At 37.0% G+C, this 55,670-nt stretch carries 65 protein-coding genes (2 of these 65 cut by a window edge); 38 read left to right on the top strand and 27 right to left on the bottom strand.

The annotated features are described in order from the left end of the window. On the top strand, positions 1-157 hold the 3' portion of the coding sequence (locus ACMAYL_RS03250; protein ID WP_158246841.1) for a hypothetical protein. 20 nt of this gene lie to the left of the window's left edge; the window shows 157 of its 177 coding nt (coding positions 21-177); its start codon lies off the left edge, out of view; its stop codon occupies positions 155-157. A gap of 53 nt (positions 158-210) precedes the next feature. Here the strand turns inward: ACMAYL_RS03250 and ACMAYL_RS03245 are convergent, their stop codons facing one another. Further along, complete coding sequence (locus ACMAYL_RS03245; RefSeq protein WP_412462729.1) at positions 211-1,113, bottom strand: LysR family transcriptional regulator; 903 nt, start codon at positions 1,111-1,113, stop codon at positions 211-213. A gap of 158 nt (positions 1,114-1,271) precedes the next feature. Between ACMAYL_RS03245 and ACMAYL_RS03240 the strand changes: the two genes are divergently transcribed. After that, on the top strand, positions 1,272-1,694 hold the full coding sequence (locus ACMAYL_RS03240; protein ID WP_103217532.1) for a hypothetical protein: 423 nt from the start codon (positions 1,272-1,274) through the stop codon (positions 1,692-1,694). 80 nt (positions 1,695-1,774) lie between these two features. On the opposite strand, the gene ACMAYL_RS03235 is transcribed toward ACMAYL_RS03240, so the two are convergent. Then, positions 1,775-2,053 (bottom strand): hypothetical protein, encoded by a 279-nt coding sequence (locus ACMAYL_RS03235; protein WP_412462728.1) that lies wholly within the window; start codon positions 2,051-2,053, stop codon positions 1,775-1,777. A 164-nt stretch (positions 2,054-2,217) separates the two neighbouring features. Next, entirely contained in the window at positions 2,218-2,688 is a 471-nt protein-coding gene (fliL, locus tag ACMAYL_RS03230; RefSeq protein WP_103217530.1) for a flagellar basal body-associated protein FliL, read from the bottom strand. A gap of 161 nt (positions 2,689-2,849) precedes the next feature. On the opposite strand from fliL, the gene ACMAYL_RS03225 reads away from it, so the two are divergent. The 3 genes from ACMAYL_RS03225 to ACMAYL_RS03215 all read left to right on the top strand — a co-directional run bounded on the left by ACMAYL_RS03225 (position 2,850) and on the right by ACMAYL_RS03215 (position 5,373). Continuing rightward, the gene (locus ACMAYL_RS03225; RefSeq protein WP_158246840.1) at positions 2,850-2,990 is read left to right on the top strand and encodes a hypothetical protein; all 141 of its coding nucleotides are present in this window, start codon (positions 2,850-2,852) and stop codon (positions 2,988-2,990) included. 165 nt (positions 2,991-3,155) lie between these two features. Then, on the top strand, positions 3,156-4,271 hold the full coding sequence (locus ACMAYL_RS03220) for a hypothetical protein (protein WP_103217529.1): 1,116 nt from the start codon (positions 3,156-3,158) through the stop codon (positions 4,269-4,271). Between the two features lies 1 nt (position 4,272). Beyond that, a complete protein-coding gene (locus ACMAYL_RS03215; protein ID WP_412462726.1) occupies positions 4,273-5,373 on the top strand; it encodes an esterase/lipase family protein in 1,101 nt (366 codons plus the stop codon). Here the strand turns inward: ACMAYL_RS03215 and ACMAYL_RS03210 are convergent. Beyond that, complete coding sequence (locus ACMAYL_RS03210; protein WP_103217527.1) at positions 5,363-5,641, bottom strand: barstar family protein; 279 nt, start codon at positions 5,639-5,641, stop codon at positions 5,363-5,365. The two genes, ACMAYL_RS03215 and ACMAYL_RS03210, sit on opposite strands and share 11 nt — an antisense overlap. Positions 5,642-5,685: 44 nt before the next feature. Between ACMAYL_RS03210 and ACMAYL_RS03205 the strand changes: the two genes are divergently transcribed. The 4 genes from ACMAYL_RS03205 to ACMAYL_RS03190 all read left to right on the top strand — a co-directional run bounded on the left by ACMAYL_RS03205 (position 5,686) and on the right by ACMAYL_RS03190 (position 10,326). Next, positions 5,686-6,045 (top strand): hypothetical protein, encoded by a 360-nt coding sequence (locus ACMAYL_RS03205; RefSeq protein WP_146037823.1) that lies wholly within the window; start codon positions 5,686-5,688, stop codon positions 6,043-6,045. Positions 6,046-6,163: 118 nt separating this feature from the next. Next, positions 6,164-7,588, top strand: coding sequence for a glutamate--tRNA ligase (gltX, locus tag ACMAYL_RS03200; protein WP_412469667.1), 1,425 nt, complete (start codon positions 6,164-6,166; stop codon positions 7,586-7,588). Beyond that, positions 7,588-8,853, top strand: coding sequence for a tyrosine--tRNA ligase (gene tyrS / locus ACMAYL_RS03195; protein WP_392991597.1), 1,266 nt, complete (start codon positions 7,588-7,590; stop codon positions 8,851-8,853). Before gltX ends, tyrS begins: the two co-directional genes overlap by 1 nt. Positions 8,854-8,871: 18 nt before the next feature. Then, positions 8,872-10,326: an ATP-binding protein gene (locus ACMAYL_RS03190; RefSeq protein ID WP_412462724.1), complete on the top strand. Its 1,455-nt coding sequence runs from the start codon at positions 8,872-8,874 to the stop codon at positions 10,324-10,326. On the opposite strand, the gene ACMAYL_RS03185 is transcribed toward ACMAYL_RS03190, so the two are convergent. From ACMAYL_RS03185 to ACMAYL_RS03170, 4 genes are all read right to left on the bottom strand, one after another. Further along, positions 10,323-12,488 (bottom strand): amino acid permease, encoded by a 2,166-nt coding sequence (locus tag ACMAYL_RS03185; protein ID WP_392991601.1) that lies wholly within the window; start codon positions 12,486-12,488, stop codon positions 10,323-10,325. The genes ACMAYL_RS03190 and ACMAYL_RS03185 overlap by 4 nt on opposite strands. Before the next feature lie 81 nt (positions 12,489-12,569). Then, positions 12,570-12,839 carry a hypothetical protein gene (locus ACMAYL_RS03180; RefSeq protein ID WP_103217521.1) on the bottom strand — a complete coding sequence of 90 codons (270 nt, stop codon included), beginning with the start codon at positions 12,837-12,839 and terminating at the stop codon, positions 12,570-12,572. Between the two features lie 58 nt (positions 12,840-12,897). Beyond that, positions 12,898-13,482 (bottom strand): hypothetical protein, encoded by a 585-nt coding sequence (locus ACMAYL_RS03175; protein WP_412469666.1) that lies wholly within the window; start codon positions 13,480-13,482, stop codon positions 12,898-12,900. A gap of 23 nt (positions 13,483-13,505) precedes the next feature. Beyond that, entirely contained in the window at positions 13,506-15,260 is a 1,755-nt protein-coding gene (locus tag ACMAYL_RS03170) for an NAD+ synthase (RefSeq protein ID WP_412469665.1), read from the bottom strand. Positions 15,261-15,374: 114 nt separating this feature from the next. Between ACMAYL_RS03170 and trmFO the strand changes: the two genes are divergently transcribed. The 4 genes from trmFO to ACMAYL_RS03150 are packed head-to-tail and all read left to right on the top strand — an operon-like array spanning position 15,375 to position 19,743. Then, a complete protein-coding gene (gene trmFO / locus ACMAYL_RS03165; protein WP_412470734.1) occupies positions 15,375-16,745 on the top strand; it encodes a methylenetetrahydrofolate--tRNA-(uracil(54)-C(5))-methyltransferase (FADH(2)-oxidizing) TrmFO in 1,371 nt (456 codons plus the stop codon). Further along, on the top strand, positions 16,742-17,668 hold the full coding sequence (locus ACMAYL_RS03160) for a DMT family transporter (protein WP_412469664.1): 927 nt from the start codon (positions 16,742-16,744) through the stop codon (positions 17,666-17,668). Before trmFO ends, ACMAYL_RS03160 begins: the two co-directional genes overlap by 4 nt. Positions 17,669-17,685: 17 nt before the next feature. Then, on the top strand, positions 17,686-18,651 hold the full coding sequence (locus tag ACMAYL_RS03155) for an NAD-dependent epimerase/dehydratase family protein (RefSeq protein WP_103217517.1): 966 nt from the start codon (positions 17,686-17,688) through the stop codon (positions 18,649-18,651). Between the two features lie 15 nt (positions 18,652-18,666). After that, the gene (locus ACMAYL_RS03150) at positions 18,667-19,743 is read left to right on the top strand and encodes a hypothetical protein (protein ID WP_392991606.1); all 1,077 of its coding nucleotides are present in this window, start codon (positions 18,667-18,669) and stop codon (positions 19,741-19,743) included. A gap of 4 nt (positions 19,744-19,747) precedes the next feature. On the opposite strand, the gene ACMAYL_RS03145 is transcribed toward ACMAYL_RS03150, so the two are convergent. Further along, complete coding sequence (locus ACMAYL_RS03145) at positions 19,748-21,514, bottom strand: hypothetical protein (RefSeq protein ID WP_412462722.1); 1,767 nt, start codon at positions 21,512-21,514, stop codon at positions 19,748-19,750. A 288-nt stretch (positions 21,515-21,802) separates the two neighbouring features. On the opposite strand from ACMAYL_RS03145, the gene ACMAYL_RS03140 reads away from it, so the two are divergent. After that, entirely contained in the window at positions 21,803-22,609 is an 807-nt protein-coding gene (locus ACMAYL_RS03140) for a hypothetical protein (protein WP_392991608.1), read from the top strand. 47 nt (positions 22,610-22,656) lie between these two features. After that, positions 22,657-23,271, top strand: coding sequence for an alpha-ketoglutarate-dependent dioxygenase AlkB family protein (locus ACMAYL_RS03135; RefSeq protein ID WP_412470733.1), 615 nt, complete (start codon positions 22,657-22,659; stop codon positions 23,269-23,271). Here ACMAYL_RS03135 and ACMAYL_RS03130 read toward each other — a convergent pair. From ACMAYL_RS03130 to ACMAYL_RS03120, 3 genes are read right to left on the bottom strand one after another with little or no spacing between them, the layout of a single operon-like run. Next, entirely contained in the window at positions 23,268-23,978 is a 711-nt protein-coding gene (locus tag ACMAYL_RS03130; RefSeq protein ID WP_412470732.1) for an arginyltransferase, read from the bottom strand. The genes ACMAYL_RS03135 and ACMAYL_RS03130 overlap by 4 nt on opposite strands. A 15-nt stretch (positions 23,979-23,993) precedes the next feature. After that, complete coding sequence (locus ACMAYL_RS03125; RefSeq protein WP_392991612.1) at positions 23,994-24,581, bottom strand: tRNA-uridine aminocarboxypropyltransferase; 588 nt, start codon at positions 24,579-24,581, stop codon at positions 23,994-23,996. Between the two features lie 3 nt (positions 24,582-24,584). Continuing rightward, positions 24,585-25,040, bottom strand: a complete 456-nt coding sequence (locus ACMAYL_RS03120) for a hypothetical protein (RefSeq protein WP_103217510.1) — start codon at positions 25,038-25,040, stop codon at positions 24,585-24,587. Positions 25,041-25,236: 196 nt separating this feature from the next. Between ACMAYL_RS03120 and ACMAYL_RS03115 the strand changes: the two genes are divergently transcribed. Further along, positions 25,237-25,398 carry a hypothetical protein gene (locus ACMAYL_RS03115; RefSeq protein ID WP_158246838.1) on the top strand — a complete coding sequence of 54 codons (162 nt, stop codon included), beginning with the start codon at positions 25,237-25,239 and terminating at the stop codon, positions 25,396-25,398. Between the two features lie 146 nt (positions 25,399-25,544). On the opposite strand, the gene ACMAYL_RS03110 is transcribed toward ACMAYL_RS03115, so the two are convergent. Further along, entirely contained in the window at positions 25,545-25,973 is a 429-nt protein-coding gene (locus ACMAYL_RS03110) for a hypothetical protein (RefSeq protein ID WP_412462719.1), read from the bottom strand. After that, complete coding sequence (locus tag ACMAYL_RS03105) at positions 25,954-26,850, bottom strand: endonuclease I family protein (protein ID WP_412470731.1); 897 nt, start codon at positions 26,848-26,850, stop codon at positions 25,954-25,956. Before ACMAYL_RS03105 ends, ACMAYL_RS03110 begins: the two co-directional genes overlap by 20 nt. 218 nt (positions 26,851-27,068) lie before the next feature. On the opposite strand from ACMAYL_RS03105, the gene ACMAYL_RS03100 reads away from it, so the two are divergent. Then, complete coding sequence (locus ACMAYL_RS03100) at positions 27,069-28,088, top strand: 3-oxoacyl-ACP synthase III family protein (protein WP_412470730.1); 1,020 nt, start codon at positions 27,069-27,071, stop codon at positions 28,086-28,088. A 58-nt stretch (positions 28,089-28,146) separates the two neighbouring features. Here ACMAYL_RS03100 and ACMAYL_RS03095 read toward each other — a convergent pair whose 3' ends face one another. Next, on the bottom strand, positions 28,147-29,052 hold the full coding sequence (locus ACMAYL_RS03095; protein WP_412462717.1) for a LysR substrate-binding domain-containing protein: 906 nt from the start codon (positions 29,050-29,052) through the stop codon (positions 28,147-28,149). Between the two features lie 95 nt (positions 29,053-29,147). Here ACMAYL_RS03095 and ACMAYL_RS03090 point away from each other — a divergent pair, with 95 nt between their 5' ends. After that, entirely contained in the window at positions 29,148-30,215 is a 1,068-nt protein-coding gene (locus tag ACMAYL_RS03090) for an alpha/beta hydrolase (RefSeq protein WP_412469660.1), read from the top strand. A gap of 82 nt (positions 30,216-30,297) precedes the next feature. Continuing rightward, the gene (locus tag ACMAYL_RS03085; RefSeq protein ID WP_412462715.1) at positions 30,298-30,873 is read left to right on the top strand and encodes a superoxide dismutase; all 576 of its coding nucleotides are present in this window, start codon (positions 30,298-30,300) and stop codon (positions 30,871-30,873) included. 43 nt (positions 30,874-30,916) lie between these two features. Here the strand turns inward: ACMAYL_RS03085 and ACMAYL_RS03080 are convergent, their stop codons facing one another. After that, positions 30,917-31,654: an SDR family NAD(P)-dependent oxidoreductase gene (locus ACMAYL_RS03080; RefSeq protein ID WP_412462714.1), complete on the bottom strand. Its 738-nt coding sequence runs from the start codon at positions 31,652-31,654 to the stop codon at positions 30,917-30,919. A gap of 84 nt (positions 31,655-31,738) precedes the next feature. On the opposite strand from ACMAYL_RS03080, the gene soxR reads away from it, so the two are divergent. From soxR to ACMAYL_RS03035, 9 genes are all read left to right on the top strand, one after another. Next, the gene (soxR, locus tag ACMAYL_RS03075) at positions 31,739-32,185 is read left to right on the top strand and encodes a redox-sensitive transcriptional activator SoxR (protein WP_393090599.1); all 447 of its coding nucleotides are present in this window, start codon (positions 31,739-31,741) and stop codon (positions 32,183-32,185) included. A 103-nt stretch (positions 32,186-32,288) separates the two neighbouring features. Then, entirely contained in the window at positions 32,289-33,485 is a 1,197-nt protein-coding gene (locus tag ACMAYL_RS03070) for an MFS transporter (RefSeq protein WP_412470729.1), read from the top strand. A gap of 18 nt (positions 33,486-33,503) precedes the next feature. Beyond that, the gene (locus ACMAYL_RS03065) at positions 33,504-34,028 is read left to right on the top strand and encodes a cupin domain-containing protein (RefSeq protein ID WP_412470728.1); all 525 of its coding nucleotides are present in this window, start codon (positions 33,504-33,506) and stop codon (positions 34,026-34,028) included. A 1-nt stretch (position 34,029) separates the two neighbouring features. Beyond that, entirely contained in the window at positions 34,030-34,368 is a 339-nt protein-coding gene (locus tag ACMAYL_RS03060) for a cyclophilin-like fold protein (RefSeq protein WP_412469657.1), read from the top strand. Positions 34,369-34,516: 148 nt separating this feature from the next. After that, complete coding sequence (locus ACMAYL_RS03055) at positions 34,517-34,987, top strand: hypothetical protein (protein ID WP_103217506.1); 471 nt, start codon at positions 34,517-34,519, stop codon at positions 34,985-34,987. Between the two features lie 80 nt (positions 34,988-35,067). Then, a complete protein-coding gene (locus ACMAYL_RS03050; RefSeq protein WP_146037821.1) occupies positions 35,068-35,682 on the top strand; it encodes a hypothetical protein in 615 nt (204 codons plus the stop codon). After that, positions 35,657-36,082 (top strand): hypothetical protein, encoded by a 426-nt coding sequence (locus ACMAYL_RS03045; RefSeq protein ID WP_412470727.1) that lies wholly within the window; start codon positions 35,657-35,659, stop codon positions 36,080-36,082. Before ACMAYL_RS03050 ends, ACMAYL_RS03045 begins: the two co-directional genes overlap by 26 nt. Then, a complete protein-coding gene (locus ACMAYL_RS03040) occupies positions 36,060-36,593 on the top strand; it encodes a hypothetical protein (RefSeq protein WP_412470726.1) in 534 nt (177 codons plus the stop codon). The genes ACMAYL_RS03045 and ACMAYL_RS03040 overlap by 23 nt, the downstream gene beginning before the upstream one ends. 90 nt (positions 36,594-36,683) lie before the next feature. Beyond that, positions 36,684-37,034, top strand: a complete 351-nt coding sequence (locus tag ACMAYL_RS03035; protein ID WP_412470725.1) for a hypothetical protein — start codon at positions 36,684-36,686, stop codon at positions 37,032-37,034. 38 nt (positions 37,035-37,072) lie between these two features. Here ACMAYL_RS03035 and ACMAYL_RS03030 read toward each other — a convergent pair whose 3' ends face one another. The 4 genes from ACMAYL_RS03030 to ACMAYL_RS03015 form a co-directional block, all read right to left on the bottom strand. Beyond that, complete coding sequence (locus tag ACMAYL_RS03030; protein WP_103217501.1) at positions 37,073-37,630, bottom strand: hypothetical protein; 558 nt, start codon at positions 37,628-37,630, stop codon at positions 37,073-37,075. Between the two features lie 95 nt (positions 37,631-37,725). Continuing rightward, positions 37,726-38,334 carry a hypothetical protein gene (locus ACMAYL_RS03025; RefSeq protein WP_392991623.1) on the bottom strand — a complete coding sequence of 203 codons (609 nt, stop codon included), beginning with the start codon at positions 38,332-38,334 and terminating at the stop codon, positions 37,726-37,728. A gap of 90 nt (positions 38,335-38,424) precedes the next feature. Next, positions 38,425-39,477: an aldo/keto reductase gene (locus ACMAYL_RS03020; RefSeq protein WP_412470724.1), complete on the bottom strand. Its 1,053-nt coding sequence runs from the start codon at positions 39,475-39,477 to the stop codon at positions 38,425-38,427. A gap of 19 nt (positions 39,478-39,496) precedes the next feature. Next, a complete protein-coding gene (locus ACMAYL_RS03015; RefSeq protein ID WP_412470723.1) occupies positions 39,497-40,204 on the bottom strand; it encodes a VC0807 family protein in 708 nt (235 codons plus the stop codon). A 197-nt stretch (positions 40,205-40,401) separates the two neighbouring features. On the opposite strand from ACMAYL_RS03015, the gene ACMAYL_RS03010 reads away from it, so the two are divergent. Continuing rightward, complete coding sequence (locus ACMAYL_RS03010) at positions 40,402-41,667, top strand: S8 family peptidase (protein WP_392991629.1); 1,266 nt, start codon at positions 40,402-40,404, stop codon at positions 41,665-41,667. A 49-nt stretch (positions 41,668-41,716) separates the two neighbouring features. Then, positions 41,717-42,136, top strand: coding sequence for a group II truncated hemoglobin (locus ACMAYL_RS03005; RefSeq protein WP_199177527.1), 420 nt, complete (start codon positions 41,717-41,719; stop codon positions 42,134-42,136). Here ACMAYL_RS03005 and ACMAYL_RS03000 read toward each other — a convergent pair. Then, positions 42,059-42,457 (bottom strand): DUF309 domain-containing protein, encoded by a 399-nt coding sequence (locus ACMAYL_RS03000; protein WP_412470722.1) that lies wholly within the window; start codon positions 42,455-42,457, stop codon positions 42,059-42,061. The genes ACMAYL_RS03005 and ACMAYL_RS03000 overlap by 78 nt on opposite strands. Positions 42,458-42,534: 77 nt before the next feature. Beyond that, positions 42,535-43,305: a 3'-5' exonuclease gene (locus ACMAYL_RS02995; protein WP_103217495.1), complete on the bottom strand. Its 771-nt coding sequence runs from the start codon at positions 43,303-43,305 to the stop codon at positions 42,535-42,537. A gap of 120 nt (positions 43,306-43,425) precedes the next feature. On the opposite strand from ACMAYL_RS02995, the gene ACMAYL_RS02990 reads away from it, so the two are divergent. The 3 genes from ACMAYL_RS02990 (at position 43,426) to ACMAYL_RS02980 (ending at position 46,655) form a co-directional block, all read left to right on the top strand. Then, a complete protein-coding gene (locus ACMAYL_RS02990) occupies positions 43,426-44,994 on the top strand; it encodes a sensor histidine kinase (RefSeq protein ID WP_103217494.1) in 1,569 nt (522 codons plus the stop codon). A 2-nt stretch (positions 44,995-44,996) separates the two neighbouring features. Further along, on the top strand, positions 44,997-45,686 hold the full coding sequence (locus ACMAYL_RS02985; RefSeq protein ID WP_103217493.1) for a response regulator transcription factor: 690 nt from the start codon (positions 44,997-44,999) through the stop codon (positions 45,684-45,686). A 138-nt stretch (positions 45,687-45,824) separates the two neighbouring features. After that, complete coding sequence (locus ACMAYL_RS02980; protein ID WP_103217492.1) at positions 45,825-46,655, top strand: thioredoxin domain-containing protein; 831 nt, start codon at positions 45,825-45,827, stop codon at positions 46,653-46,655. 4 nt (positions 46,656-46,659) lie between these two features. On the opposite strand, the gene ACMAYL_RS02975 is transcribed toward ACMAYL_RS02980, so the two are convergent. From ACMAYL_RS02975 to ACMAYL_RS02955, 5 genes are all read right to left on the bottom strand, one after another. Continuing rightward, on the bottom strand, positions 46,660-47,400 hold the full coding sequence (locus ACMAYL_RS02975) for an endonuclease I family protein (RefSeq protein WP_412470721.1): 741 nt from the start codon (positions 47,398-47,400) through the stop codon (positions 46,660-46,662). Positions 47,401-47,586: 186 nt separating this feature from the next. Continuing rightward, positions 47,587-48,354, bottom strand: coding sequence for a PilZ domain-containing protein (locus ACMAYL_RS02970; protein ID WP_158246835.1), 768 nt, complete (start codon positions 48,352-48,354; stop codon positions 47,587-47,589). Further along, positions 48,329-49,546 carry a transglycosylase SLT domain-containing protein gene (locus ACMAYL_RS02965; protein ID WP_103217489.1) on the bottom strand — a complete coding sequence of 406 codons (1,218 nt, stop codon included), beginning with the start codon at positions 49,544-49,546 and terminating at the stop codon, positions 48,329-48,331. The genes ACMAYL_RS02970 and ACMAYL_RS02965 overlap by 26 nt, the downstream gene beginning before the upstream one ends. 127 nt (positions 49,547-49,673) lie before the next feature. Continuing rightward, complete coding sequence (locus ACMAYL_RS02960; protein WP_103217488.1) at positions 49,674-50,525, bottom strand: VWA domain-containing protein; 852 nt, start codon at positions 50,523-50,525, stop codon at positions 49,674-49,676. An 11-nt stretch (positions 50,526-50,536) separates the two neighbouring features. Further along, the gene (locus tag ACMAYL_RS02955) at positions 50,537-51,292 is read right to left on the bottom strand and encodes a MotA/TolQ/ExbB proton channel family protein (protein ID WP_103217487.1); all 756 of its coding nucleotides are present in this window, start codon (positions 51,290-51,292) and stop codon (positions 50,537-50,539) included. Between the two features lie 69 nt (positions 51,293-51,361). Here ACMAYL_RS02955 and ACMAYL_RS02950 point away from each other — a divergent pair, with 69 nt between their 5' ends. The 5 genes in view from ACMAYL_RS02950 to ACMAYL_RS02930 are tightly spaced (at most 28 nt apart) and all read left to right on the top strand, a layout consistent with a single transcriptional unit that may run on beyond the window. Continuing rightward, positions 51,362-51,772 (top strand): acyl-CoA thioesterase, encoded by a 411-nt coding sequence (locus ACMAYL_RS02950; protein WP_103217486.1) that lies wholly within the window; start codon positions 51,362-51,364, stop codon positions 51,770-51,772. A gap of 10 nt (positions 51,773-51,782) precedes the next feature. Further along, complete coding sequence (locus ACMAYL_RS02945; RefSeq protein ID WP_158246834.1) at positions 51,783-52,520, top strand: ABC transporter ATP-binding protein; 738 nt, start codon at positions 51,783-51,785, stop codon at positions 52,518-52,520. Then, complete coding sequence (locus tag ACMAYL_RS02940) at positions 52,513-53,337, top strand: ABC transporter permease subunit (protein WP_103217484.1); 825 nt, start codon at positions 52,513-52,515, stop codon at positions 53,335-53,337. The genes ACMAYL_RS02945 and ACMAYL_RS02940 overlap by 8 nt, the downstream gene beginning before the upstream one ends. Continuing rightward, positions 53,337-54,695, top strand: coding sequence for a hypothetical protein (locus ACMAYL_RS02935; RefSeq protein ID WP_412462706.1), 1,359 nt, complete (start codon positions 53,337-53,339; stop codon positions 54,693-54,695). The genes ACMAYL_RS02940 and ACMAYL_RS02935 overlap by 1 nt, the downstream gene beginning before the upstream one ends. Before the next feature lie 28 nt (positions 54,696-54,723). Then, a protein-coding gene (locus ACMAYL_RS02930; protein ID WP_412462705.1) for an acetyl-CoA C-acetyltransferase crosses the window boundary here: on the top strand, positions 54,724-55,670 show its 5' portion. It continues 325 nt past the right edge of the window; only the first 947 of its 1,272 coding nucleotides appear in the window; the start codon lies at positions 54,724-54,726; its stop codon lies beyond the right edge, outside the window.

Here is a 55,670-nt window from a genome sequence, read left to right as displayed (position 1 = left end):
ACAAGAGAAAATTTTAGACCTAAGATTAAGAGATAAGCTTATCGCTGAGGGTAAAGTAACTAAGGCTCAGGTTGAAGAATACCTAAATGGATTAAAAGACGAAGAGTCAAACGTTACGACTACTGACGAGTCTACAGCTCCAGGAATGAATCAATAATTCAAACCAAAATTTTTTATATCAAGGCCGCTTTTTAGCGGCCTTTTTTATTCCTAAATATTCTCCGTTAAGAATTCAAACAAACTTGAGGCCACTGGCCCTAATTTTCTAGCATTTAAAAAGGCAAGGTTTAGCTCGTTAATCATGTGATCTTTTGTTCCCTTAAAGAGCATGAGCTTTGATTTATTATCTGAGCGTTCAATAACGTGTAGGGGAAGAACGGAAATTCCTACTCCCGCAAGAGTTAGGCGCAGAACACCTTGAACGTCCATTAATTGCGCTTTTGGATGTTTGTTAAAGTTCTTGTTAAGGTGGTATTTAAACCAGCTTGTGATAACAGGTGAGCCTTCTAGGTAAGCAATAAAGTCTAATTCATCGGCCCTTTTAAATTTCGTATTCTCGCTTAGGCCATGAGAGCTCGCATACTCTTTTGAGCAGCAAAGAATAAGTCTTTCACTTGATAGGTTTCGTGTCGCAATTTGTTTTGGAAAGTTGAAACTGTCTGTGATTGCAAAGTCTAGGCCACCATTTAAAAGAAGCTGGCTTTGTCTAGCGGCGTGGTCATAGTTAATTTGCAAGGAGACTTCAGGATGTAACTTAAGCCATTCAGCAATGATTGGAATAAGTCTGTTATTACCAAACTCAATTGGCATCCCAATATGTAAAGTACCTTTTAAAACATTCTTTTTGGCCGAAACGTCTGCGAGGGCGCTCTCAAGATTCTCAAGAATTTGGCGACACTCCGTATAGAGCCTGTGGGCCTGCTCCGTTGGTAAGACCTTCTTATTAATACGATCAAAAAGGGAGATTTGCAGTAGTCCCTCAAGGGATTTGATGTGCTGAGACACCCCAGGTTGGGTCATCGCAAGATTTTTTGCTGTTTGAGACATATTCATTGTCTCATAAACTTCGATGAAAACACGCAGTGTAGGAATAGAAATATAGTCTATGTTCATAATTTCAGTACCTTAGGTGGTTCTATAGGATCAAGTATAACATATAATTATGGATAATGATTATTATATATAATTTCTACTAATTTATTCTTTGTTCTATAACTCCTTTCACAAGATAAGACTTTGAATTTTTTTTAGAAGGTTTAGGGAGTAGGATTATGAGTAAATTAGTTTCAATTATTTTTCTTGCAGTATTAGCAATGAATGTAAGTGCAAAAGAAATTATTCTTAATGGTGATCTTATTGATTCTCAATCATTTCGAGGAAGAATCTTCAAAGTTATTATCACTGAGCAAAATGAAGAAATCGAATTAGTAAATGAGTACTTTGAAGCTCAAAGCTGTGAAGATGGACAATTTGCTCTTAAGCAAGCTGGACTAGGTAAGTACAAGCTTGAAGCAGTTCTTAACTGTAAGAATTGGGTAGATGAGCCTAGACAGCTTAACGTATGCCCTGAAATCTTCGCTCCTGTTTGTGGTGCCATTAGCGGTATCGACGGTGATGCGTTTATTAGCTTTCCAAATTCGTGTGAACTATATCGTGCAAAGGCCATTTATGTAAATGAAGGCCGTTGCGAGTAATTTAAAAATTCCTTTTTTAAATTCCCATGTGTTGTTGTCTTAAGGCCCGCTTCCCTCGCGGGCCTTATAACATTTTAGAGCTACATATTAATAAACATTCTTCTTAATTTATTTCCATTACTATAACGTGCATCCTTCGAATGGCTGCCTTTAAGCGCAAAATGCTTTTGACGGTAGTGTTGATTATTTCGACGTTTACCTTTCTTATAAAGTCGTGTTTTCTTTTTAAGTTTTTGCTTACGTTCAGCTAAGTCATATTCTGTTGATACATTTTCGATATTTTTTCTTCTCGCTAGAAATCGTACTTCAAATGCAGGAAGTCCTAATCCTAGGTAGAATAGTAGTAGATAAGATCGCATGGAGACCTCTCAATTTAAAAATTTGTGAATGAAAAAAATGAATTTTAAATGTGAGAAGTGTTCACGATAATCACCTCGGTTAGTCGATTGAAATAAAGAAATGGATTTCTAAGTGATTATAGATTCATGATTTTTACACTATAGCATAGAAAAATAATTCGTGGTTATTGAACAACGAATTTTGAATAAAATACTTCTTTAACGACGCTCTTTTTTGCTAATTGATTGATACGTTTCTTGATTCGTCCTTCAAAGATTAATTTCCCTGAAAGAGAGTTTAGTTCATCAGGTTCAATTGATGCTGCGACATCAATAATGATGTCATAAATTTGTGGTTTGATCGTATCGAGTATTTGAGAGTCGTCTTGAGTGAAGAGGACAAGGTTGATTTGTACATCAAGAAATCTAAGACGGCGAGTTGCCGAGTCTAGGTTGACTGTAATCTTATCTAGAACATAAGTTGTTGGGAAATTGATTTGTTTGAAGTCATCTTTAAGCGCCTGCATTTCTGTAGCACTATTTGGTAGCTCTTTTTTGTAGATAACATTGGTGTAAACGAAGACGCCAACTGTGGCCATCGTTGTCAGTAGCAAGAATGCAATAATAAGTTGATCAAGTAATTTTCTTCCCGTCATAGAACTATAATATCATAGTTATTTTGGTGATTTAACTCGCTTTGTCGCTAGGTAGAAAATACTTTTTTAAAGTGTTGTTCTCCGAGTGGAGCACTCGGTCTATGCTAACGCTATAAAATTTGTATAAAATACTTTGCCTGTGATTATTTATGGAGGATGTAATGGGTAAGTCTAATAAGAATAAACGCAATAAGAAGTATGTAACGAATCGTAAAGAAGTGAAGAGAAGCTCTGCTATGAACACTTGGATTCTTATAGCGGTCACTGCAATTGGTGCATCCGTTGTTATTTATCTTTCATAATAGCAAGCAAACGAATAAAAAATATTAAAACAAAATATTCAATACATGATGCGCAGCTAATGTATGCGCATCGCTTCATTTCGTCTTAATTTTTGTGATTATGATTCAAGTTTGCTAGCATTTCACTCTTCACACATGAAAAAAGTTAAATTTAAAAGAGGGAATATGTTTAAAACTTTACTCGCAATTGCTGCGGCCATTTCTACATTGTCAGCTCAGGCCGAAATCTCAACTTATCAATCACTTCCAAAGGATTATGTAGGTACAATTAATCCTAATTCTTTCATTGAAGATGAAGTGACTGCTGGTGGTTTTAACGAATTAATGAAATATGTTGTTGCTGCACCTTCACAAGAGGATGCTGGCTCATGTCTATATATGTCACATACTGGTGTTGTTGAGTGGTGGTACAACCGCCTAAATAATCTTGAAGGTGATAATAAAGTTGATTTTGCTGAACGTTACTATATGTCTTTAAAGACTAATAAAACTAATCAAGACGAAATTGATAACTGGAGAACGGATAATATCAGAAGAATTAATAAAAGTTCTGTGATGTTCTCAAATAAGGATTACCGTTTTACAAAAGGTAACTTTAAGAAAGTTGATGGCAAGCGTGTTGTAACAGATGCAAATGATGAAGATGGATCTTATGGGACACAATTTAATTGGATTGATTTAACAGATACTATTGGGAAAAATGCTGTTGAGTACAAGCTTCCAAAGTTTAAAAGAGAAGTCCTTCATGTTGATGCTGATAAAGACCAGTGGTCTGTTGCAAAAGCTCCAGCAGATATTGTTGAAAGAATTAAAAAAGCTCTTCATAAAAGAAATGCTCCAGTTCTTGTCATTTATAACCATAAGGGTTTCTGGCACGCTAATTATATTTTTGGCTACAATGACAATGCTGATACAAAGGGATGTCCATTTGTTTCATCTTTTAAACCTTTTATGGAAGAGAAGCGTGACTACTGGTTAGAGAAGGCCGAGAAAACAAAATCTGATTCTTGGCGTGCTAAGTACTTGGCCAATGCTGAAAAAGTGATGGAAAAGGGAGATGCTGTTCAAAAACGTTACGAGGAAGTTGGATGCGCTTCAAAAGGTGTATTCTACGTTCGTGATTCAATTTATCCAAATGAAAATATGCCAAAATATGACTATGATCTTGTGAAAGAAGGTGAAGAAGATTTCTTAAATGCACCACTTATTGCAAGAGAATATGCTTGGGTACAAACGACTCTAAATCATGCAATTCAGATCTACCCAGAAGGTATGGAGTAAATTGAGATTTTTAGTATTATCTTTTTTATTTCTATTTTCAATTAATGCTAGTGCTACTTGTAGCACTAGTGACTCTCATAAAAGTCACGATGTGGTCTTTATCCATGGGATCGCAAGCAATAAGGGTGCTTTTGGCCATTGGGCCGAGTACTTAAAAAAATATCACCCCAATGAGTGTATCAACTCTCATTTTTTTGAATACGACACAGGAAATAATAAATTAAATCTTGAAGACTTTATCCAAAGTTTTGATTCCTACATGCATAAGAATTTTGAACATAGTAATTCAAAAATTACAATCGTTGCCCACTCCCAAGGTGGCCTTATTACGATGTTTTGGCTTAAGAGTATGGATGAGGCCCAAGATCCGATTCGTCATCGAGTAAAGAATATCATGACAATGGCGACACCTTATTATGGAGCGATTATAGCAAACCTAGGCTATTCCTTAGGGACATTTGTGTTGCCAATTCTTGGTAAGAAAGAATTAAAAAATATGAAAATTGGCTCTAAGAAAGTTGTTGAAACATTGGAGTTCTTCAAGAGTTCTCATTTTAAGGATATTATTTCTGATAAAAACTTTGTCACGATTTCAGCGACGCTGGCACCGAGTATATTTGATATTGAAGGGGATTTTGCCGTGGCCCCTTTTAGTTCAAATCCAAATATAAAAAATGAACAAGAGGTTTCGACTCATTATAATATCGACGGTGTTCATTTAAGATTTCGCCTTTTTGGAACACCTGCTACAACCCTTGTATCAAAGTACTGTCTTATTTCACCTGCTCGTTGTGAAAACTCAAGTTTGGCGATTTTTGAAAAAGAATTTCTAGGTAATCAGAAAGTAAAAATTAATTATGCAAAAGATATTAATACGTTTGCAGTTTATTTAAGAACTAAAGAAAAAGGCCCTTTTTGGGTTCATTCAAATAATATTCAGCGTGGTTTACGTTTGAGCTTTATCCATATTAGAGATGACCTATACTTTTATAAAGGCTATTTAATAGATGGTGATACAAGCGCTGAGCTTATTGTTTCACATGGAAATAGGACTTCAGTGATAGAAGTTAATTCAGGACAAACGAGTTATCTTACTCATTAACATAAAATCGAAATTCGCTATATTGTGAACTAATCAAGTCAAAAACTTCTTTTAAACGATAGAAATCTTGGCCTAATTTATTTTGCGCATCTTTTGTATTTGACCAATATAAACTTAAGTTTTTATCAGTATAAGTTTGGATAAATTCGTAGAGTTCGTCGATATTATTCGTATAGAAACTTGGGAAATCAAATAAGCGGCCGCACTCAACTAAGTAATCATCAAGTGTATCAAGTCCGTTGGAATTTAATTCAATTTCTCTGCGCATTTATTTCTCATTGCTAAAGGAAAATATATTGTTAGAATCAATTTATGACTAAGTTAATGAGTTTATTCGTATCCTGTCAATTGCTCTTTGGACTAAGCTCCTATGCTTCACATCCCAAAGTTGAGCTTGCGAATAAATACCTAAAGGCACGTAAACAATATTTGCTTGAGTATACAACTTTCGGTGTCGATGAGTGTCTTAAGCTTCATGCGGATAAGATCGTTTCCAAGGAAGATGGCTCTGGCCGTATTGTTGTTGGAACGCCACGTTACTTTCAACTACTTAGTTCTTGCTTCAAAAATATTACGAATACTTGTTATGGCGAGAATTGCATCGTGTCACGTTCCATGTCCAAGCGTTTAAAGAATGTTGACCACGTGGACTCGATTCTAAATAGTCTATAATATCAAGTGTTTTTCCCCAAAAAGTGCGACTTTGAAAGTGTCTTTTCCTATTTAAAAAGCTATAATATCGCTCAACTACATTAATTTAAAATACATTTAATTACCCAAAGGAATTTACATGACTGTTCGTGTTCGTTTTGCACCTTCTCCAACTGGCTACCTTCACATCGGTGGCGCTCGTACTGCTCTTTACAGCTACCTTTTTGCTAAGGCAAATGGTGGAAAATATATCTTAAGAATTGAAGATACTGACCTTGAAAGATCAAAGCGTGAGTATGAAGAAGCGCAAATTGCTGACCTTAAATGGATGGGAATCGAGCATGATGAAGGTCCTGATAAGGGTGGAGACTTTGGTCCATACCGTCAGTCTGAAAGACTTGATATTTATAAAGACATTGCTTGGGATTTTATTAATCGTGGATTAGCTTATCCATGTTTCTTAACAAGTATTGAATTAGAGCGATTAACTGAAAAAGCAGCAAGTGAAAATAAAGACCCACATGCTTATCACGGACAATATCGTGATCTTGACCCGGCCCAAGCTAAGGCGAGAATTGATGCGGGTGAAGAATATGTAATTCGTTTTAAGAACCCTGGAAAAACTTGGGAGTTCACTGATCTTGTAAAGGGTCACGTTAAATTTCCAGAAAATATGGTAGGGGACTTCGTTATCTTAAGAGCGAATGGAATGCCTGTTTATAACTTCTGTTGTGTTGTTGATGATGCAAAGATGGAGATGACTCACGTATTCCGTGCAGAAGAGCACTTAAACAATACATGTCGCCAGCTTATGATCTACGATGCAATGGGTGTGACACCTCCTCAGTTTGGTCACGTCTCACTACTTATTGGTCACGATCGTCAAAAGCTTTCGAAGCGCCATGGGGCAACTTCGGTTACTCAGTATAAGGATCAAGGTTATCTTCCAGCAGCACTTGCAAACTATCTATGTCTACTTGGTTGGTCACATCCTGAAGAGACAGATATTTTTGATGTAAATGAACTTGGTAATAAATTTGGTTACGAAAGATTTTCTAAGTCTTCAGCAATGTATGACATTCAAAAGCTAAACTTCTTTAACGAGCAGTGGCTTAGAAAATTAGATGACAAAGATATTGCAGCTGGATTTGATCGCTTTGTTCCTGCAGGAAGTGAATATCACAAGCAAGATGAAGCTTGGAAGATTAAGTTTGCAGGACTTATGAAAGACAAGGTCCAGCTATTTAGCAATATTAATGAGCACCTGCCAATTTTCTTTGATGCTGGTGTCGATGCAGATCCACAATATGAAGAAGCGATTTCGTGGGAGACAACTCCACAGATTAAGGAATACCTAAAGGCACAACTAGCAGATCAAACGACTAACGTTACTGAAGAGCAAGTTGGTGAGTGGATGGATTACTTAAAGAAAGAATTAAAAATTAAAGGGAAGCCACTATTTATGGGTACACGTGTATGTCTTACTGGACGCGCACATGGGCCAGATTTAAAGACTGTTGTGGCACTTACTCCAGTATCAATTATTAAAGAGAGACTAGCGTAATGAATTTTTTTGAAGAATTAGAAGCAAGAGGAATTGTTAATCAATACTCACACGAAGAGTTGAAAGAAATTTTAAATGATAAGAAAATTTCATTTTATTGTGGTTACGATCCAACGGCAAGATCTCTTCAATTAGGGAATTTGTTTGCAGTTGTTACAATGATGCGTCTTCAAAGACAAGGTCATAAGCCTTACGTTCTCGTTGGTGGTGCAACAGGAATGATTGGTGATCCTTCTGGGAAAAGTGATGAGAGAAATCTTCAATCAGAAGATCAAGTTCTTCAAAACCTTGAAGGTCAAAAGGCACAGCTTCAAAAGCTATTAGATTTTGAAGGTGAGAATGCGGCCACAATGGTTAACAATATTGACTGGATTGGAAAGTTTTCATTCCTCGAGTTTCTAAGAGATGTTGGTAAGAGATTTCGTGTTGGTGAAATGCTTGCAAAGGACTCTGTAAAGTCGAGAATTAGCTCAGAAGCTGGAATTAGCTATACTGAGTTCACATACCAAGTTATTCAAGGTTATGACTTTGCTCACCTGAATAAAGAATATGATGTAAGCTTACAAATTGGTGGAGCAGATCAGTGGGGGAATATGACTGCAGGAATGGATCTTACTCGTAAGATGCACCAGAAGCCTGCATTTTGTATGACAATTCCACTTCTAACTGATTCCAATGGAAAGAAGTTTGGTAAGTCTGAAGGTGGAGCAATCTATCTTGACCCAACAATGACATCTCCATACAAGATGTACCAATTCCTACTTAATTCAGATGACTCTTCAGTAATTAGATATCTAAAAACTTTAACGTTTTTAACTTTAGAAGAAATTGCTGAATACGAGAAGTTAGTTGAAACAGAGCCTCATTTAAGAGCAGCACAAAAAAGACTGGCCGAAGAGATCGTAAGCTTAGTTCACGGTAAAGAAGGGATCGAAGCGGCACAGAAAGCAACAGACTTCTTCTTTGGTAAGGTTATTGAAAATACGACTGATGCAGAGTTAGCGGGTATTTTTGATGATGTTCCTTCGATTGAGCTTGAAAAATCGCAATTAGGTGAAATTACTTACTTAGATATGCTTGCTGCAACTCCTTTGTTTAAATCAAAGGGAGAGGCAAGAAAAATGGTCACTCAAAACGGTGTTGCCATCAATAACATTAAGAATGCTAATGTTGATCACGTGATAACTACCTCAGATTTGGCAAGTGAGTCTTGCTTAATTCTAAAGAAGGGGAAGAAAAATTATTGTGTGGTAAAATTCGTTTAGAAAACAAACAGAAACTATATGAACACACAGCAACTGATCGATTTATTAAAGCTTGGAAATTTTGAAGAGCAAAATGTTCGAGTTGCTGTGTTTGATGAAAATGCTTGTTTCCTCTTTGTTTCAACAACTCTTTTTGGATTCTCTGAAGATTATCTTGGAATGAGTGTTTATGATTACTACAAAGGTCACTTAAGCGAATCTGAAGTTTTAAAAGTTAAGAATTGTTTTGCAAGAGCGCTAAACGGAGAGTTTGGCCGAGAGCAGATTATACTTACGAATCGACTTAATCGAGATGCTATTACTTGGGATGTCGAATTTAATCCTTTTATTGACGATGAAGGCAATAAGAGAGTTTTATCTAAGATTCGCCCGCATGAAGTTAATCTTACTACTAGCTCGACAAATTTCTTTATTAGAGAAATGGTTGAGCAAAGTTCTGATATTTTCACTGTCTTTGATAAGGATTATAACTTTGTCTACGTTTCAAAAGCGGATGCGACTTGGAATGGAAAGCCTCTCGTTGGGCTAAATATTAAAGATGTTGTAAGTGGAAAAAATCTTAAGAAATTCTATCAACGTGCTGATCGAGCAAAAGAATCTGTCGGTGAAATTATCACTGATACTGTTTTTATGGAAATGGGAGATGATGAGGAGTCAGTTTTTGAATGCTCAATGGAGTATCATGACTTCAATCAGCTAGGTCACTACTTTCTTGATCGTACGGCCGATGTTACGGAACGCTTCCGTCGTAACCGCGAAATTGATTCTCAAAAAGCAACAATTGATAAAATGAGTAAGTGGACGGCCCTCGGACAAATGGCCGCCAATATAGCTCATGAAGTGAATAATCCATTAGCAATCATCGAACTGCAGGTTCAGGCCATTGAGCGACGTGGTGAAACGATTAGTTCAGAGCAATTATTAGAGAAAATTCGCTCAATTGGTGAGCAAAAAAATCGAATTGCAAATATTGTTAGCTCTCTCAATATTTATTCTCAAGATGATCGCTCAATGCGTGAGATGACAAGCTTGTCTTCGATTGTTCATGACTCTATTGCATTATTTAAAACAGGGCTTGTTGACGAAAGTCTTCGCATCGTTTTTTCAAATGATGCTGATTCGGATCTCGTGAATATTAACTCATCAGAGATTATTCAAGTTTTAATCAACTTATTTAACAACTCTCACGATGCGATTGCTGGACTTAAAGAGCAATGGATTGAAATTAATCTTCTAGATGATGCTCAACACGTTATCCTTGAGGTATTAGATAGTGGGCAAGGGATTGAAAAAGATATAGCTCAAAAAATCTTTAATCGTTTCTATACAACTAAAAGTAAAGAAAAGGGAACAGGTCTTGGCCTAAATATTAGCCGTGAAATTATTATGGATCACGGTGGAAGTTTAACGTATGACCCAGACTCTGAATATACGACTTTCTCTATAAGCCTTCCAAAGTCTGAGCTACTTTAATTCGCGTTTCCTGTATGAATCCCAAGAACTGAACATGAAGCCTTTGCCATAATTTGGTCATCTTCTGTACCAAAGACATGAAACCAACGATGCTTCTTATTTGAGTTGAAAACGAGCAGGTCATATTCAACTGTAATCGTTTCTAGAGTATCGACTTTGTCGTGATACTTTATAATGTGTCCAGTTGTTCTAACATTCATATCACCACTAATAAGGCGAATATACTTCTCAACTTGTGAGGTCTCTTCAATTGTAAGGTCTTTGTCGGTTAAGTAGATAAATGTGATCTCTGCTTTATGGGCCTCTGCAATTTGTTGGGCCGCCTGAATTAGTGTGACATCATTTGAGTTTTGGTCAATTAAAACCATAATCTTTCTCATATACCTCACACCATTGTCTCTAAAGATAACGAGGTGACAATTTAAATGAGACCTTAGCCATGCTACGGGACTTTGTGTTGTGAATGTATCACGTAGGCGTCCTTTCCACTCCATGAATAGCCAATTACAGTGTAGTCTTTGGCCAATTTCAAAGATTGATTTTGATAGATCGTGGGTAACAATTGGATCAAAGTTAATTGGTGTTGTCTTCTCAATGGCCATGGCAATAACTCGACGTCTTAAAGACCTAAGTTTTGGGTCTTCATCAGTAAAGTCATTAAGATCAGTTTGCTCAGGTGCCTCTGTCAGGTGAGCAACTTCAATATTTTCTCCACCCGCAAGTGATGTCCCCATATCAATGAGCATCTCTGGTGATCGCTCATTTCCAATGAGGGCCACGACAACATTAGCGTCTTGATCAAGACTTAATTTTTCCGACATTGCTGGAGCAGGAAATTGGGCCTCATTTACTAGGTCCGTTCTCTTTCCTCTGATACCAAGAACTCCTTTTCGGTTAACACGTCCTTTAGCGTAGAAGAGATAAATCAAAATTCCTGGAACTGAAATTGAAACCAGCCCAATCACGGCCAAGTCTTTCATCATTACAAGTAAGTATAGAGTTGAAAGAATTCCGAAAATTTGGACGTACGGATATAGTGGTGATTTGTAAGTCGGTTTATACCACTGGATATGTGTTTCTCTTAGAGCGATAACAGCAATATTTTCAATCATGTAAATTGTTAGAATGAATGCTGAAGCAAGCTTTGCGATCTTAGCAATATTTAAAAAGTAGATGGCACAGGCGATGACAAGTCCTGAGGCCAAAATACTCCATACTGGTGTAAGAAATTTTCGATGAAGATGTCCAAATAGCCTTGGGATAAGGTGATCACGGCTCATGGCAAAAGGGAAACGAGAAGCTGCTAAAAGGCCTGCGTTTGCCATTGAAGTCATCGTTAGAATGGCCAAAATCGCCATAACCAGACCGAAATTTTTCCCACCAAATTCATATGCTAGGGTATAGATTGGTCTTAAATTATTTTTGAGTTGCTCTAGTGGTAAGTATTTAGCTAGGGCAAGTGTTGTAACACAGTAAAGAAGTGTCACAATTAAAAGTGACAGAAGAATACCTCTTGGGAGATTCTTTTCTGGCGTCTTTATCTCTTCCGCAATTGCTGCAACTTTAGTTACACCCGCGTATGAAATGAAAACAAGACCAGCTGCTGCTAAGATCGTATCAATATGTGTAAACGAAAATGGAATCCCTGTAATAACCTGGGCCGTTGAAAGGGTTCCAATATTTAAAACTGTTAAGCCTATTGTCGAAAGAATGACGACGGCAATCAGTAATCCACTGACTTTACCAACACCAACAATATTAAGGAGCGTGATGATGGCCGTTAGAATAAGGGCAAAGTTTTTTAAGTCAAATCCTGAGCTAATGGCCCCTAGATAGGCACCAAAACCCATTAATGCGAAAGCTGCTTTAAGAAGCAGCGAGATCCAAAGGCCAAGACCTGCAATTGTTCCGGCCATAGGGCCAAATGTTCTTTCTATATAGATATATGTACCACCTGAAGCTGGCATGGCCGTGGCAAGTTCAGACTTAGATAGAGCGGCCGGAAGAACGCAAAGTCCAGCTAGTAAGTATGAGATCCAAACATATGGGCCTGTTACTTCAAATGCGAGTCCTGGAAGAACAAAGATCCCTGATCCAAGCATTGAGGCAATACTGATAGAGATAACTGACGAGAGTCCTAAGTTTCTTTCAAGTTTCTTCAATTAAATTCCCTTATTCAAATTTTAGTATTTGGGCATTATCACAAAAAAGAAAGGGATTGTTAATAAAAATAGGTATTTGGACTATAGTTCAGCTAGGATCTCTTCAAGAGCTTTTTTTACAAGGTCGCGCTTTGAGTCAAGATCTTGGTCTAGCTCAAAAGCCTTTAAAGAAGCACCAATTTTAAGGAAATTATAGCAAGAGAAGCTTCCGGCCATCTTGTGAAGGACCTGACGGAGTTCATTTTCTTGCATCGTTGCAATTTTTGGCAAGAGGTAGTCAATTTCAGTTTTTTTAGATGCCTTAAACTTCGGAAGTAGTTTTTGAATATGAGAATTGAGACTCTTTTCCATGACATCCACCTTGTGGGCTATGTGAGGGAGCATTAGGCTCCCTCATATGTGTCGAGTGCTATTTACGTGTAGCTTTCTTGGCCGTTTTCTTTGGGGCCGCTTTTTTTGCAGCTGCTTTCTTTGGGGCAGCTTTTTTTGCAACGGCTTTCTTAGGAGCAGCTTTCTTTGTCGTTGCCTTTTTTGTTGTAGCTTTCTTTGCCGCCGCTGTTTTAGCAGCAACATTTTTCTTAACTACTTTCTTGGCCGTTTTGGCCTTCTTCTTAATTGTTGCCTCGGCTTCTTTCACTTTTTTAGTTGCCGTCTTCTTGGCCTTTTTCATTTCATCTTTTAGATATTTATCAAGGCTCTTTTGAAGCTTTTGAACATCTTTGATGTGTCCATCGAGATATTTCTTTGCGGCCTTAACTTCTTTTTGAATTGTTGTGTCCACAAATTTTTCAACTTTTTTCTTTTCTTTCTGAAGTGTGAGAACAACTTTTCTAACGTCTTTATCAACAACGTTGCGAGCTTCTTTCTCAACTTGACCAATAAAGTTCATCACATTTTTTTCCACTTCTTTTACCGATTTATTTGTAATAACATTATCAACCATTGCTTTTACATCGTCGAAAGAACTCATTACCTTTTCAAAAGTCTTATTCATTTTCTCTTATCTCCCTAAACCTATTAGACTAAATTAAAATCAACCTTCTTACATATCGGCACGCGTCTCCCAAAACCAAAGCTTTTATCTTTAAGTTTCAAAATAGGACAGAACTGCTGCCTTTTATACTCACTATTTAATATTAGTTTGATGACTCTTTCAACTTCAGTTTTGTTTAACCCAAGCTTAAGAAGATCTTCCATATCGTAGCGATAAGAAAGGTATGATTCCAATATCATATCGAGGGTATCGTATGGAGGTAAAGAATCTTCATCTTTTTGTTCTTCCCTAAGCTCCGCACTTGGAGGGCGTTCGATTACAGCCGTTGGAATGATATTATTAAAGTTTTTATTAATATGTCTTGAAAGAGCAAATACTTCACTTTTATACAGATCCCCAAGAATGCTTAAGGCACCTACTGAGTCACCATATAGAGTCGAGTAGCCAACAGCAATTTCTGATTTATTAGAAGTATTGATTACCATTGCTCCTGTCTGATTTGAGCGAGCATAGAGTAGTGCCCCTCTTAAGCGAGACTGTATATTTTCATCAGCTAGCCCTGTTAAAGGGTCTAGAGAGTCTTGGAATAAGTTTTGCACTGATGAGTGAAGAAACTTGATTGGTACACTGTGAAGCTTCACACCAAGATTCTTACATAGCTCCTCACTGATTTCCCAGCTAAGTCCTGCTGAGAACTTAGAAGGCATGTAAATGGCCTCAACTTCTTGACCTGGGCGAAGGAATAATTTCACTAGTGTTAGAACAAGTGCAGAGTCAATCCCTCCAGAAAGGGCCACTAGGAATTTATTCATACCACACTTTCTGGCATAGTCCTGAAGACCTAAATTAATTGCTCCTAAAATAGCATCTAAATTTTCTTCTGTAAGAGGTCTTAGCCTTGCTCCATTTACAGTTTCTTCTATCTGAGGACCAAATAGAGACTCCCAAGAGTGGGCACCTTGAGGTGCATCTCCAAGATTTTTCATTTCTACTGCTGGCCCTACTTCAACTTCCATCACATCCGAAACAAAAGACTTTGCCTTGGCCACAACAGTCGTTTCATTAACAACAAAACTAGCACCATCAAAGATGATCTCATCTTCTGCTCCAACTTTATTGACATAGTAAAAAGGCACATTGAAGACTTTCGATATCTCGCTTGCACGCTTTAGGCGCTTTTGCTCCTTATCAATATTCCAAGGTGAAGCACTTAAGTTGATAACACCATTTAGAAATTTACCTTGAGCTTTATCCATAAGGAGTTGAAGTGGATCTATCGAATACTGTTTCGAGTGCCACATATCCTCACAGATTAATAGACCAAAGTTATAGTCACCAAGACTCCAAATTGTCGCAGAGTCTCCAGGTGTATAGTATTTTGTTTCGTCAAAAATATCGTATGCTGGCAGAAGACATTTCTTATAAATATCATTCAGGTTGGCATCTTTTGTGACCTCAAATATCACATTGTAGATATGTGAAGGGATCTGTGTTTTTTCATCAAAGTCATAGCGAATTCCGCCAATTAGAAGAGCTGTTTGATCCTCAAATTTGATCTTAGAAAATAATTGCTTAAGGGCATCAAGTAATTCGTGATATTCGCGAATAAATGTTTTTTGTAGAACTAAATCTTGAAGCGGATAGCCTGTTAAATACGTTTCTGGGAAGATGTGAATTTTGTTTTGAAAGTCCTGAGAATGAACGAGATTCTCTATGTATTTGTAAATTTGTGTAAAGTTGCCAATGGTGTGATCAGTTTGATGAATGACTATTTGCATTGCGTCGTCTCTATGTTAATAATATTAGTTAAATACTGGTAATTAATGGACTTTATAGCATGTTTGCATATATAAGGTCTATATCATCATTTAAGTATATTAAAGAGGTTGAAATTGTCTAATTCACATAAAGTAATTGTTATTGGTGCGGGTATGGCAGGTAGTGAATCTGCTAACTTTTTAGCTAGTCATGGGGTTGAAGTTATTCTTGTTGAAAACAAGACGATCCAGAAAAACCCAGCACAAAAAATTGATTCTTTTGCCGAATTAGTTTGTACAAACTCACTTAAATCAATGAGTCCAGCTTCAGGTCATGGACTTCTAAAATATGAAATGGATGCCCTTGGTTCAATCATTCTTGATTCTGCAAGAAAGCACGCCGTGCCTGCTGGAGATGCTCTTGCAGTAGATCGTGAAGGTTTTTCGGCCGAAGTAACTGAGCGTCTTCACGCAAATGAGAAAATAACTATTGTAGCTCAAGATGCTTCTGATCCACAGGCCCTTATGGCCGAATATCAAGCTGATGCGTGTATTATCGCTTCAGGACCTCTGACAACAGAAGGACTTTCTAATTGGATTGTAAAGAATATTTCAAATGATGATTTCTACTTCTACGATGCTATTGCACCTGTTGTTGACGGAGACAGCCTCGATTATTCAAAACTTTACTACAAAGACCGCCACAAGCCGGTTAGTGAGGAAGAAGGAGAGGAAGCTGATTACTTAAACGCACCAATGAATAAAGAGCAGTACGAAGCATTCGTTGCTGAGCTTGTTGCTGCTGAAAAAGTTCCTGCCCAAAATTTTGAAGATTATAAATTCTTCGAATCATGCCTGCCTGTTGATATCATGGCAGAGCGTGGAGTTGATACAGCACGCTTCTCATGTATGAAGCCTATTGGACTTGAGCTTCCAGATGGATCTCTTCCATATGCATGTGTTCAGCTTAGACGTGAAAATCTTCTTGGATCGGCCTTTAATATGGTTGGATTCCAAACTCGTCTAAAATACCCTGAGCAAACAAGAGTATTTAGAAAGATTCCTGGTTTTGAAAATGCAAGTTTCCTGCACCTAGGTTCTGTTCATAGAAATTCATTTATCAACTCAAGAACGCTGCTTGATTTTGATTTAAGTGTTAAGAAAATCCCAAATATCTACTTTGCTGGTCAAATCACTGGTGTTGAGGGCTATACTGAATCTGCATCAATGGGACAGTATGTGGCACTTCAATTACTAAAGAAGTTAAGAGGTGAGGAAGTTAAACAATTTCCTGTTGAGACTGGATTAGGTGCCTTAGTTAATTATATTATGACTGTACCAAAACCTACGCCTTCAAATATTAACTTTGGACTTCTTCCTCCTGTTACTTTAACAAAGGAACAAAGACGTGATCGAAAAAACCGCAAGAAAGTTAAGAAGCAATTGGCCGCAGATCGCGCAAAAATAGTTTTTGATGAATTCATGAGTGGGTACTTTACGAAGTGAAAGGTTTAGTTTTTATTCTCATTGCTTGCTTTATTTGGGCGCTGGATACGCTTATTCGTTATCCACTGCTTTATAAGTACAATAGTAGTGAGATCATTGTATTTGGTGAGCACCTTTTCTTAACAATCCTCTTCTTGCCAACACTTTATATGGCCAGAAAGAAGATCGTGAAAATGAAGCCATTTGAAATGCTTTGCTTTTTTATGATTGGTGCCATGGGCTCGGCAATCGCAACATTAACTTTTACAAAGTCATTTGCTCTTTTAAATCCATCGCTTGTTATTCTATTACAAAAACTTCAACCATTTATAGCGATAAGTCTTGCTTATCTTATTTTAAAAGAGCGTATCACAAAGCGTTTTCTATTATGGGCAGCTGTCTCTTTATTTGGTGCGATACTTATTAGTTATCAAGACATTAATAGTGCCATTAATTTAATTAAAGCTGGCCAGGTTAGTTTTGATCGCTCGTCTCTGTATGGACTTTGTCTTGCCCTCGTCTCTGTTATTAGTTGGGGGAGTGCGACTGTCTTTGGCAAGTATCTTATGAAGAGCAATTGGATTGAAAAAGAAGTTATGTCTTTGCGCTTTGTCGTAGGATTAATGGCAATTATTCCTTTTATGATAGCAAGTGGCACAGGGCTTAATTTTCCAATTGAGCTATGGGGAAAAGTTAGTATCTTGGCCCTGATCTCGGGGATCTTTGGAATGTATTTCTACTACAAAGGGCTTGGCCAAGTTTCAGCTAAGGTTTGTACAATTGCAGAGATGTCATTTCCATTTTTTGCAGTCATAATCAACTGGGTAGCCCTTGATCAAAGACTTACTGTCGTTCAGCTTTTGGGTGGAGCATTTTTACTGCTCGGATCGACGATGCTACAATTGGCCAATAGAAAACACGAATTAAATGTACAAGTAAATTAAATATATCAGGAGTTTAGATGAACCAATTACCAATGGACCATAAGGGGAAGAATTTTTTAATCGCAGGTGCTGCTGGCTTTGTTCCTTCAACTGTCGCTCAGCTTTATCTTGAAAAAGGTGCAACTGTTTATGGGTTAGATAATTTTATTACTGGTTCAAAGTCAAATATTGAGCTTCTATCTAAGTATGAAAACTTTCACTTCACAGAATGCGATATTATCAAGGGTCTTCCTGACTTTGGTGATGTGAAATTTGATTATATCCTATCTCTGGCTTCTCCTGCTTCTCCAATTGACTTCAAGGTCATTCCTCTTGAAATCATGATGGTAAACTCTATTGGAACTCAGCATTTGCTAGAGCTAGCTAAGGATCATGGTGCAAGATTTCTTGAAGCGTCAACTTCTGAAGTCTACGGTGATCCTGAGATCCACCCACAAGTTGAAGACTATGTTGGTCATGTTAATCCAATTGGGCCAAGAAGCTGTTATGATGAAGCAAAACGCTACGCTGAAGCCTTAACTATGACTTATTACAGAAAGTACGAAGTCGATACTCGAATCATTCGTATCTTTAATACATATGGACCTCGTATGCGCCCAGATGATGGTCGTGTTATTCCAAACTTTATTAACCAAGCGCTTGAAGGAGAAGATATCACTGTTTATGGTGATGGAAGTCAAACTCGCTCTTTCTGTTATGTAACTGATCTTGCAAATGCAATTGATCACGTTCTAATGCTTGGGGATCACATGCCATATAATATTGGAAACCCTGATGAGTATACAATTAAGGAAACTGGAGAGTTAATCGTTGATGCACTTGAGTCTTCTTCAAAACTTACTTATCAAGAATTACCAAAAGATGATCCAAAACGTAGAAGACCAGATATTAATCGTGTTATGAAACTAGGATACTTGCCAAAAGTTACTTTTGCGCAAGGGATTGAAGAAACTGCAAAATACTTTAGAGATATTAAAAAATAGGTATAGAGAAAATATATGTTAAAAGTTGTTGTTAGCTGTGATGCTGTCATTGAAAGAGATTATTATATTGAGTGTCTAGAAACCATCATGGGTGTTATCGGTGATAACGTTGAGCTCTACACTCTTGTTCATAGACAAGGTCAAGTTCTAGGACCTGTTGAACAAAGAAAGATTCATTCAACATTCCTAAATCGCTTTGTTAAGTCTTGGGAAGATTTAGTTGATAAATCTCACCTTGTTCACGGAGCTGCAAGAGGACTTTTTATTCCATGTAGTGTTGATCTAGTCGTTAATCTTTCTCGTGGGTTTTCTCAAGAAATCAAAATGTGTGATGACACTTATTTATTCACTTATTTTGTTGAAGATATCAATTCAATTAAAAAGAAGTCTTCATTCAAGGAATTCTTCTTTAAGGCCTTCACTCGTACTAAGCAGAGAAAGTATTTAAAAAGGGCCAATACTCTTTGGTCTAATGAAGAAGCTATTTTAGAAGAGTTTCCAAATGCTACTCAGGTTACACCGGCAATTGCATTAAAAGATTACAAGATCCTTCCTGAAGGAATGTTTAATCGAGACTACTTTCTAATTAACTGTGAGCCTCTGACGAGTTCTGAAGTTTATAAGATCATCGATATTTACGGTGATAAGAAGTTTAAGTTTATCGGAAAGCATGATCACTTAGGGATGTATGCGCAAAAGCATCCGGAGCTTTTCTTTGGAGATCGTTGTTCAGGTGAGTTAGCTCCTCTTTTAGCAGGTACTAAGTATCTGATCGATACAACAGATAAATTTCCTCACTTCTCTTTGAAAGCGTTAAGTTGTGGAAGACCTGTTCTTACAAATGGAAATAAGTTTTTACCATTTGGTGTAGGAGTTCATGAGCTTCCTGCTGATTACTTATCACTTAGATACCCTGTACAAGTAGGGATTCCTGATGAAGATCCTAAGAAGCGCCATGGGGTTTCAGCTAATTACGAAATGGTAAAATTTAAGCATATCTTTTTAAAGGAATTTAAGAGGATAAGTGATGAGATAGAAGCTAGTAAAGCTTCACAACAGTCTCTAAGAGATGACAGCTGCTGTGAAGCCTAATAAATTATTCTAGTGTCTTTTTTAATTTAATTACATTGTAACGATTTGAAATAATTTTCCACAGGGACAGCTTTGAGTCCTTGTGGATTGTTCCTTTATCTTCAATGATCTCGTCGTCATTTAATTGTTCAACAGCGTCTTCATTTACTGTAGGGTCATAATTAGAAAGCGCCATAACACCATCATCACTATCAAGTAAGTTCTCAAAACCATTTAATTGATTTTTAAGTTTATTTAGATAGTCTTTAGAGGCTGGGTCATAAGCTACAGCAAGTCCTTCTCCTGTTCCTTTTTCAAGCTCTTGAGAGTTCTTTGCAATATCTCTTGATGCATTTGTCCCACCGGCCCTTCTGTAATTCAGTGCCATTTGAACAGGGGATACGTGGCCAGCAAGAGTATCGGCAAGATATCTTTTATTCGCTGCTGGATTAAGAATCGCGTTGATTGCCTTCTTGGCCTTATCGTTTGTCTTGTCTGATTTTGCCAGTGCTTTTAGGACGCGATTAGCTGCTTTATTAATTTTAGCGGCATTATTATCAAGGGCCTCATTTACATATTTAGAATTTCCAGTCTTCTTTGTTTTGTTGTATCCGCCTTGTACTTCACTAAGTCCAATTGTATTTGCAAAAGTTTCACCAGTCGTTCCAAGAGATCCCATTTTAATATCAAGCTTTGGAATTGTTTTAAGTTTTTCTGACTTCACTTCATCAACATCAAATGTTTCTTGGTTATTATTCATTCCAAGTCCTTGAGCACCTGGTGTGGCCATAGCACTAGCAACTGATGTCTTCTGGCTTGAAGCAGGGTTGTATTGGTTATTATAGCGGGCCATAAGCTTCTTAAGAACAACCTCTGTTTTTTCTCTGGCGCTCTTTGCACTTTTGTGGGCCTTCTTTGCTGTCGATAGGGCCTGGTTTTCTAGCATTAGGGCCACTGCTCCTAGCCCTAGTACCCAATATGTACATGGATTTGAAGCTGGACAGCCAAAGATTGTCAGGGCCGCACAAATGGCCGCAATAGCAGTAGAGATTGTAATCATCATCATAATTCTCTTATGATGCTTCATTTTATCCTGGGCCGCCTTTTCCATATCTTTTAAAAGTTGAACTTCTGTTTCTAGAGCAACTCTTTGTGTTTGGTGGTTCCATGCTTTTTCATCGTTCTCATCAAGTTTAGCAAGAGCATCTTTATAACTTTTAAATTTTTTCTTATAACCATCACCCATGGCCGACATGAGAGCTACCGCAAGAATTATTGCACCTGAAAGCATGGCCCCAATTCCATCTGACTGGCACATTCCACCAAAAAGCAGAACACATCCTTGACCTACTTGTGCAGCGGCAGCAAGGTAGCTCATCGTATCAGATGCTCCTTTTGGTCCACTTGTCTTATGATTTGTAAAAAGCTTTGCATCAGCTTTTAGATCTTCCTGACATTTTTCATCGATCCCACAATTTTGGTATTCCATATTGTAGTTCTTATTATCATTAGCGCTTACACATTGTTCAAGGTGACAATTATAAACATTACCTCCATCACACTTCTGATTTGTACCATCGTGATAACAGTAATTCGGGTCAGATTTTTTTTGAACTTCTGTGCGGCCGTCTTCTTGTTCAGCTTGAGTTTGGACTTGTTCTTGTGACTGGGCCTGTGTGTTTACTTCAGTTTGTTCTTGCGCATAGGCCATCGGAGTCAAAAGCATCGACCATGATACAAGAGTTATAATTAACTTCTTTATAGTTATAAAATGTCCGCTTGCCATTTTCATAGCGATCTCCTCAGCTTATAAGAGTATTTTATCGAAATTAAGTTCATACCCTTAGTATTATATAAGATTTATTGCAATTTTAGATACTTAGGCATCTTTTACGCTTTTTTGGCCGTGTCTTTTTCGTGGCGTTTAGAATCTTTTCGCTCTCAATATTTAAAATTGTTCTAAGATTAGTCTTTTTGTTTAGAAAATGTGCAATGCTTATTTCTAAGTTGCTAGAATTGTATGAAATTTTTTGGCCTCTAGGTTGCTTATATATATGGAAATAAGAGCATGGGGGAAGAAGTGAAGAGAGTTTTATCTTTAATATTTATTTTGGCATTATCTACTCAAACATTTGGCCTATCTTTAGAAGAGTATAATACTCAAGTTGAAAAAATCAATGCGACAATCAAAGATGAACAGATGCGTTCGCTTGTAAAGCAAGAGCTTGCAAAGGAAATCGCAAAATCACTCAGTCCTAAAAAAGAGGAAGTGCAGGTACAAGAAGTAGTTGTCGAAGCACCAAAGCAGGAGTTAGATGCAACAACTCAACAGCTACATAATGATATTAATAGTACTAAAGTGATGATTGCCCCTGAGCTTGAAAGCAGTAAAGATAACCTAAAGGTTCAACTAGGAATCAGTGCTATTTCTTCGACTGTTGATTATTATGGCGCAGATTTACACTTAGTTGGTAGTGAGCTTGCTGTTAGTGGCGTTAAAAAAATAAATAATCATAAATTTCGTATTGGCCTTTCAATCCGTACAATGGAAGCAGATTCTATTACATTAGAAGATGGTTTTGATTATGATATTTTAAATGAGATTGAATATTCGGGTGCAGGAGTGAATTTATCTTATACATATATGCTTACTCGTGGGTTTGGTCTTGGTGCTTATTCTTCGTTCAACTATGGAGAGACTGATTTTTGTGATGGTGGCCAATGCTATAATTTAGATACAACAATTAGTGATCTTGGTGTGAGAATGGATTTTAAGATTGCAGCATGGAACCCATACTTAACATTAGGCTATTCTTTATATAATATTGATGGGTATAAGTTTGATGCGGCCACGGCGTACTTAGGGTTGCTTAACTTTGAGTTCTAGTGAGTTCTAGTGAGTTCTAGTGAATTTTAGGTAATTTTAGGAAATAGATGAATCAATTTGATCTCTTTGGTACAAATGAAAATGAAGAAGTCGTTTACGATCTAAAAGGTGGTACTGCGATTTACTATCCTAATTTCTTTGCAAAGACTAAGATTGAATTTGATGACTTGAGAAATTCAATTAAATGGCAAGAAGGTGAAATCACACTATATGGAAAAACACATGCAATACCAAGGCTCCATGCTTGGTATAGTGATGATAAGGAATATAGTTATTCTGGTGTAAAGCTTCCCCGTATCGACTGGAATGACAAACTTAGTGTTTTGAAAGAAGAGATCGAAAAGATAACTAAGCATCAATTTAATGGCTGCCTTTGTAATCTCTATCGTGATGGATCCGACTATGCAGCTTGGCACAGCGATGACGAGGAAAGCCTCGGGCGCAATCCTGTGATAGCATCGGCATCTTTCGGAGAGTCTCGTAAGTTTGTTTTAAAGCATCGTTTTGATAAGTCTATAGAAAAAGTTGAAATTAATTTGGAAGATAAAAGTCTTTTGATTATGAAAGGAGCACTTCAACATAATTGGAAACATCAACTCAATAAAACGGCAAAGCAAGTTGATGAAAGAATAAACTTAACTTTTCGCTATATCGTCGATTAGCTCTCCCAACTTTTCGAACTCCAGTCATAGAGCTGATAAGGCATGTATCGAGACTTGTATTTCATAAATTCGTTTTCTTCAATCCAGTAACCGAGATAGTAATATTCAAGTCCCATATTCTTTGCATGGATAATTTCAGCAAGGGCGCCTAGATGCCCAAGACTCATTTTTTCAAAACTCGGGTCGTAACAAAAGTAAACGCTACTTAAAGCATTTTGGGATTGCTCCAAAATTCCAAAAGCGATGAGTTTATTTTCGAAAAATATTTCGCTAAGAAGTTGAGTTCCTGTAAAGCGATAAAACGTTTCCTTAAATAGTAGCTCGTTATCAATAATTGTCGCATCGATACTGTCGACAAAGCGGTTTTGTCCATGCAGACGATAGATTTCAAAATGCTTTTGTCTATATAGCAGCGGCGAAAACTTAACCTGTAAACCTTTGTTATGATTTCTCTTTAAAAATTTTGACTGGTTTTTTGTGAGGGAAAATTTTTTTAACTCGACTCGTATTGGAATACATTTCTGACAATTTGGGCATAAAGGTCTAAAGATGAATTGACCAAATTTACGCCAGCCGCGCTCAAGTAGAAAGTCTAGTTCGGTATCACTTAACTCTGAACTAAAGAAGAACTCATGTTGTTCCATCTCTTCTTTTAAATATGGACATTGATCAAGATCGCTAATTCGAGGGCTTAGAATCATTTTCATTGAATCATGATAGCATTAATTAGGTCTTTGATGGAAGGCTTCTTGCTGTTTTATAAGCTCTTTTAATGGCGCTAAAAATTGTTTAACTTGTACTTCATTTATTTCACCAAGGACTTCAAGAGTTACAGCGATGGCCTCAAGTGTAGAGAGGTGAGTTTCACCACATGACTTTCGAATACTTTGATAGATTGTTTTCTGATCATCTAGCTCGAGGTGATAGCATGGTAGCTCACTTAGGGCCGGCCAAGTATGATAGATTTTTCTGGCCTTCTTCCACGTACCATCAAGAACGACGATATTCTTGCTCTGAAGTAAGTGAATATTTTCAGCATTTAATGGGATTGAATTTTCATTTTTAAAAAGTAGAAATGGCCTTGTCTCTCTTATTTCTTGGATTCGTTCTTCTGTGATATTTTCACTTGAGACAAGTTCAATATCAGGTGCAACTAGCTTGGCCAACCTCGCTGTATTGAACGGATGAAGGGCCTCTTTTTCATCTTGGAAAATAATCAATTTATTCTTTAATGTCACATTTTCAATTGTGTGACATAGACACAGCCCTTGTGGACGTTGGCATTTTTGACAATGATTTCTCTTGGCCATAGTTTAGATATTTAGTTCTTTATTGTACTTATCCATTAAGATTGGCTTTCTGTAGTACATAATGAAATAGATAATTGGGTAAATGAGTAAATCAAATGCAAAATTTTCTGTTTTATATTTGATATTATCAGTGATCTTAGTTTTCCCATTTCCAATATCGCGAATATGATAAGTATGAATCCACATTGTGAAAGGAAATGGAGTTTCGATGGCCTCTGTTCGAATAATGATCCCATCAGAAGTTTCTTTCTTTTGAGTGACTTCGATTACCCAAGATTGGTAGTGGCCAAGGATCGAAGTAATTAGATGAGTCTGATCAGAAACTGAATTACCATCAAAGCGTGGGACTTCCAAATTGATAAATGGAGGTGTTGCTTCTTGCATAGTATCTGCATTGAAATTATTCAGAATTTCATCGACACTCGCATTTACAATGGTATTTATAACTAAACTCTTCATGTTCTAGAATTATACATCTGATCTTTATTTTACTCAATAAGCAGACTCTAATGTTTAAAAATAATTGAAAAACTTAACACAAAGTTAATTTTAACTGAGTTTGGAAATCTATAACTAACTTAAGTTGATGTGAATTGATTCATATGGCCAAATATAAGTACTGATGACTACCAAAATATTTTGGCAAGGAGTAATAATGAATTTAAAAGAAAGACTAAAGCTAGAAGAAAAAGAGGCCAAGGAGCTTGTGAAGGCTTATTGGCATTTTTCAAGGCCAAAGCCAAAGAAAACAGAAAAGACAAATGAGGATGATGAGGAAAAGCTGGGAAAGCAGGTGGGCCTAGTGCTGAACGAGTAAATGTAGTTCGTGATCTCGCGGAGAGACGTAAGCAGAAAGAGGCCTTAAAGAAAAAACAAGAAGAACTTAGAAAGAAAGCAGAAAAAGAGTTAGAAGAATTTGAAAAGTCTGGAGATAATTCTGATAAGAAGGTAGGTAACTAATCTCTACTTTAGTGCTTTTGTTACACAGTATGTAAGTCTCTTGTCTCCAGGGTTAAACTCTTGGAGGCAATTCTCATAAATTTTAGTCGATAATTCATCACAATTATCCATTCTCTCTTTAATACAATGGAATGAAATTAGTTGTTCAATCTCGATTCTCTGCTCATTGGGATCAACAGGAATTACTGGTGAAACTTTTTTAGGAGCAGGTTTCTGCCTTTTCGTTTTAATCGTGATTTTAGTATCTCTGTGATAGCTGCGCTCTTGCTGTTTGCGCTTTTTAGTGATTTCTTCCCATTTTGCCGCACGAAGTTTCTTATAATAGAGTAGCTGCCTCTCTCTTTGAGTGAGAGGCTTCACTGGTTTTTGCTTCGTAGCACATGAAGTGAGTACTAATGCGATAATGGAAAATTTAAAAATCTTTAATTGCATCAACTAGGTTTTCGTCGTCAATAAATGGATTGCGACTATTTTGAATTTCATAGATTCTGTTATTAATACTTTCTTCAAAAGTATCAACAGGGTCTTCCTTGTGCCATTTTCTTAAATAGAATTCTTGGGCCTCATCAATTGGAAGATTATAGCGAGTTGAGAAGTAGAATAGTGCTCTTGCAATATTACCTCTGATTTCTTCTGGTGGTTCAAATGAAGTCGTTGTCTCATTCTCGTAGTTTACTTCTCCAATGTGAGAATCCTGACAATTTGAATTAATAACTCTACCAATTACTTCACCGAATGGGTGATTGCTGCGAGAAGAGTTAGCACGTGAGTTTGCTGGAAAAAGGTGGTGCAAATCATTTCTTTGCGTATTCTTATCTTCTCTTGGATTAAATCTTGATTGTGGCCAGCTGTGTTCACAGTTGATTACTTGATGATTTGGAATTTGCATTTTTCCAACACCATCTCTTTCTGTGACATCTTGGTTACAGTAAACATCTTTTACATAGAGACCTCTTGATGAAGTCTGTAAATAGATATCACCAAAAAGATACTTTCTAGCTTCTTTGTAATTTCTTGGCGTTCTTTGAAGATAACAATTTTTCTTACCTGAGCAATCAGCTGCAAGTAAGTCATTTTTATTTGGTGTTCTAATATGAGCAGAAACCAATATTTCTCTAAGCTTTTCTTTTATCTTAAGAGAAGTATTTAAACTGTTCTTGTTGGCTTTTTTAAGAGTATTAGAGATGAACTGCGCTGTATCCTCTGGGTAGTAAGAGTGATTCGTCAGTTGGGTTGAGTTGTATGCAGCAGATGCGCTAAAACTCATTTGAATGTAAATAAACACCATAAGGTGACTAAGCTTAGTCATTTTAATTCCTTCCTTGGAATAGTTCTATGTTAACAAGAAAACATATCTTGGCCAATAAAAAAACCGAGCAAGAATTGGCCCATAAAAATTGTATCGGGGCAATTTAAGAAAAATAAAATTGTAAGTCTGCTCTCTATCGCATATGCGAATCTTGTGTTAAATTGAAAAGATATCATTCACCAGTTCAGATGTAAGAAAATTTATGAAAAGGAAATACTATGGCTGTATTGGCAAGTAAAATTATTGGAGTGGGTTCTTACGTACCACCACAAGTTTTTAAAAATTCAGATATCGAAGAGATGATGAATACTTCAAATGAATGGATCGTTCAGCGAACAGGAATTGAGCAGCGTCACTGGGTTGATGCAAAGACTTCAACTTCGGATCTTGCACTTAAGGCAAGTGAAGAGGCCATCGCAAATGCTGGCATTAATAAAGAAGATATCGACATGATTATCTTAGCAACTTTATCTCCTGACTTTGACTTTCCAGGAACAGGTTGTTTTCTACAAGATAAGCTAGGTCTTTCAGAAATCCCTGCTATCGATATTCGTCAACAGTGTTCTGGTTTTCTTTATGCCATGACTGTTGCTGATAAATTTATCGTTAGTGGATCAAATAAGAATATTCTTGTTGTTGGTGCAGAAGTGCATTCAAAAGGTCTAGACCAAACTCCTGATGGACGTAATGTTTCTGTTCTTTTTGGTGATGGTGCTGGTGCCATCGTTATGAGTGCAACAGAAGTTAATGATAAGAAAACAGAGCCTTGCTTTATCGATGCTTCTCTTCACAGTGAAGGAAAGTATGCTAAAGAGCTTTGGCTTCCTGCTGCAGGAACTGGTTTTGATTCAACAGAAAGACTTTCACAGGTCATGCTTGATGAAAAACTTCACTACCCACAAATGAATGGGAAGACTGTTTTTGTTCACGCTGTAAAAAGAATGACAGAAGCACTTTCAAAACTTATGGCCAAGAATGGTGTAAGCGTTGATGATGTTGATGTTTTCTTATTCCATCAAGCAAACTTAAGAATTAATTCTAAAGTTGCAGAGGTGATGGGAATTCCTGAAGAGAAAGTTTTCAATACAATTCAAAAATATGGAAATACAACTGCTGCGACAATTCCTCTGGGAATGCACGATGCAATGAAAGAAGGAGTACTTAAGCCAGGTATGCTTGTGGCAAGTGCTGCATTCGGTGCTGGGTTTACTTGGGCCGCTTCTCTTTATCGCGTCTAAGGGTGCCATGCACCTTTGGTTTCGCAACTGCTAAAAAGCCTCCGTACTGGAGGCTTTTTTATTTCTTATTTTTTAATTCTTTCATATGGTCAATGAATGCACGAAGGGTCGGGGACATATGCTTTCTATGTGGATAGTAGAGGTAGTAGCCAGAGCTTGTTGCGATATATTTTTCAAGAAGTAAAACAAGCTTTCCTTTATTGATATAATCTTGAACATTACCGCGCTCAGTGTAGATAATTCCCACATCTGAAAGTGCCGCTTCTCTAATATTTTCCGAGTTGTTTAAAATAATATTCCCATTTATTTTTACACTAAATTCTTTATTCTTTTCTTCAAACTCCCAACGCTCATAAATACTATTTCCACTTCCAAAACGGTGGCGAACACAATTATGTTCTAAAAGATCTTTAGGGTGCTTCGGAGTTCCATTTTCTTTTAAGTACTTTGGTGAAGCGACGGCGACAAACTCAATTGGCCCAAAAAGTTTTAAAGCAATTAGGTCTTTAGCTAAGATATCATCAATGCGAATTCCTGCATCAAAACCTTCATCGAATATATTTGTGGCCTGATCATCTGAGAAGATATCAATTGTGACATCAGGATATTTTTTTAAGAAGCTACTTATATGTTTAGAAATATAATAAGGATAAAAAACTCCAGGCATATTTAACTTAAGTGTACCAGTTGTCGACTTACCAAAGCTCTTTGCATTTTCTTGGGCAGTAATAATCTGCTCCATCGCTGGCCCTGCTTGATCAAGAAATATTCGCCCCGCTTGAGATAAACTAACACTTCTTGTTGTTCGAGTAAGAAGTGTTACTCCCATTTTTTCTTCCAAACTTGAAATCATTTTACTAATTGCTGGGGGAGAAACTTGTAGTTCTTCAGCGGCCGCACTAAAGCTTCTCTTTTCAGCAACGACTTTTAGAGCAATGAGCCCGTCAAATTGGTCCTTATTCATTAGTAACCCTTAGTTAATGATTCTTTAAGTATTGTGCCATTTATCGAAACAATTTTCTAGCCTAAAATCCATTTATAAACAAAAGGAGCTTGATGATGGAAGTCTTGAATCTAAAGAATGTATCGAAGTTTATGGTTATTGGCAGCTTGGCCTTCTTGGCGGCGTGCTCAAACCAAAAAATTAAGAAAGGAGATAAAATGAACTTAATTAAAGAATGGGATAAGACCTTTAAAAAGAGTGAACTTGTGGAACATAAGAAGGTGATTTTTAAAAATCGCTATAATATTGAACTTGTTGGAGACCTCTATATTCCAAAGAATACTAAAATTCAAAAGTTACCAGCACTTGCTGTTAGTGGCCCATTCGGTGCTGTCAAAGAACAGTCCTCTGGACTTTATGCTCAAGAGATGGCCGAGAAGGGTTTTGTCACTCTTGCATTTGATCCTTCATATACAGGGGAGAGTGGTGGTGAACCACGTAATTTAGCATCAGCAGAAATTAACACAGAAGACTTTAGTGCAGCTGTTGATTTTCTTGGTACGCGAGAATTCGTCGATCGTGAAAAAATAGGTGTGATAGGAATTTGTGGCTTTGGTGGTTTCGGATTAAGTGCTGCGGCCGTTGATAAGAGAATTAAAGCGGTTGTAACAACAAGTATGTATGATATGTCGGCGGCCATGGCAAATGGAGTTGGGAATACTTTAACAAAAGAAACTCGCACTCAGGCACTAGAAGCCTTAAGCAATCAAAGATATGCTGACTTTGAAAAAGATGCACCAACTGTTGGTCCACGTAATTTACCAGAGACTCTTTCTAAAGATGATAATATTGTTATAAAGAGATTCTTTGATTACTACCGTACAGATCGTGGTTATCACGCTAGATCAATTAACTCGACAACTGGTTGGTCAGCAACTTCACCACTTTCATTTATGAACTTTCCTTTGCTAACTTATGTTAATGAGATTTCACCTCGTCCAATTCTCATTATTGCAGGGGAAGAGGCACACTCACTTTACTTCAGTAAGGACGCTTATGCGGCAGCCGCTGAACCAAAGGAGCTTATGGTTATGCCTGGTGTGAACCACGTTGATCTTTATGATAAGAAAGATATTATCCCGTTTGAAAAAATCACAAAATTCTTTCAGGATAATTTAAAATAGTCTCCAGACTTCTTGACCTCAACCTAGGTTGAGGTCTTATTATGACGTATGCTTAAACGTACATTATCAAGGAGAAGTTAAAATGGAACATAAGTTACCTGAATTACCATGGTCAAAAGATGCACTAGCACCTCATATCTCGGCCGAAACAATTGATTTTCATTACGGCAAACATCACAACGCATATGTAACAAAACTTAATGCGGCCATCCCTGGAACTGAGTTTGAAAATATGTCACTTGAAGAAATCATTATGAACTCTAAAGGTGGACTATTCAATAATGCAGCTCAAGTTTGGAATCACTCATTCTACTGGAATTGTCTTGCGCCAAATGCTGGCGGAGAAGCAAGTGGTGCTGTTGCAGAAGCGATTAATGCAAAATGGGGTTCATTTGATAAATTTAAAGAAGAATTTTCTAACACTGCTGCAACCAATTTTGGCTCTGGTTGGACATGGTTAGTGAAGAACAAGAGTGGAGAACTTGAAATCGTAAATACAGATGATGCTGAGACTCCTATGACTTCAGGTCTAAAAGCTCTTCTTACAATTGATGTATGGGAACATGCTTATTATGTGGACTACAGAAATGCAAGGCCATCATATATTGATGCGTTCTGGAATCTCGTTAATTGGGATTTTGTAAATTCTAATCTTTAATTAAAATGAAGGCCCTTATAGCAAGGGCCTTTTTATTTGGAAGTTATGGTAGGTATGCGCCACCACAAACAGGTTGATATGTGCCATTTATGTGTGAGCTTTTCTCACTCGCTAGAAAAGCAACAGTGTTTGCAACATCTTCGGGCTGAGCATTTCTTTGTGTCGGCGTTAAAGAAGCTAGATAGTCTTTAAAGTCACTTGGTGCATCTTTTGTCGCTTCAGTCTCAACAAAACCTGGAGCTACAATATTAGATGTAATCTTATGAGGCCCTAGCTCTTGTGCTAGATATTTACTAAAGCTATCAAGTGCTCCTTTTGCTGAACCATGTGCAATAAATGCAGGCATAGGTGATTCAGAAAGAGTACTTGAAATAAAGATCAAGCGTCCAAAGCGATTCTTTTTCATTTGTGCTGCTGCAATTTTTGCAGTGATATATGAAGCACGCATTTCATCATTAAGCTTTTGAGAAAATTCATCCCAGCTTTGTTCAAGAAATGGCTTTGCTGTAAAGTTCATATTTGCATTTGATACAAGAATAGAAACCGGTCCATGATCCTTTTCAATTTTATCAAACATGGCCTGTATTTGTGTTTCATCACGTACGTCAGCTTGAATTGGGTAAGCTTCGCCACCTTTAGAAATGATTTCATTTGCAAGCTCTTGCGCGATCTTTTCGCTATTTACATAATTGATAAATACTCTGTGTCCATCGGCAGCTAAAGCTCTTACAGTCGCTGCTCCGATCCCGCGAGCTCCACCTGTTACTAGTGCGTTCTTCATTCAATCTCCTTTTATTTCATATTGACGTTTAATTGTGTTAATATTCTAAAACCTCAAGTTAGCTTGAGGTCAATAGGAGATTTTATGGCCGAGTTAAATGAATATTTATCTGTTGGAGAACTCAGTAAAAGAAGTGGAGTTTCTATTTCTGCGATTCACTTTTACGAGTCAAAGAACTTACTAAGATGCCATCGTAACAAAGGTAATCAAAGGCGTTTCCATCGTCGTGAACTTCGTATTCTTAGTTATCTAAAGGTTGCACAACGTATTGGTCTAAGCCTAGAAGAGATAAGAGAAGCATTTAAAAGCATCGAGAATAAAGAGAATCTCACAGCTAGTGATTGGAAGAAACTTGGCCGTAGTTGGCAAAAGGTTTTGGATGAACGTCTTCAGTTAATTGAAAGAACAAAGTCACAGCTTGGATATTGTATAGGATGTGGTTGTTTGTCTTTAAAAGATTGTCCTTTACGTAACCCTGATGATGAACTTGGTCAGGAAGGTACTGGGCCACGTCTTCTAATGAAAGATTAGTAAGTGATAGTTAATGATTCATAAACTATAGTGTCATTTATTGAAACAATAATTTATCCCATAATTGATTTAAATAATAATTCAATGTGGAGATCAATTATTCGTGTTAAATCAAAATAAAAATTCATGGGGAGCTATCTGGGCCATGACTCTTGGGATCTCAAGTGTCATGATCGCAGAATTTCTACCTGTCGGCCTCTTAACTCCTATGGCCAAGGATCTTGCTATAAGTGAAGGTTTTGCTGGGCAAACCATTACTGTTACTTCCATTTTTGCAGTTTTAACGAGTTTAACGATATCTTATGTGACTAGAAAGGTTGGCCGTAAAAACTTACTTATAAGCTTATCAGCACTAGTTGCTATTTCATCTGCTATCGTTTCGCTTTCCCCTAATCTTGTGATTCTTCTTATCGGTAGAGGACTTTTAGGGATTTCTCTCGGTGGAATATGGTCAATGGCCGCTGCCCTTGCAACACGTCTTGTTTCCAAGGATAATCTTCCTAAGGCCCTTTCAATTATTTTTGGAGGAGCTTCATTCTCAACGATGCTGGCCGCACCACTTGGAAGCTTTCTTGGCCAATACTTGCACTGGCGTACGATTTTTCTCATTGATTCATTAATAGCAATTATCTCAATGATTTGGCTTTTTAATAGTATGCCAACTCTGGCGGCAAATTCTAAGGTAAAGTTCAAAACAATTTTTAAAACTTTATCAAGGCCGTCGGTCAAAGTCGGTTTACTTGCTGTCGCTTTAACTTTTTGTGGGCGATTTGCAACGATCACATATATGAGACCCTATCTTGAAAATACAATAGGCCTTGATGTAAAGGGGATTTCGTTAGTCTTCCTTCTCTTTGATGCTGCCTATTTTATTGGAACATTTATTGCCGCTGAAATAGTAAAAAGAAGTTTAACTTTTGCATTAAGTGTTTTTCCATTATTACTTGCACTCGCTTCACTTGCCCTCGCATTTAATGAAACCAGTGCTATCGAGGCCGGAGTATTAATTTTCTTATTGGGTATTTCTTTTGCTCCCATTCCTGTCGGTTGGTCGACATGGGGGACAAAGATTGCACCTGATGATACGGAATCAATCGGTGGTCTTTATGTTGCTTCAGTGCAAACAGCTGCTGGAATAGGAGCTTTTGCAGGAGGAATTCTTTACGATAAAAGTGGTTCATTTGCAGTCTTTTCAATGAGTAGTTTGTTCTGGTTTGTCTCTGCAATACTTACTTTCTTATTTGTAAAAACCGTTTTTAATAAAAATGAAGATGAAGTTGTTGAAAATGTCATCGCATAATAATCTTGGAGGTTAGTCATGAAAAATGGATTTGTTTTAACTTTAATTTTGTCTCTAGGGCTTGTGAGCTGTTCAGGTATTACAAATGCCAATGGAGAAGCTCAAGGCGAAAAGAAACTTATGGAAATCACACCAACTAATAAGACCATTAAGTTTGATAGTAGCTCTCCTGTCTTTACTGGTAATGTACTTCTTAGACCTCTTTTTGAAACTCATGACACTTCAGATTTAACTGGCGGTGAAGTGACTTTTTCAAAAAATGCAAGGTCTGCTTGGCATACTCATCCAAAAGGACAACTTCTTGTTGTCACAAAGGGACAGGGAGTTGTTCAGCAATGGGGTGAAAAAGCGCGAGTCATGAAGGCCGGTGATATTGTATGGACTCCAGCAGGAGTTAAGCATTGGCATGGAGCCGATAATAAAAATACAGTCACTCACTTGGCTTTACAAGAAAAGAAGAATGGTAAAAATGTCATTTGGATGGAAAAAGTTAGTGATAAGCAATATAAGGATGGGCTTAGGAGCATTAGGAGTAAGAAGTAAAGTGAAGATACGAATCAAAGTGGATGACCTTGAATTTGAAGGCATTCTTGAAAATACTAAAGTAGTTAATCAACTACCTCTTGAAGTCGATGTTGAAGACTATGCTTCTAATGAGAAGATCTTCTATCTCCCAAAGAAGCTTTCTGTGGAAGGTGAGCCTGCGGGGTATAAGCCTCGTGTTGGGGATATCTGTTACTATGCTCCATGGGGGAATGTCGCGATATTCTATAAAGATTTTTCTTACTCTGCTGGCCTCATAAAGCTGGGGGAGATTACTGAGAATGTCGATAAGATTAAGAATATTAAAAACTCAAAACTTAAAATTGAAATTATAGAATAAAAAAAGCCTCCGGACTGGAGGCATTTCTGTTTCATAATTTCAGTTAGTTATTTTATATTTCTAGTTTTTCGCTAAGGCCTGTGATTTTGTTCACAATTTTACTTATTTATACCGATATTTATTCATAATAATATTGTGAGGAAGCTAGATGGATAAAGAACTACTAGAAGTATGGAAGTTAGTCTTAAGTCTTATACATATGGATGGCGTCGTCTCTTCATCAGAAGAGAAGTGGTTTAAGAAAAAAATAGATGAATTAAACTCTCATAAGCTTTTAAATGCGACTGAGGAAGACATTGAAGTTTTAAGACAAAGCTTTAGTCAGCCTATTGGTAACTATATTGAGGCGCTTGATTTAATTAAAACTCCTGCCAGAAAGTCTTTTGTTTTACACATGGTTCGTACAATTGGACATTTAGATAATAATTTTTGTGATAATGAGAAAAAGGTATTTAAGGATATTGAGAGTATTATCTTGGGTGATTTAAATCTTAAGGATATTGAATCTCAGAATCAAAAGATGGAGTTAGATAGTTATGAGTTTAATAACTATTATCAAATTGATGAAAGAGATTCATTCATAACTGTTTTGGCAAAAGTTGTAGCTAAATATCTATGATATTTAATTTTTTCGAAAGCTTCATTGAATTAATAAAACAATTCACACCTGAGTTTTTACATCATGATCTACTTATACTTTTGATAATAAATCTGTTTATCTCTATCTTTGTAAATTATGCAATTAAGCTAATTTCAAAATACTCAAACAAAATAACTGATAAAAAAGAGAGGGATAAGAATACACTTCTTATTGCTTATCTCTTATGCTGCTTTATATTTAGCTTCTTGTTACTTGATACAAAGAAGGGAATATACACAATTCTGATAATTTATTTGGCCTTAGCTCTCTTGTTTATCTTTATTTATATAGTTTCCCGACAGTATGAGAAGTGGGGCATACCAACTGAGTTTGATGGTGATTTAAGGCTTGTTAAGGAGCCACGATTTAAAGATTTCTCGATTCTTGCGTGTCCAAATTGTAAGACAAGAACTATCTCTTGGATACATGCGATTAAAGAGCCTCAAACTTGTGGTGTGTGTGAGAAGAAGTATAAGGGGATGGTTCCTGTTAGACTTGATAGAGCTTTATTGATTGTTGCGTTTTTGTTACTGGGCTTAGGAATATATCTTTTCACTGTACCTTGTCTGTCTAAAGTTATTTCAGCTTTAATTATGTGTAGTGGTTTTGTTGCACATATGATTTATCGAATTATTCCTAAGGGGTTAGATGAAGTTAAAGATGATTCAGTATAAGCGTACATGGTATAAGAGTTCCTGGTGCTTTTCCTTTACGCTTGGTCAACGAAAAGTGACCTGGAACCAAATCCCGGTTGGAACTTTTGCGCTTGTTGGTGCAGCTACATCTGCATTAATGCCTACTGGCTTTCTTTTAGGAAGAGGTGGACAGAGAGCAGCTCAGTTTGGTTATAACAGAAGTTTAGGATTACTAAATAGAGGGAGTACAAGATTTGGATGGAGTGGACCTAAGAATGGTTTAGATGTTTTAAGTCTAAGAAGAGGATCAAGACATTTTGATATTCCTTTTACTGGACTTCGCTCAGGAGCTAATGCTGTAAGAGACGGTATTTATTCTGGTATAATTGGTGGTGGCTTGAGTTCTGGAGGTGCAAATGCCTGTAGCTTACAACAATGAAGTAGAAATTAAAATTAATAGGCTGAAAAATTGGTTCTCTGACCAGAATTTCACGAATGTAGAGTTAATTGAAAATATTTCTCCCGCAAACGATAAATATCCTGACTATGTAGTTGTATACGAAGCAGTATTTAAACCTAAGGATTTAGAGACTCTTCAAGTAGAGGTATGGATTGAAGAAACTGGAAATATTGGTATAGGAGTTGAGACATGGCCAAGAGTGTTGGAAAGGTTTGGTAAAAGCGTTGAGTCTGTAAGGTTTGCTGGAGGTCACGAACCCGTTCCGATGGACATTGACCAACTTTTAGCCATTCTTAAAATTATTTCTGATGGATGTGTTGCTATCCAAAGAGGTGGCACTAGTTTGTTTAATCTTTACAATTTTAAAGTCTTGATTTCTTCAGATGATATGGATGGTTTATCTACAGCAGGATATCCATATTTAGATTTTCTTAGCTCTATTGATAAAATTCCAGAGAACCATTCGATTTTAAAATTTAATAAATGGTAGGAAGATTTGCCTCTAATTTGCCAAAAAATTCAGATGTATTCTTAAAATTTGAAACGACTGGCACTACCACTTTGGCAAAAAGGAATATTAATGAAATTTACTCTAGCTTTGATTATTCTAATTACCACGAATACAGTTACGTTTGCTAAAGACTCAGATCCAGAAATACCATTCGTTCTTACAAATACAACGGTAAAAGATTCTAAAGGCAAACAAGTTGCCAAAACAATGAATGGTTGGGCCGGGGGACCATTGCTATGGCAGAGTCCTGGTAATGCACAATATACAATGGAACAGTCTCAAGACACCAAAATGGTTAAGTCTTCCACTATTACAAAGATAGTAAAGAACACCAATACAATAAGCGTTCCTGGCGCTTTTCCTTTACGTTCGGTCAACGAAAAGTGGCCTGGAACCAAAATCAAAATATTTCGAGTATAAAAAAAGCCTCCGGACTGGAGGCTTTGTATTTTGCTTTTTTATTGGCAGTAGTTGTAGTCGCGGAAGTAGCGAGCACAGAAGTTTTGTGGGAAGCGACAGTCATCCATATTGCTTGACCAGTAGCTTGCGCTTTGGCAGTACTTTGTGTCTTGTTTTTCAACATTAACAATGAACTTTCCAGTAGCAACTTCACGTCCATTTTTTTCTAGCTTGTACTCGATTTCATTTTCACCGTAGTAGTTAAGTAGTGGCCTTTGAAGTAGAGTGTAGATCCAAAGATTGAACTTCTTTGAACTTTCACCTTTTTCAGCATCAAATGAAGATGACTTCGATTTTTTGCGTCCCTTGTGGTCCTTGTAGTATAGAGTTACTTCGTCTGCATCAACTCTTTCACCTTCGTCTAGAACAAAGCTTGAAAACTCAGATGGGCTTAAGTAATTTGCACTACAATTTACGTAGCGAATTTGGTGCTGATTTCTGTCATTACATGTTAAGCGGATACTCCCTTCAACAGGGTTGGAAGCTAGATCATTTCCAATTTGAAGTCCTGCACCGAAAGCAGGCAGAAGCATTAGTAAACTAATTAGTACTTTCATTATAAACTCCTTTTTATAATCCTATTAATGATATTAAGGAGTTTTAGTTTATGCAATTTTATCTAGCTTAAAGATAGAACTTGTAAGTTTATGGCCTAAAGCTCACGCGCTTTAAGTTTAGCGTAATTGTAGATCAATTCACGCCAGTTTTGCATTAGGGCAGGGGCCGTAAGCTTAACAAGTTTAGGATCACTTGGAATATAATCGTAAAGAAAGTATTCCATGGCAAATTGGATTGTTTGCATACCGATATATAACTCAGTAAAGAAGTCGATATCACCCTTTTGATAATAGGCGATAAGCTCTGCAACGTCTTGGTGGTATTCACATGAACCGCATCCGCTACACATTCCGTAGTTTTCAACAAAGGCCAGATGCTGCTGAGTTTGAGTTGCAATAACTTGCTCCCTCTCATCTGCATCTGCACTAAAGCTCTCAACTAATTCAAGTGCACGTTCCGGATACTGATTGATGGCCATGAAAATGCGTTCATAGAATGTAGCGTATAGGGAAGTAAAAATTGAGTCTTCAATTAGGTAGTAGAAGAAGTCTTCTGTGGATTTTGTTCCTGCTTTTAAGTTTTCATAACTAGCAAGGGCCATCTTAAGAGGTGCATCTTCAAACTCTTCTAATTCAAAGAAGATTTTTGCAAGCTCCTGTTTGCCAAGATCGAATTCACTCTTTTGCTTAAATTTTGAAAACATGAACGCCTCCACATAAGTTCTTGTTCTAGATTTTATCAAATTAAATTAAATCAAGAACTTATGTGGAGTGAGTGGCAGAAAGTGCCAGTCTTATGGGCAAGGTATAGTAAACACCTTGTGTATTTCCTCGATGCGATTCAGAGTATCGCTATCAAGAGTCACTTCACTTGTGGCAAGGTTCTCTCTTAATTGCTCCATTGTCGTAGCACCGATGATATTTGATGTATTAAATTCACGCTTGTTCACAAAGGCAAGAGCAAGAGTTGCAGGAGAGAGTCCAACATCGTTAGCAAGTTCGACATAAGCTCTGATGGCATTTTGTGCATGTTCTGAAGAGTAGCGTGTGAAGTACTCACCGTATTCAGTTAGGCGAGAATTTGCAGGTCTCTTTCCATCTAGATACTTTCCAGAGAGCGCGCCAAAAGCAAGAGGTGAGTAAGCAAGTAGTCCGACTTTTTCACGAATTGCCATTTCAGCAAGACCAACTTCAAATGAACGATTAAGTAGAGAGTATGGATTTTGAATTGAAACTGGGCGTGCAATATTTGTTTCTTTGGCCGCTTCAAGATACTTCATAACTCCCCATGGTGATTCATTTGATAATCCCCAGTGAAGAATCTTTCCTTCTTTGATAAGCTCATCCATGGCCTCGACTCTTTCATTGAAGCTCACTTCAATCTCAGGAGTGATATGCTCGTAATTTAGACGGCCAAAGAAATTTGTCACACGCGATGGCCAGTGAATTTGGTAGAGGTCTAGATATTCTGTATTAAGTCTTTTTAGAGAGGCCTCGCAAGCTGTTTTAATATCACTTTTTGAAAAGGCGATCTTTCTAATGTCACTATTTCTAATGTAGCTATCCATTGATCCAGGGCCAGCAACTTTAGAAGCAAGAATAAACTTGTCTCTGTGAGTTTGCATCTTATCCCATTTGCCAATGAATTGTTCTGTCTTTGTGTATGTACTTTGTTGACCAGGAACTGGATACATTTCTGCTGTATCAATAAAGTTAACTCCATAGTCGAGCGCTAGATCAAGTTGTTCATGGGCCTCTTCAATGGTATTTTGTTCACCCCATGTCATTGTTCCAAGACAAATCTCACTAACTTTTATATCTGTATTTCCAAGTTGATTAAATTTCATAATCCCTCATTTATATTTATTATTGCTGCTTTACCATTTCTTCTAATGGAAGCTGTGTTTGTTTCTTGATGTAATTTACTAGAGTAAAAATAATAATGACTGTTACTATTAAAGTTGGCACAGAGATTACTGGAAAGCTAAGTGCTGTCATTCTTCCCAAGCTTTCATTGAACTCAACTGTACCTGGTGCTCCTTTAAGGACGATGGCCGCAAGAACATAATTTAAAAATGCTGATAGAAAGAATGTTGAAGAAAAGTAGAATCCTGCAATGTGAATCTTTTGTTTGAAGTCGTCGTGTAATCCTCTTGCTTCAAAGGCCATGTGGATCTTTTCCATATCAAAAATTTGCTCAAATAAAGTTCTAATAAGTGGCTTCTTTGTGAATTGAGAAGCAAGTACAAAAAGACCAATTACAAGTGGAACAGCAGTTTCTTTTACAATCATCCATGTGCGATCTAATTCCAATAAGCCGATTCCTCCTGTTAGAAGAACGCTCACAAGACCAATGGCCGCAATCCAGTTAAACTTTCTTTTAGAGATAAAGTCCCATGCTCCATATAAAAGAGGAAAGGCAAGGGCGATGATCAGAGCATTTACTTGACCTAGTTTTTCAGGCCCTGAAAATTTTGTAAGTATCACCGATGGAATAACAACATTACAGAGGATGTTGATGAACGGGTTTTCATTTTTATTTTGAACTTTATTCGTTTCAGTCGAATCTGACATTTATAATCCTTTTATAATTTGCCCTTCATAATACCTAAATCAATAAAGTAGGAAAAGGTTTAAAAGACCAATGTGAAAAGTCGGGTATTGTAACAACTTCTTACACCCTGTAATCTGAACTTGTCTTAAGAAAATTAAAATGAAATCATTTTTTTTACCGAATTACTTTTGATCACGGATGAACATAAGGATAACTCATGAAAAAATTATTTCTTGCACTTGGTATGACATGTGCGCTGAGCGCTTCAGCTCAAAACTTCAATGGTTACATTGTAAAACTAAAGCCAGGTTTCGAGTCTCTTGTTAACACGAATATGGCAGATGCTCAGGTTAGAAAACTAAGCTTTGGTACTTTTGCTGTTGTTAAGCAAAATTTTGAAGGCCTTGTTCAAGACCCAGCAGTTGAGTATGTTGAGAAGAACTGGATCATTAACTTAAATGATTTTTCAGCTCCTCAACATGATGATGCTTCATTAACAGAAAATCGCGATGAGCAATTTTCTAAGCAATGGGGATTAATGAATGACGGACGCAACTCTAGTGGTTGGTTCTCAAGAGGAAAAGCTGGTGAAGACATCAATGCAACTGCTGCATGGAATGTTGAAACAGGTGATCGCGATCTAGTTGTTGCAGTTATTGATACAGGTGTTGATTATACTCACGCTGATCTAAAAGCTAACACTTGGAAGAATGAAGGTGAAATCGCTGGAAACGGAATTGATGATGATGGAAACGGATTTGTTGATGATGTTTATGGATACGATTTTGCAAATAAAGACGGTGATCCAATGGACGGTCACTCTCATGGTACTCACTGTGCTGGTGTAATTGGTGCTCGTCACAATGGAACTGGTATCATGGGTGTTATGGCAAATGTTAAAATTATGTCGATTAAATTCCTAAGTGACAGTGGTTCAGGGGAAACAATTGATGCAATCTCTTCAATTGACTACGCTGTTGCAAATGGTGCAAAAATTCTTTCAAACTCTTGGGGTGGAGGAGAGTACTCTGAAGCACTTAAAGAGTCGATTCAAAATGCACGTGATAAAGGTGTTCTTTTCGTAGCTGCTGCTGGTAACTCTTCAGCTGACAACGATGCAAGACCAACTTACCCAGCAAATTACGATGTTGAAAACGTAATCACTGTTGGTGCAATGGATGGTAAAGGTAACCGCTCATCTTTTTCTAACTACGGACAAGATACAGTTCACGTATTTGCACCAGGTTCAAATATTCTTTCAACTGTACCAGGTGATCGTTATAAGAAGATGTCTGGAACTTCAATGGCAACGCCAATGGTTTCTGGGGTACTTGGACTTCTACTATCAAAAGAAGAAGGGCTAACTTTCTCTCAAATTAAAGAAAGAATTTATTCAACTTCAGTACCAAATGCAGGACTTATCACAAAAGCTAAGTCTGGACGTATTGAAGCTTATCGCCTACTTAACAATATCCAAAACTAGTGATATATAAAGAGGGGAGTCGTCGTATTAGCGACTCCCTTTTTTATTTATGAAAATCAAACTACCAGAATTCCTTATTCGAAAATTAAAAATGACTCCTTATCATAAATTAGGTGGCGCCGAGGGCGTTCAAGAACTTGTTAATAACTTCTATGAGATCATGGATACTGACCCAAAGGCTTCCAAGTGTCGCGCTATTCACGCAAGCTCACTTGAAAGTGCTAATAAGAAACTTTTTATGTTTCTATCTGGCTGGTTAGGTGGCCCTAGTCTTTATATTGAAAAGTACGGCCATCCTCGTATGAGAAAGCGTCATTTTCCATTTAAGATTGGTTTTGCTGAGCGAGATGAGTGGCTCTATTGCATGAGAAAGGCCATGGATATGAAGAATTTAAAGCCTGAGTTTGATAAAGAACTCTGGGGTGCTTTCGAAAGATTCGCCGAGCATATGAGAAACCAAGACTTTTAGATCTTCGATTTCTATTCCGCAAAAAACTTCGTAATTTAATTCATTAAGTAGCTCAAGGCAGCGCTCAAAGTGAGTTTTAAATGCACTTTCTTGCTTCATTTCTAATTTTAATAGCCCTGCTGCTATTTTAATGATGGCCTTAAATAAAATGGCAAAGTCATCAGTTCGATTATGCTCATTCCATAAGGATTCTAAGTAGGCATGGGCCTCCCAGAAATATCCTTGGTTTACCAAGTCAATGGCATACAGATAATCTTCACTATCTTTAAAAGCTTCACTAGAACTTAGGCGAGCTGTTTGAGGCTCGCCGCTTTCTTCCATATGGCCACCAGACTTCAAGGGATGTGGATTCACTCCCGGTCGAAATTTATATGGTGGTAGTGCTCGAGTGGAATATCTTATGAAAGTCTCCAATCAAAGTCGTACAGAAGTTTTCCTTCATCAATATGAACTTGAGAAACTATCTTTGACCAAACTTTTTCATTTGGATCCCACTGGAATCTTGCACGAGCAACCTTGTGCTTGATCGTATTGAATTTTTCAACTTCTTGACGATTCTTCCAATTCGGCGCCTTAAGTTCCGCTACGATTCTAACTTTAGGTGCACTAGCAAGCTTTGCCATACGTGCATAATCGTAGTGAGAAGCAATCTTTAGCATCGCTAGAACATCAGTTACGGCGCGGTGAGGGAATGGATTAATAAATCCATGTGAGTGCTCAAGAAGCGCCATTGATTTATGAGTAATTTTTCTCGGGTACTCAACGTCTTCTTGAGTATCAATCCAAACTTTATTTGGCATCTCAATACCATGTCTTTTAAACATGGCCGTAAGCATTGGCTTGTCGTACTTTGCACCATTATGGGCCATCATATAGTCGGCCTTCTTCATCAGAAGTGCGATTCTTTCAAGGGCCATCTTGATTTCATCACCCTTGCGGCCCCATTCAGCAAGTAATTGCTCATCAATGCCAGTTAGCTCAATGACTTCTTCTGTAAGCTTTAGACGGTCTTTCTCGTCAATTAGTTCTGAGAAAATTCTTACTGGAGAGTTGATGCGTGTATCCCAAAGGACTGCTCCAATTTCCGTAACGCGGTCAACTTCAAGGTTTACACCTTTTTGCGTTAGATTTTCGTTAATACCTTCTAAATCAACTCCAAGAATGAGCATTTGACGTCCTTTTGTTGGTCTTGCTGTGTGCCATAAGATTAATTGACAATATTCTGACTTATTTAGGACAATTATTAACGATACGTTTAATATTGTAAATGCTGGGATTACTTAGATTTAATGAAACCTTATATTGTACTTATATTCACGGCGTTAATTGTTGCCTTCTTTTCAGGAAGTTTTGTTTTAAAAACTTTCGCTCCTCGATTTGCTAGTCAGTATCAAATTGATGAGATCAATGAACTAAAAGTTAAGATGCAAACTACAATTACACCATACGCCATCGTTAACTTCTCATCATTGTATTACTCAGATGAACAGTTCCAACTACTTAATCCTTCACTTGCTATTGAAGAATTTGATGCATCTCTACTTTCAAGTTCAAAAGGTTGTTCAAATATTGAGATTCTTCAATCTCAGCTTACGGGAACACGTAAAAAAGGTGTCTGGGAACAAATCCGCTGTGGAAGAATTCGAAATATTCCTAACTGGTTTGTGAAATCTCCACCTTATATTCATGAATCTGGTGTTAGTTACGCATACCTCTTGTTTCAATATCAATTGGCCACAGGCCAGGCGTCACAGACGTCATGGGTAAGGCGTAGACTTTCTTACTTCCATGTTTCAGAACTTGCACAACTTCAACGTGAAATCGGGCCACTCGGTGGAATCTACGGTCTACTTGCAAGTCTTTCTCAGGAAACTCTACAAGATATTATTAATGAGGAAGGAACTATTCTAGCAAAGAACTTTTTATTGGCACGAATAAAGTATCCACGCCAATACAATGTTCTCGAGTATCGCTTTTACTCAAATGATTCCATTGAAAGATTTCTCGATCAAACGCCTTATCAAATATCAAGAGCACGTGCAGGTAAGTGGTGTGTCTACAACGACGGTCCAATTTGTTGGCGACAGAACACAAGACATCTCTTACAGACTGTCTCTACTTCGACTTTGACATCATTTACCGGGATCATGGTTATCTTCTTCATTATTCTTTGGCTACTATTCAGTAAGATCAAGGATGATAAGGTTGAGGAGAGTCGTAAGAAAATGGCACTTCAAGTTTTGACACACGAGTTTAGAACTCCTGTTAGTTCTCTTCTTTTAATTGTTGAAAAAATGAACCGCTCAATTGATAAATTGGATGAAGAACAGCAAGAAGATCTTCTTCGAATTGCTGGAGAAGTATATCGCCTTCAACGTCTAACAGAAAAGTCTAAGCACTACCTGCAAGGCTCTAATGCCTCAGGAATGTTAACTTTTAGTTATGAAAAGCTAGAGCACTTAGAAGATCTTATCTATGATACAATTATTCCTATTAAGGAAACTTATGATAAGGAAATAGAACTATCGATTGATGTGAAAGATACGATCTTTGTCGATTATTATTGGTTTCAAATTCTCATTAAAAATCTCGTTGAGAACTCTTTTATTCATGGTGCGCCAGAGCACTACTTAAAGATTTATGAAAAAGATAAATTCTTTGTTGTTGAAGTCGGTGATGGTGGAGAGATTACAAGAGACCTTGATACTCTAACAAGTGAGTTTGTTAAGGGCTCTAAAAGTTCAGGTACAGGCTTAGGTTTAAATATTATTAAAAATATAGTTGATGAATGGGGTGGAAAAATTGAGTTGGTTAAGAAGCCGACGAAGTTTATTATCACTCTACCTAAAAGGAAGTAATTATGGATAAGATTCTATTAGTTGAAGATGATGTTTCACTAGGTAAGGGAATTCTTGATTTTCTTAAAATGGAAGGCTTTGATACGACGTGGGCACAAACTTTAGAAGAAGCAAGAAAGATTGATTTAAAAGGTTTTAATCTTATTATCCAAGATTGGATGCTTCCAGATGGACAGGGGATTGATTTTCTAAAAGAGATTCGTTCTAACAATAATAATACACCTATGATTATTCTTACTGCTAAGACTGATCTGATTGATAAAGTTGTTGGCCTTGAGTCAGGGGCAAACGACTATATGACTAAACCATTTGAGTCTCGTGAACTACTTGCTCGTATTCGTGTGCAACTTCGTATTGGAGATCAAGGAGCTACAGCTAAGGATCTTGATACTAAAGGTGTTTTAACTCTTGGAAAACTTAAGATTGATAATGATACAAGAGAAGTTACTTGGGATGGAAACTTAGTCGAACTAACTAAAATGGAGTTTGATTTCCTAAAGCTTCTTGTGGAAAATCCAAATCGCGCTCTATCTCGTGATGAGATTTTAAATAAGGTTTGGGGTTATGAGTGTTATCCATCAACTCGTACCGTAGATACACACGTTCTTCAATTACGTCAGAAATTTAATGAAAATTTAATTGAAACGGTTCGAGGTATCGGCTATAAGCTGCGTCCACAATTTGCTCAATAAGAATAAAAAATGATTTAAGGGCCTTTCAAAGGCCCTTTTTTTTTCAAAGAATTGACATAACTCTAACGAAGATTGAATAAAGCTTGGCCATAATATAACGAAAGGTTAGTTAATATGAACAACTACTAAGGGGCCATTATGTCTAAGCGTATAACCATTCCACTTCTCTTTGCCTGCGTGGCACTTTTTTTAGCGTCATGTCAGTCGAAGCAATCGGCGAGCGATCTGCAAAAAACTCTTGAGGAAAATCCGCAGATTTTAACTGAAGTGATGAAGAAGAACCCGCAATTGTTTATGGAAACACTTCAGAAGATGGCATCTCAAATGAGAGAGAAGGCCCTTGAAGATCGCAATAAGAAAGAACAGGAAATCTTAGAGGCCGCATTTAAAGACCCTATTGAAGTCGAAAAGCATAGTGAAGATTTAATCATTGGTAATCCTAATGCGAAAGTGGTTATTTATGAATACTCCGATTTTCAGTGTCCATTCTGTTATCGTGCCCTTGAGACAGTAAAACAAGTTCTTGATGAGTATAAAGATGATGTGGCCTTTGTCTATCGCCACCTGCCAATTGATTCAATTCATCCAAATGCAAGATTGGCCGCAAAATACTATGAAGCAATTAGAATTGAATATGGCCAAAAGGCATTTGATTTCCATGAAACAATTTTAAAGAATCAAAATAAGATTCGTCATGGTGAAAAATATTTCCTTAGTTTAATTAAAGAAATGAAATTAGATATTGGGAAAATTAAGGAATTAGTAAACTCAAAACGTGTCGAGAATAAGATTGCTGCGGACGTAGCAAGTGCAAATAAATTGGGCTTTAGTGGCACTCCTGGTTTTGTTGTGGCCGGTGTCCCTGTTAAAGGCGCATACCCATATTCTCATTTCAAAATGATCTTAGATCGTCGTTTAAATGGAAACTCTAAGGATCCTGCTAGCGAGATGGCAGCGAAGATCAAGTAAGAAATTAAATGTCCGTCAGTAGTTCAATTAATTCAGGGTAATCGATAAATGGATTTCGGTTGCCCTGATACTTCTCAACTTCATCATTTCTAAACTTCTCAAATTCATCGATAGGATCTAACTTGTCCCAAACTCTCAAGAATGCTTCTTCACGATCATCAATTGGAAGCTCATACATTACTGCAAAGTAGAATAGCCCACGAGCGATATCACCCTTTACTTCATTAGGTGGTTCAAAAAGCGGCATATTTGGATACTTCTTATTCTTTCCAAATTTAGATTCACCACAGTCTTGAAGTTTATTGTCGTCAACTTCACCGTAGTGATATGAGGCCCTCATACTATTAACAAAAGAGTCTGTTGGGAAAAGGTGGTGCATATCCGCAACCATATCATCGTATTCGTTCTTACCGTGTTCAACAGTTTCACCATAGTCAAAGAATCGAGACTTCGGCCATGTATGCTCAGTGTTGATGATATTACCATCAGGTAGGTTTTCAGAGTCTAATTGAATATCGACATTATTTTCGTACTCATTTCCGCAGTAAAGGTCTTTTAGAAACTTATTATCGGATCCAGATTTATTATAGGCGTAGATATTATTAAAAAGGTAAAGGCGTGCTTCTTTATAATAAAGAGTTCTCTTTCCTTTTTTCATCAAATCAGAAAGACGCTTTCTGAATTTTGCTTGATCGATTTGTGTTTTCGTATCACCGTGGCCTTTGAGGTTTATTGCCTGGGCCATAGTGAGTGATGTTGCTAAAATTATTAGAGTGGTACGTAACATAATTAGCTTTTACGGTAATTTATGAACAGATGGTAGGAGATTGTAGAATTTACCCGAAATATAGTCCCAATAAAAAAACAGGACCTCGGTGAGGTCCTGCCAATTTAAAAATCAAGCTCGTTATTTTAGCTACTTAGGGGACGACTAAGCGGCCTTATTATACTCTTCGTAATCGTTATCACTATCCATATTTTCTTCATCTACACTTTGTCTAAGGCTTGTTAAAAGCTTCTCTAATTGAAGTCTTTCGCTAACTCCAAGCTCAACAAATTGTACCCCCATTCCTTCTGGGTAGCGTCCAACAGCATTCGATTTTCTAACGACCTTGGCCTTTAGTTCTAAATCTGTTCCGATATTAAAAGTAAAAGTGTCTCCACAATTGAAGATATCTTTTTGAGTTGGCGTATTATACGAAATATAAGCACCTGTTCTTGAGATATCAAAAGTTTCTCCAAGATTAATTGGAATATCAGTTGATGATACCTTTGTTGGTAGTGGTGCTTGGTAACGAATTGCTGTTTTCCACCACTGAGCAGCAGGAGAATTAATAACATTCGTTTCATGACTAAGAATAAAATATGAAGTCATTAGGATATATGCAAAAGTTGATAGAATAACTGAAGCTGCTTCAAAGTCATTTCCATAAACTAGGACAATCGAGTTATTTAAACAAACAAAGCCAATCGATAATGGAAAGCTCCACTTGATGTCATCTTGCGCTGTAAATGAAAAGTACGCATTTAGAAAACAAGAGGCCATAACCATAAAGTTAAAGACTGTCATTTTCGACCAGATGGCACCAATATCAGTTGCACCATGACCATAAAGGAACATGACCTGAATTGGGATACTAACTGCAATTGCAATAAATACAAATGCATAAATATTAAAGATTAATGGCTTGATCTTCATTGATGACTCCTTGTGTGTCATTTTGAGTAAAGTGATAACAATAACTATTTACGCGATTAATATAATTCTTTGCTTCTTGTAGGCGATCAGAGTTACGCCAATTTGTTTCTAATTTGATTAGTTGTGACTTAACTCTAAATGGGCCAGAGTTATAGCTGGCAAGAATTAGGTCTGTGAAAAGTTGGCTTTTCTCAAATGATTTAAGGTCTTTGATTTTTGGATATGACTTTTGTACAAGATCGATATTTCCACGCCAGTACTTCTTTAAATATTCAATATACTCAAGGCCACCAATAACTGACTTCTTACGATTAAGTCGCCAGTCATTTCTTTGATTAATCTTTCCTGACCTAACCATGAATTTTACAAGTCCATATGGAAGCTTTTCAATTCTCTTATCAACCTTCCACTTATCGTATTTCTTAACAACGTGCTGGCTTGCTGCATCTGTTACTTGTGTAAGCCCAATTGCTTTTGCAGAACTTACTGAACGATAGTTAAACCCTGATTCTTGGGCAATAATTCCAAGTAGCATTGAAGGGTTTGTATGAACTTTTTTAGCTTCATTTTTTACAAGATCAATGAAGCTATCCTTAACATTGAATGGATCTGTTGTTGTAATTGTTGTGTTGTTATTTGCTGTTGTAAATTGCTTACATGATGGTTCTTCATAACGGTATAGAGAGCGAATCTCTCCACGATATTGGTAACCAATTTTAATATCAGTTTCAAGTCTTGCTGGAAGACTCAGGCGATTGATTTTATAGATGATATTTTGATCGTCTTCATAGATAACTTTATTATTATTTTTAAAGCTTGAAGTAATATTTCTTCCATTCCAAAAGATAACGATATTTTCTGGATTCAATTTTCCACGAGTAGAATTTATCTTAATATAAAGATCATAAACAGCATGACGATTTTGTTTTTTAGGAAAGAACTCAATTCCAATTGTACTTGTTCCAACATTATCAAAATTTAAATGGTTATCTAAGATATTAGTAAAGGCCTCGAGATTTTCGAATGTATCCCCATCATTAATTATTGAAAGAGTGTCACTTCCGAATGGGTTCATTGGCCCAGCACATGAAGTGAACAGGAGAGTCGCTCCAAAAAAGAGTGCCGAAAAGCTTGCTCTTAACAAGACTCTGACAATGTGCTGACGAAATGTTGGTTTAAGTGCCATGTTCATTGACACTATTATGACAATTTTGGGTAAGTAGCTGAAGTTGCTAGGTAGTTAATCTTTTTATATCAACTACTTAGCTAAAAAATCCGATAAAATCTATGGTTAGCAAAATTAGCAATTTTTGCCAACTTTAGAAGCCATAGAAAAAACCGTTATTGGCATCTGTTAAATTCTTTAAGAATTTATATAAATTTGAGGACTTACTGAAGTTAGTGGCCCCCACACCAATAGCGTTAATTTGGACTTTTCGAAGTCTATTTTTGTCGGTGATATCCCTAACAATATCTTCAATACTATCAGGTGAAGTTGTTCGGCCTGACTTTGTTGGAGAGCCATCACTTAATAAGACAATATCTGTAAGTTGTGGATATTGGTCGATAACATATTTTAGGGCCGCTCTTGTCGGGGTAGCGCCAAGTGGCCTTAGTCCTGCTAGAAATTCATAGACTTCTTCTTTGATTTTTAAATCTCTAAGATCTTGGAGAACGCCCCATAGGGCATACTGAGAACTGCGATTCTTTCCTGGAAAGTAGATGATATCGACGTAGTAGTCCTTTCCCATTGAAGCAATAAGCATCTTAAGGCCTGCCTTAACTTGGCCAATACGATCATCTGTTGCCATTGATCCTGAAACATCAATGAGAAAGGCCACTCTCTTGCCTTTGAAATTAAAACCTACATCAGCATTCTTAACCGTTGGAGCTGGAGTCGGTTTTGGTTCTGGTTTTGGTTCTGGCTTGGCCTGCGGTGGGGTAATTTGAGCTGTTAGCTCTTTAATCACTTTCTTTTGATCCTGAGCAAGCTTTTCACATTGAGAAAGTGCCTGTGAATTATCAACGCAAACTTCTTTTGGAGTTTCTACTGTTGTAGGTGCTTCATTCTTTGGAACAACGATGAAGAGGATAATCACCGCTCCAAGTGCTCCTGAAAGTAAATCAAGAAATGAAATATTAAAAACGTCTATGGACTTTCTTTGGCGCATTATTTGCTTTCCTACATCTCAATCTTATTAACTAAGTTTTCAATTACATATTCTTTTGTTTTCATATGAAATTGATCAGTTGCTTTTTGCAAATCGTGAAAGAGCCACATAAGAATGATACTTAGGATTAGTGCAACAAGTGTTGTATCAAAGGCAACACCAAGAGTTGAAGTAATCAGTTGCATGTCTTTGGAGTTTGCTAACATTAAAGCACTTGAGATACCAAGTACAGTACCAATAAAGCCAAGAGAAGGAATGGCCCATAGGAGATAGCGAATATTAGACTGTTCAGTTTCTGAGTTGTCTCGATGTAGGTCAGTTATAATATTAATGACCTCTAGAACTTCGGAAATATTTTTCGTTGATCGAAACTTAGCACAAGAATTTTTAATGAGCTGTGTGAGTAAAGTTTTCGAATACTTCTTTTCAAAGTCCTTAACTTTTTGTCCTATTTGAATGACATCGTCAGACATGAGTAAATGTTTTTCATCAGTAGGAAGGAGATTGGCCTTAAAATAAGACTTTTCAGCTTTAATTTGGGCCTTTAGTTCTTTTATTTCTGAAATTGACCAGAAGAATGCCATGTAAGTTAGCCACTGAATGTAGCCACCTTTGATGAAATTTCCGCCTAAGAGAATTAGCAATCTTGAAACCATTCCATCTTGTGGGAAAATACCAGACAGATACGCTCCGTTTAATACCGCCACAATAACACTGCTTATAACAACAGCTTGTCCAATGAGTTGCAATTCTTTCTTTTCTAGCATTGAATGACCTTTTACTCTAAAATTATAGATATATTTTTAATTATTATAACTGACTTTAAAAGGATATAAATGGTGGGAAAAAATAGTGAAAATGAACCAGTAGGAGAACTATGTGTTCGCACGCTAACGATGCCTTGTGATACAAATCACAACGGTGATATCTTTGGAGGTTGGGTTCTTTCGCAAATGGATATCGCCGGTGCAATCTATTCTGGAAAGCGCTGTAATGGCCGTACGGCAACTATCGCAATTGAAGCAATGAAATTCATCCAACCAGTAGGAGTTGGGGATATCTTATGCTGTTACTGCTCAACTGTAAGAGAAGGAAATACATCTCTTGCTGTTAAAGTTGAAGCTTGGGTTATTCGCAAGTTTGAAACAGAAAGAGTTAGAGTGACGGATGGAATTTTCACATACGTGGCCATTGATGAAAATAAAAGGCCAAGAAGTATTAACTCAAAAACAATTCTCGAAAAATAAGGATTTCTATATGAGCGTAATTAACGTTGAGAATGTCTCTAAAAGTTATAGAGACCAAAAGGCATTATCGGACTTCTCTCTTACTGTAGAACATGGAGATGTCGTTGCTCTTTTAGGGCCAAATGGTGCTGGAAAAACAACTTTTGTAAAGTGTATGCTAAATCTTATAAGTGCAGATAGTGGCAATATTTCGATTTATGATATTGATTCAAATGATCCTATGTCTCGATCTCGTCTAGTTTACTTACCTGAAAAATTTACTTTCTATAGCTACTTCACTGTTGAAGAAACTCTTAAGTTCTTTGCTGAGTTTCACCAAGTTGAAAAGTCTCTTGTAAAAGAAAGAATTCAAGAAGCTTTAGGAAAACTATCAATTGGAGAGTTAGGCAAGAAAAAGCTTAGTGAATTATCAAAAGGCCAAATGCAGCGAGTAGGCTTATGTATTGCTATTGTTGCTGATAAAGATTTGATTATCTTAGACGAGCCATTCTCTGGGCTTGATCCAATCGGTATCAAAGATGTGAAGGATATCTGCCTTGAGCTTTCGAGCAAAGGTAAGACGATCTTAATTAACTCTCATATCCTTTCTGAAGTTGAGAAATTTGCAAAGAAGGTGATTATCTTAAATCACGGTCAAGTTAAGGCCCAGGGGCCTATTGATGAAGTACGTGGTGGTATGTCTCTAGAGGATCGTTTTTATACTCTTATTAAAGGGACTAAAGAGGAAAGTGGGGAAGTTCATGTTTAATTTAACGCTTATTAAAAATACAATTGAAAAAGAAGTTCGAAATAAATCAGTAATCTTTCTATTCATTATGACTGTTATTGTAATGTATCTAGGAGGAGTGCTAAGTAATACCCTTCAAATTGAAATTCAAGAATCTGGTTTTAGTACATATCTAGCAACCGCAAGTATGACAGTTGTTATTTGGATTATCAGTCTTAGTGCAAAGCTTGTCGCAGCTCTTATTTCGGCAAATATCTTTCGTAGTGATTTAGAAAGTGGAGTAATTTCTCAAATCTTAGCACTGCCAATTAAGCGCTCTTCATATGTTATCAATCGTATGCTTGGTGGAGCCGTTTTAAGTTTCCTTTATCTGATCTTCATTTTGATAATTGGGGTTGTTATTCTTCTATCAAATGATCTTGTGCCAAAGGGTGTGGATTTCTCAATGGTGAAGATGGTTGCTTCACTAATTCCTCACTTCTTACAGATTTTGATTATTATGTTTGTGAGTTGTTTCTTCAGTTTATTCTTTAATAAAATTGGAACACTTCTACTAACTTGTTTTTATGTTCTGGCATCTGTTGGTGTCTATACTTATATCAAGGCGGGAAATCCAGCTCTTTCGGGGCTAAACCTTTCTTCAATATTCGGTTTTATCTTTTATTGGATGCTTCCAAGAATTGGTGAAATCTCAGGCCTTGCAGATATGCTATCGCTTGGGGCCGAACTTAATTTAGAAATTGTAAAAAGCTTTGTCTTTGGTTTTGTTCACTTAGTGGCAACTCTTGGGATTTGGGGACTAATCTTTAACTTTATTTTTAAAAGAAGATCATTTTAATGAGAAAATTGCTAATTATCCATTCAGATGAGCGCATCCAATCAAGTGTGAGAGAGTACTTAACAAATGAGTACTCTTTTGAAATTGATTGTCTTGCTAACTCATCACTAATTACGAATGCGGATGAATTAGCAACTTATGACGGGATCGTTTGTGAGAATCGCTATGTCGATAGCGAAGGACGTAATATTGTTGGCGCTCAAAATTTGATAAATTTTATCATTGATCACTCGATAAAAAAGCCTGTTGTTATCTTAGGTGAGATGGAAATTGATTATGGGAGCTTTGTCTCTCTACCATCGAGGTTTTCTCTCAGAGATATTAGTCTTCAACTAATTAAGAGTTTAAATATTACAGATGAGGAGTTAAGACATTTAAAGATGCCTGATTTTGTTAGTGTTGAAATTGCAAATTTCTATCAGCTCTCAAATCCATGCTGTGATATCTATATTAAAATGACAAAAACTGGTGTGGATCATTTTGTTAAAAGAATCTATGCCAATGACGTTCTTGATAAAGATATCGTAAGACGTTATGAAAATAATAATCTTTCGCACTTCTTTGTACAAAAAGAAGATTTCGAGAAATTAATGGGACAAATCTTATCTCAGTCTTTAACAAAGGTTGTGAAGGCCTTTAAAGAAGATAAGAAAATTATGGAAATTAGTAGTGATACTTTTGAAATTTCACAAAACCTTCTAAATGAAATTGGAATCACTCCACAAACAGTAAAGCTTGCTAAGACTTCTATTGTAGCTATGACAAAGACTGTAAGCGGCTCTAAGAAACTTTCAACACTTCTTCGCTCTCTTTTAGAGAATGAAACGACTTATGCGTTTAAAAGAAACTATCTAACTAGTTTGTTCTTTTATCAAATCATTCCAAATCTAGGATGGGGGCGAGGAGAACAACTAAAGCAAACGATGGATAAAGTTTGTTATATTTGTTTTTTCCACGACATCCTTCTACGTGAAGAGAAGCTTTTAAAGATCCACTCTCTTGATGATATGGCCTTCGTGGATTTAACAAATGAAGAAAAGAAGCTTGTGTTAGAGCACGCTAATATGACGACAACTCTCTTGCAGGAGATTTCAGGGATTCCAACTGGAATTGATGTTATTGTTCGCCAGCACCATGGTTCTCTAAATGGTGTAGGATTTCCTGATGTGTACACATCAAATTTATCTCCTCTAGCGATATGTTTTATAGTCATTGAAAAGTATGTTGTTGAGATCCTCAAGTCTATTGAGGCAAAAGAAAAACTTAAATTGAATTCGATACTCCTAGAGCTTGATGAATTTTTTCATTTGAGCAGTTATCGTAAAATAATTTTCGAACTAAAAAGCCTAATAAATTGAAAAGGCAAATTTATAAAAAGGAAAACTAATGGAACAAAGAAAAGTTTGTATTATCACGGGATCACGTATTCCATTTGCAAGGTCTGGAACGACATATCAAGGTGTATCTAACAAAGAACTTATGACAGCTGCTCTTAAAGGTTTAGTAGATAAGATGAACCTAAAAGGCCAAGAAGTAGGTGAGGTCGTTCTTGGAGCTGTTAGTAAGCATGCTTATGATTTCTCTCTTGCACGTGAGTGTACAATTGAGTCAGGACTTTCTTTTCACACTCCTGCAACTGATATTCAAAAAGCGTGTGGCCTATCACTTGAGGCATCAAATATTATTGCAATGAAAATTGCTACAGGACAAATTGAGTGTGGAATTGCTGGTGGTGTTGATACGAATAGTGATATCCCCGTTGAGTTTTCAAAAAAATTCTCAGATGCTATGAGCCGTGCAAATTATGCTCGCTCAACAGGTGAGCGCGTGAAGGCTTTACTAAGTATTCGCCCGGCCGATCTAAAACCATCTTTCCCTGCGGTTAAGGAGCCTCGCACAGGTCTTTCAATGGGACAAAGTTGTGAGCTTATGGCCCAGCGTTGGCATATTGCTCGTAAGGACCAAGACCAACTTGCGTGGGAGTCTCATCAAAATGCTGAGCGTGCATACAATGAAGGTTTCTATAATGATCTTGTTGTGCCTTTTAAAGGCCTAGAGCGCGATGGAATTCTTAGAGCTAACACTACTGTCGAAAAGATGGGATCTCTTAGGACTGCATTTGAAAAGTCTGAGAAGGCAACTCTTACTGCGGCCAACTCAACTCCTTTAACAGACGGTGCTTCTTGTGTTTTCCTATGTTCAGAAGAATATGCAAAAGAGCATAACCTTGAGGTTTCAGCATACTTTACTACTTGTCAGTCGGCAGCAGTTGATTTCATCGAAGAAGAAGGTCTTTTAATGGCCCCTGTTTATGCCGTTCCTAAGCTCTTAAA

This window comes from Halobacteriovorax sp. RT-2-4 (genome assembly GCF_047085445.1).
Taxonomy (GTDB): domain Bacteria; phylum Bdellovibrionota; class Bacteriovoracia; order Bacteriovoracales; family Bacteriovoracaceae; genus Halobacteriovorax_A.
Note: the sequence above shows the minus strand (reverse complement) of the source record. Positions and strands in the feature narration are given on the sequence as shown.

Excerpts from the sequence above, each read along its gene's own strand:
- ACMAYL_RS03025 (WP_392991623.1), bottom strand. The coding sequence starts at position 38,334 with ATGTTTTCAAAATTTAAGCAAAAGAGTGAATTCGATCTTGGCAAACAG.
- ACMAYL_RS02940 (WP_103217484.1), top strand. The coding sequence starts at position 52,513 with ATGTTTAATTTAACGCTTATTAAAAATACAATTGAAAAAGAAGTTCGA.
- ACMAYL_RS03065 (WP_412470728.1), top strand. The coding sequence starts at position 33,504 with ATGAAAAATGGATTTGTTTTAACTTTAATTTTGTCTCTAGGGCTTGTG.
- ACMAYL_RS02990 (WP_103217494.1), top strand. The coding sequence starts at position 43,426 with ATGAAACCTTATATTGTACTTATATTCACGGCGTTAATTGTTGCCTTC.
- gltX (WP_412469667.1), top strand. The coding sequence starts at position 6,164 with ATGACTGTTCGTGTTCGTTTTGCACCTTCTCCAACTGGCTACCTTCAC.
- ACMAYL_RS02935 (WP_412462706.1), top strand. The coding sequence starts at position 53,337 with ATGAGAAAATTGCTAATTATCCATTCAGATGAGCGCATCCAATCAAGT.
- ACMAYL_RS03205 (WP_146037823.1), top strand. The coding sequence starts at position 5,686 with ATGACTAAGTTAATGAGTTTATTCGTATCCTGTCAATTGCTCTTTGGA.
- ACMAYL_RS02945 (WP_158246834.1), top strand. The coding sequence starts at position 51,783 with ATGAGCGTAATTAACGTTGAGAATGTCTCTAAAAGTTATAGAGACCAA.
- ACMAYL_RS03020 (WP_412470724.1), bottom strand. The coding sequence starts at position 39,477 with ATGAAATTTAATCAACTTGGAAATACAGATATAAAAGTTAGTGAGATT.
- ACMAYL_RS03115 (WP_158246838.1), top strand. The coding sequence starts at position 25,237 with ATGAATTTAAAAGAAAGACTAAAGCTAGAAGAAAAAGAGGCCAAGGAG.
- ACMAYL_RS03015 (WP_412470723.1), bottom strand. The coding sequence starts at position 40,204 with ATGTCAGATTCGACTGAAACGAATAAAGTTCAAAATAAAAATGAAAAC.
- ACMAYL_RS02970 (WP_158246835.1), bottom strand. The coding sequence starts at position 48,354 with ATGAAGATCAAGCCATTAATCTTTAATATTTATGCATTTGTATTTATT.
- ACMAYL_RS02985 (WP_103217493.1), top strand. The coding sequence starts at position 44,997 with ATGGATAAGATTCTATTAGTTGAAGATGATGTTTCACTAGGTAAGGGA.
- ACMAYL_RS03170 (WP_412469665.1), bottom strand. The coding sequence starts at position 15,260 with ATGCAAATAGTCATTCATCAAACTGATCACACCATTGGCAACTTTACA.
- tyrS (WP_392991597.1), top strand. The coding sequence starts at position 7,588 with ATGAATTTTTTTGAAGAATTAGAAGCAAGAGGAATTGTTAATCAATAC.
- ACMAYL_RS03010 (WP_392991629.1), top strand. The coding sequence starts at position 40,402 with ATGAAAAAATTATTTCTTGCACTTGGTATGACATGTGCGCTGAGCGCT.
- ACMAYL_RS02950 (WP_103217486.1), top strand. The coding sequence starts at position 51,362 with ATGGTGGGAAAAAATAGTGAAAATGAACCAGTAGGAGAACTATGTGTT.
- ACMAYL_RS03235 (WP_412462728.1), bottom strand. The coding sequence starts at position 2,053 with ATGCGATCTTATCTACTACTATTCTACCTAGGATTAGGACTTCCTGCA.
- ACMAYL_RS03120 (WP_103217510.1), bottom strand. The coding sequence starts at position 25,040 with ATGAAGAGTTTAGTTATAAATACCATTGTAAATGCGAGTGTCGATGAA.
- ACMAYL_RS03100 (WP_412470730.1), top strand. The coding sequence starts at position 27,069 with ATGGCTGTATTGGCAAGTAAAATTATTGGAGTGGGTTCTTACGTACCA.
- ACMAYL_RS03145 (WP_412462722.1), bottom strand. The coding sequence starts at position 21,514 with ATGAAAATGGCAAGCGGACATTTTATAACTATAAAGAAGTTAATTATA.
- ACMAYL_RS03225 (WP_158246840.1), top strand. The coding sequence starts at position 2,850 with ATGGGTAAGTCTAATAAGAATAAACGCAATAAGAAGTATGTAACGAAT.
- ACMAYL_RS03000 (WP_412470722.1), bottom strand. The coding sequence starts at position 42,457 with ATGGAAGAAAGCGGCGAGCCTCAAACAGCTCGCCTAAGTTCTAGTGAA.
- ACMAYL_RS02960 (WP_103217488.1), bottom strand. The coding sequence starts at position 50,525 with ATGCGCCAAAGAAAGTCCATAGACGTTTTTAATATTTCATTTCTTGAT.
- ACMAYL_RS03245 (WP_412462729.1), bottom strand. The coding sequence starts at position 1,113 with ATGAACATAGACTATATTTCTATTCCTACACTGCGTGTTTTCATCGAA.
- ACMAYL_RS02965 (WP_103217489.1), bottom strand. The coding sequence starts at position 49,546 with ATGAACATGGCACTTAAACCAACATTTCGTCAGCACATTGTCAGAGTC.
- ACMAYL_RS03080 (WP_412462714.1), bottom strand. The coding sequence starts at position 31,654 with ATGAAGAACGCACTAGTAACAGGTGGAGCTCGCGGGATCGGAGCAGCG.
- ACMAYL_RS03125 (WP_392991612.1), bottom strand. The coding sequence starts at position 24,581 with ATGGCCAAGAGAAATCATTGTCAAAAATGCCAACGTCCACAAGGGCTG.
- ACMAYL_RS03135 (WP_412470733.1), top strand. The coding sequence starts at position 22,657 with ATGAATCAATTTGATCTCTTTGGTACAAATGAAAATGAAGAAGTCGTT.
- ACMAYL_RS03040 (WP_412470726.1), top strand. The coding sequence starts at position 36,060 with ATGCCTGTAGCTTACAACAATGAAGTAGAAATTAAAATTAATAGGCTG.
- ACMAYL_RS03090 (WP_412469660.1), top strand. The coding sequence starts at position 29,148 with ATGGAAGTCTTGAATCTAAAGAATGTATCGAAGTTTATGGTTATTGGC.
- ACMAYL_RS02995 (WP_103217495.1), bottom strand. The coding sequence starts at position 43,305 with ATGCTCATTCTTGGAGTTGATTTAGAAGGTATTAACGAAAATCTAACG.
- ACMAYL_RS03045 (WP_412470727.1), top strand. The coding sequence starts at position 35,657 with ATGAAGTTAAAGATGATTCAGTATAAGCGTACATGGTATAAGAGTTCC.
- ACMAYL_RS03085 (WP_412462715.1), top strand. The coding sequence starts at position 30,298 with ATGGAACATAAGTTACCTGAATTACCATGGTCAAAAGATGCACTAGCA.
- ACMAYL_RS03005 (WP_199177527.1), top strand. The coding sequence starts at position 41,717 with ATGAAAATCAAACTACCAGAATTCCTTATTCGAAAATTAAAAATGACT.
- ACMAYL_RS03130 (WP_412470732.1), bottom strand. The coding sequence starts at position 23,978 with ATGAAAATGATTCTAAGCCCTCGAATTAGCGATCTTGATCAATGTCCA.
- ACMAYL_RS03035 (WP_412470725.1), top strand. The coding sequence starts at position 36,684 with ATGAAATTTACTCTAGCTTTGATTATTCTAATTACCACGAATACAGTT.
- ACMAYL_RS03110 (WP_412462719.1), bottom strand. The coding sequence starts at position 25,973 with ATGCAATTAAAGATTTTTAAATTTTCCATTATCGCATTAGTACTCACT.
- ACMAYL_RS03155 (WP_103217517.1), top strand. The coding sequence starts at position 17,686 with ATGAACCAATTACCAATGGACCATAAGGGGAAGAATTTTTTAATCGCA.
- ACMAYL_RS03180 (WP_103217521.1), bottom strand. The coding sequence starts at position 12,839 with ATGGAAAAGAGTCTCAATTCTCATATTCAAAAACTACTTCCGAAGTTT.
- ACMAYL_RS03095 (WP_412462717.1), bottom strand. The coding sequence starts at position 29,052 with ATGAATAAGGACCAATTTGACGGGCTCATTGCTCTAAAAGTCGTTGCT.
- ACMAYL_RS03190 (WP_412462724.1), top strand. The coding sequence starts at position 8,872 with ATGAACACACAGCAACTGATCGATTTATTAAAGCTTGGAAATTTTGAA.
- ACMAYL_RS03220 (WP_103217529.1), top strand. The coding sequence starts at position 3,156 with ATGTTTAAAACTTTACTCGCAATTGCTGCGGCCATTTCTACATTGTCA.
- ACMAYL_RS03210 (WP_103217527.1), bottom strand. The coding sequence starts at position 5,641 with ATGCGCAGAGAAATTGAATTAAATTCCAACGGACTTGATACACTTGAT.
- ACMAYL_RS03240 (WP_103217532.1), top strand. The coding sequence starts at position 1,272 with ATGAGTAAATTAGTTTCAATTATTTTTCTTGCAGTATTAGCAATGAAT.
- fliL (WP_103217530.1), bottom strand. The coding sequence starts at position 2,688 with ATGACGGGAAGAAAATTACTTGATCAACTTATTATTGCATTCTTGCTA.
- ACMAYL_RS02955 (WP_103217487.1), bottom strand. The coding sequence starts at position 51,292 with ATGCTAGAAAAGAAAGAATTGCAACTCATTGGACAAGCTGTTGTTATA.
- ACMAYL_RS03055 (WP_103217506.1), top strand. The coding sequence starts at position 34,517 with ATGGATAAAGAACTACTAGAAGTATGGAAGTTAGTCTTAAGTCTTATA.
- ACMAYL_RS02980 (WP_103217492.1), top strand. The coding sequence starts at position 45,825 with ATGTCTAAGCGTATAACCATTCCACTTCTCTTTGCCTGCGTGGCACTT.
- ACMAYL_RS02975 (WP_412470721.1), bottom strand. The coding sequence starts at position 47,400 with ATGGCCCAGGCAATAAACCTCAAAGGCCACGGTGATACGAAAACACAA.
- ACMAYL_RS03030 (WP_103217501.1), bottom strand. The coding sequence starts at position 37,630 with ATGAAAGTACTAATTAGTTTACTAATGCTTCTGCCTGCTTTCGGTGCA.
- ACMAYL_RS03105 (WP_412470731.1), bottom strand. The coding sequence starts at position 26,850 with ATGACTAAGCTTAGTCACCTTATGGTGTTTATTTACATTCAAATGAGT.
- soxR (WP_393090599.1), top strand. The coding sequence starts at position 31,739 with ATGGCCGAGTTAAATGAATATTTATCTGTTGGAGAACTCAGTAAAAGA.
- ACMAYL_RS03150 (WP_392991606.1), top strand. The coding sequence starts at position 18,667 with ATGTTAAAAGTTGTTGTTAGCTGTGATGCTGTCATTGAAAGAGATTAT.
- ACMAYL_RS03175 (WP_412469666.1), bottom strand. The coding sequence starts at position 13,482 with ATGAATAAGACTTTTGAAAAGGTAATGAGTTCTTTCGACGATGTAAAA.